Source organism: Thiobacillus sp., from assembly GCF_024708915.1.
In genome coordinates, this window is the sequence record NZ_JANJXQ010000235.1 from 1 (window position 1) to 56,668 (window position 56,668).

58 protein-coding genes and 2 pseudogenes (1 of these 60 cut by a window edge) are annotated in these 56,668 nt (G+C 61.2%); 45 read left to right on the top strand and 15 right to left on the bottom strand.

Translation table 11 applies throughout. The features are described from left to right. The 8 genes from Q0L94_RS15560 to Q0L94_RS15595 form a co-directional block, all read right to left on the bottom strand. The coding region (locus Q0L94_RS15560; RefSeq protein WP_296754986.1) for a recombinase family protein at nt 1-483 on the bottom strand (483 nt) is incomplete at its 3' end. Nucleotides 484-612: 129 nt separating this feature from the next. After that, nucleotides 613-825, bottom strand: coding sequence for a DUF3330 domain-containing protein (locus tag Q0L94_RS15565; protein WP_000993245.1), 213 nt, complete (start codon nt 823-825; stop codon nt 613-615). A 65-nt stretch (nt 826-890) separates the two neighbouring features. Further along, complete coding sequence (gene merE, locus Q0L94_RS15570) at nt 891-1,127, bottom strand: broad-spectrum mercury transporter MerE (RefSeq protein ID WP_001087807.1); 237 nt, start codon at nt 1,125-1,127, stop codon at nt 891-893. After that, on the bottom strand, nt 1,124-1,489 hold the full coding sequence (gene merD / locus Q0L94_RS15575; RefSeq protein ID WP_001277463.1) for a mercury resistance co-regulator MerD: 366 nt from the start codon (nt 1,487-1,489) through the stop codon (nt 1,124-1,126). The genes merE and merD overlap by 4 nt, the downstream gene beginning before the upstream one ends. A 17-nt stretch (nt 1,490-1,506) precedes the next feature. Next, entirely contained in the window at nt 1,507-3,189 is a 1,683-nt protein-coding gene (merA, locus tag Q0L94_RS15580) for a mercury(II) reductase (protein ID WP_003055149.1), read from the bottom strand. A 38-nt stretch (nt 3,190-3,227) separates the two neighbouring features. After that, nucleotides 3,228-3,635, bottom strand: a complete 408-nt coding sequence (gene merC, locus Q0L94_RS15585; protein ID WP_000522993.1) for an organomercurial transporter MerC — start codon at nt 3,633-3,635, stop codon at nt 3,228-3,230. A 27-nt stretch (nt 3,636-3,662) separates the two neighbouring features. Further along, nucleotides 3,663-3,938, bottom strand: a complete 276-nt coding sequence (gene merP / locus Q0L94_RS15590) for a mercury resistance system periplasmic binding protein MerP (RefSeq protein WP_000732276.1) — start codon at nt 3,936-3,938, stop codon at nt 3,663-3,665. A gap of 15 nt (nt 3,939-3,953) precedes the next feature. Further along, on the bottom strand, nt 3,954-4,304 hold the full coding sequence (locus Q0L94_RS15595) for a mercuric transport protein MerT (RefSeq protein WP_001294660.1): 351 nt from the start codon (nt 4,302-4,304) through the stop codon (nt 3,954-3,956). A gap of 71 nt (nt 4,305-4,375) precedes the next feature. On the opposite strand from Q0L94_RS15595, the gene merR reads away from it, so the two are divergent. From merR to Q0L94_RS15645, 10 genes are all read left to right on the top strand, one after another. Then, a complete protein-coding gene (gene merR / locus Q0L94_RS15600) occupies nt 4,376-4,831 on the top strand; it encodes an Hg(II)-responsive transcriptional regulator (protein ID WP_001166628.1) in 456 nt (151 codons plus the stop codon). 41 nt (nt 4,832-4,872) lie between these two features. Beyond that, nucleotides 4,873-5,163, top strand: a complete 291-nt coding sequence (locus Q0L94_RS15605; RefSeq protein ID WP_296755016.1) for a hypothetical protein — start codon at nt 4,873-4,875, stop codon at nt 5,161-5,163. 356 nt (nt 5,164-5,519) lie between these two features. Next, entirely contained in the window at nt 5,520-5,681 is a 162-nt protein-coding gene (locus Q0L94_RS15610; protein WP_296755017.1) for a hypothetical protein, read from the top strand. Between the two features lie 249 nt (nt 5,682-5,930). Then, nucleotides 5,931-6,419: a hypothetical protein gene (locus Q0L94_RS15615; protein ID WP_296755019.1), complete on the top strand. Its 489-nt coding sequence runs from the start codon at nt 5,931-5,933 to the stop codon at nt 6,417-6,419. A gap of 38 nt (nt 6,420-6,457) precedes the next feature. Continuing rightward, nucleotides 6,458-6,748: an SHOCT domain-containing protein gene (locus Q0L94_RS15620; RefSeq protein WP_296755021.1), complete on the top strand. Its 291-nt coding sequence runs from the start codon at nt 6,458-6,460 to the stop codon at nt 6,746-6,748. A 185-nt stretch (nt 6,749-6,933) separates the two neighbouring features. Beyond that, entirely contained in the window at nt 6,934-7,281 is a 348-nt protein-coding gene (locus Q0L94_RS15625) for a hypothetical protein (protein WP_296755022.1), read from the top strand. 83 nt (nt 7,282-7,364) lie between these two features. Then, complete coding sequence (locus Q0L94_RS15630; protein WP_296755025.1) at nt 7,365-8,672, top strand: TolC family protein; 1,308 nt, start codon at nt 7,365-7,367, stop codon at nt 8,670-8,672. Between the two features lie 32 nt (nt 8,673-8,704). After that, on the top strand, nt 8,705-9,934 hold the full coding sequence (locus tag Q0L94_RS15635) for an efflux RND transporter periplasmic adaptor subunit (protein ID WP_296755026.1): 1,230 nt from the start codon (nt 8,705-8,707) through the stop codon (nt 9,932-9,934). A gap of 10 nt (nt 9,935-9,944) precedes the next feature. Further along, nucleotides 9,945-13,031: a CusA/CzcA family heavy metal efflux RND transporter gene (locus Q0L94_RS15640; protein ID WP_296755028.1), complete on the top strand. Its 3,087-nt coding sequence runs from the start codon at nt 9,945-9,947 to the stop codon at nt 13,029-13,031. 56 nt (nt 13,032-13,087) lie between these two features. After that, nucleotides 13,088-13,435 carry a P-II family nitrogen regulator gene (locus Q0L94_RS15645; RefSeq protein ID WP_296755031.1) on the top strand — a complete coding sequence of 116 codons (348 nt, stop codon included), beginning with the start codon at nt 13,088-13,090 and terminating at the stop codon, nt 13,433-13,435. A 149-nt stretch (nt 13,436-13,584) separates the two neighbouring features. Here Q0L94_RS15645 and Q0L94_RS15650 read toward each other — a convergent pair whose 3' ends face one another. After that, a complete protein-coding gene (locus tag Q0L94_RS15650) occupies nt 13,585-13,752 on the bottom strand; it encodes a hypothetical protein (RefSeq protein WP_296755032.1) in 168 nt (55 codons plus the stop codon). Between the two features lie 244 nt (nt 13,753-13,996). Between Q0L94_RS15650 and Q0L94_RS15655 the strand changes: the two genes are divergently transcribed. The 4 genes from Q0L94_RS15655 to Q0L94_RS15670 all read left to right on the top strand — a co-directional run bounded on the left by Q0L94_RS15655 (nt 13,997) and on the right by Q0L94_RS15670 (nt 20,675). After that, nucleotides 13,997-15,301, top strand: coding sequence for a TolC family protein (locus Q0L94_RS15655; protein ID WP_296755035.1), 1,305 nt, complete (start codon nt 13,997-13,999; stop codon nt 15,299-15,301). Between the two features lie 21 nt (nt 15,302-15,322). Further along, on the top strand, nt 15,323-16,903 hold the full coding sequence (locus Q0L94_RS15660) for an efflux RND transporter periplasmic adaptor subunit (RefSeq protein WP_296755036.1): 1,581 nt from the start codon (nt 15,323-15,325) through the stop codon (nt 16,901-16,903). 18 nt (nt 16,904-16,921) lie between these two features. Further along, entirely contained in the window at nt 16,922-20,101 is a 3,180-nt protein-coding gene (locus Q0L94_RS15665) for a CusA/CzcA family heavy metal efflux RND transporter (RefSeq protein ID WP_296755038.1), read from the top strand. Nucleotides 20,102-20,234: 133 nt separating this feature from the next. Further along, nucleotides 20,235-20,675, top strand: coding sequence for an MgtC/SapB family protein (locus Q0L94_RS15670; RefSeq protein ID WP_296755039.1), 441 nt, complete (start codon nt 20,235-20,237; stop codon nt 20,673-20,675). Between the two features lie 10 nt (nt 20,676-20,685). Here Q0L94_RS15670 and Q0L94_RS15675 read toward each other — a convergent pair whose 3' ends face one another. Further along, nucleotides 20,686-20,946 carry a hypothetical protein gene (locus Q0L94_RS15675; RefSeq protein WP_296755042.1) on the bottom strand — a complete coding sequence of 87 codons (261 nt, stop codon included), beginning with the start codon at nt 20,944-20,946 and terminating at the stop codon, nt 20,686-20,688. A gap of 9 nt (nt 20,947-20,955) precedes the next feature. On the opposite strand from Q0L94_RS15675, the pseudogene Q0L94_RS17955 reads away from it, so the two are divergent. From Q0L94_RS17955 to Q0L94_RS15690, 4 genes and pseudogenes are all read left to right on the top strand, one after another. After that, nucleotides 20,956-21,048: pseudogene (locus Q0L94_RS17955) on the top strand (zinc-ribbon domain-containing protein); the annotation flags it as partial. Nucleotides 21,049-21,067: 19 nt separating this feature from the next. Next, nucleotides 21,068-22,051, top strand: a complete 984-nt coding sequence (locus Q0L94_RS15680; protein WP_296755044.1) for an arsenic resistance protein — start codon at nt 21,068-21,070, stop codon at nt 22,049-22,051. A gap of 87 nt (nt 22,052-22,138) precedes the next feature. Next, entirely contained in the window at nt 22,139-24,457 is a 2,319-nt protein-coding gene (locus tag Q0L94_RS15685) for a heavy metal translocating P-type ATPase (RefSeq protein WP_296755047.1), read from the top strand. 363 nt (nt 24,458-24,820) lie between these two features. Further along, complete coding sequence (locus tag Q0L94_RS15690) at nt 24,821-24,970, top strand: hypothetical protein (RefSeq protein WP_296755049.1); 150 nt, start codon at nt 24,821-24,823, stop codon at nt 24,968-24,970. 208 nt (nt 24,971-25,178) lie between these two features. Here Q0L94_RS15690 and Q0L94_RS15695 read toward each other — a convergent pair whose 3' ends face one another. Next, entirely contained in the window at nt 25,179-25,463 is a 285-nt protein-coding gene (locus tag Q0L94_RS15695) for a hypothetical protein (protein WP_296755052.1), read from the bottom strand. Between the two features lie 81 nt (nt 25,464-25,544). On the opposite strand from Q0L94_RS15695, the gene hemP reads away from it, so the two are divergent. The 24 genes and pseudogenes from hemP to Q0L94_RS15815 form a co-directional block, all read left to right on the top strand. After that, nucleotides 25,545-25,655, top strand: coding sequence for a hemin uptake protein HemP (gene hemP / locus Q0L94_RS15700; protein WP_296755054.1), 111 nt, complete (start codon nt 25,545-25,547; stop codon nt 25,653-25,655). A gap of 107 nt (nt 25,656-25,762) precedes the next feature. Then, entirely contained in the window at nt 25,763-26,005 is a 243-nt protein-coding gene (locus Q0L94_RS15705; protein ID WP_296755056.1) for a hypothetical protein, read from the top strand. Between the two features lie 11 nt (nt 26,006-26,016). Next, entirely contained in the window at nt 26,017-26,538 is a 522-nt protein-coding gene (locus Q0L94_RS15710; RefSeq protein ID WP_296755058.1) for a peroxiredoxin, read from the top strand. An 11-nt stretch (nt 26,539-26,549) separates the two neighbouring features. Then, a complete protein-coding gene (locus tag Q0L94_RS15715; RefSeq protein WP_296755061.1) occupies nt 26,550-26,915 on the top strand; it encodes a hypothetical protein in 366 nt (121 codons plus the stop codon). Next, nucleotides 26,912-27,976, top strand: a complete 1,065-nt coding sequence (locus Q0L94_RS15720; RefSeq protein WP_296755063.1) for a ChuX/HutX family heme-like substrate-binding protein — start codon at nt 26,912-26,914, stop codon at nt 27,974-27,976. The genes Q0L94_RS15715 and Q0L94_RS15720 overlap by 4 nt, the downstream gene beginning before the upstream one ends. Beyond that, complete coding sequence (locus tag Q0L94_RS15725; RefSeq protein ID WP_296755065.1) at nt 27,976-28,335, top strand: hypothetical protein; 360 nt, start codon at nt 27,976-27,978, stop codon at nt 28,333-28,335. The genes Q0L94_RS15720 and Q0L94_RS15725 overlap by 1 nt, the downstream gene beginning before the upstream one ends. Next, the gene (locus Q0L94_RS15730; RefSeq protein ID WP_296755068.1) at nt 28,328-29,683 is read left to right on the top strand and encodes a DUF2325 domain-containing protein; all 1,356 of its coding nucleotides are present in this window, start codon (nt 28,328-28,330) and stop codon (nt 29,681-29,683) included. The genes Q0L94_RS15725 and Q0L94_RS15730 overlap by 8 nt, the downstream gene beginning before the upstream one ends. Nucleotides 29,684-29,752: 69 nt before the next feature. Beyond that, nucleotides 29,753-31,726, top strand: a complete 1,974-nt coding sequence (locus Q0L94_RS15735; protein WP_296755070.1) for a cytochrome c/FTR1 family iron permease — start codon at nt 29,753-29,755, stop codon at nt 31,724-31,726. A gap of 23 nt (nt 31,727-31,749) precedes the next feature. After that, nucleotides 31,750-31,923 carry a hemin uptake protein HemP gene (locus Q0L94_RS15740; RefSeq protein WP_296755072.1) on the top strand — a complete coding sequence of 58 codons (174 nt, stop codon included), beginning with the start codon at nt 31,750-31,752 and terminating at the stop codon, nt 31,921-31,923. Between the two features lie 71 nt (nt 31,924-31,994). Continuing rightward, nucleotides 31,995-34,028: a TonB-dependent siderophore receptor gene (locus tag Q0L94_RS15745; protein WP_296755075.1), complete on the top strand. Its 2,034-nt coding sequence runs from the start codon at nt 31,995-31,997 to the stop codon at nt 34,026-34,028. 23 nt (nt 34,029-34,051) lie between these two features. After that, nucleotides 34,052-35,248 carry an ATP-grasp domain-containing protein gene (locus tag Q0L94_RS15750; protein ID WP_296755077.1) on the top strand — a complete coding sequence of 399 codons (1,197 nt, stop codon included), beginning with the start codon at nt 34,052-34,054 and terminating at the stop codon, nt 35,246-35,248. Beyond that, nucleotides 35,245-37,101, top strand: coding sequence for an IucA/IucC family protein (locus Q0L94_RS15755; protein ID WP_296755080.1), 1,857 nt, complete (start codon nt 35,245-35,247; stop codon nt 37,099-37,101). The genes Q0L94_RS15750 and Q0L94_RS15755 overlap by 4 nt, the downstream gene beginning before the upstream one ends. Continuing rightward, a complete protein-coding gene (locus Q0L94_RS15760) occupies nt 37,098-38,273 on the top strand; it encodes an MFS transporter (RefSeq protein WP_296755084.1) in 1,176 nt (391 codons plus the stop codon). The genes Q0L94_RS15755 and Q0L94_RS15760 overlap by 4 nt, the downstream gene beginning before the upstream one ends. Before the next feature lie 14 nt (nt 38,274-38,287). Continuing rightward, nucleotides 38,288-40,129 (top strand): IucA/IucC family protein, encoded by a 1,842-nt coding sequence (locus tag Q0L94_RS15765; protein WP_296755086.1) that lies wholly within the window; start codon nt 38,288-38,290, stop codon nt 40,127-40,129. Next, nucleotides 40,120-41,328 carry a type III PLP-dependent enzyme gene (locus Q0L94_RS15770; protein WP_296755088.1) on the top strand — a complete coding sequence of 403 codons (1,209 nt, stop codon included), beginning with the start codon at nt 40,120-40,122 and terminating at the stop codon, nt 41,326-41,328. Before Q0L94_RS15765 ends, Q0L94_RS15770 begins: the two co-directional genes overlap by 10 nt. A gap of 7 nt (nt 41,329-41,335) precedes the next feature. Further along, entirely contained in the window at nt 41,336-42,100 is a 765-nt protein-coding gene (locus Q0L94_RS15775; protein WP_296755089.1) for an aldolase/citrate lyase family protein, read from the top strand. Beyond that, the gene (locus Q0L94_RS15780; protein ID WP_296755092.1) at nt 42,097-43,218 is read left to right on the top strand and encodes a PepSY-associated TM helix domain-containing protein; all 1,122 of its coding nucleotides are present in this window, start codon (nt 42,097-42,099) and stop codon (nt 43,216-43,218) included. Before Q0L94_RS15775 ends, Q0L94_RS15780 begins: the two co-directional genes overlap by 4 nt. Before the next feature lie 259 nt (nt 43,219-43,477). Further along, nucleotides 43,478-44,146: an energy transducer TonB gene (locus Q0L94_RS15785; protein WP_296755094.1), complete on the top strand. Its 669-nt coding sequence runs from the start codon at nt 43,478-43,480 to the stop codon at nt 44,144-44,146. A 3-nt stretch (nt 44,147-44,149) separates the two neighbouring features. Beyond that, nucleotides 44,150-44,905 (top strand): MotA/TolQ/ExbB proton channel family protein, encoded by a 756-nt coding sequence (locus Q0L94_RS15790; protein ID WP_296755095.1) that lies wholly within the window; start codon nt 44,150-44,152, stop codon nt 44,903-44,905. After that, complete coding sequence (locus Q0L94_RS15795) at nt 44,905-45,327, top strand: biopolymer transporter ExbD (RefSeq protein ID WP_296755097.1); 423 nt, start codon at nt 44,905-44,907, stop codon at nt 45,325-45,327. The genes Q0L94_RS15790 and Q0L94_RS15795 overlap by 1 nt, the downstream gene beginning before the upstream one ends. A 90-nt stretch (nt 45,328-45,417) precedes the next feature. Next, nucleotides 45,418-47,499, top strand: coding sequence for a TonB-dependent siderophore receptor (locus Q0L94_RS15800; protein ID WP_296755099.1), 2,082 nt, complete (start codon nt 45,418-45,420; stop codon nt 47,497-47,499). Nucleotides 47,500-47,707: 208 nt separating this feature from the next. After that, nucleotides 47,708-47,920, top strand: coding sequence for a bacterioferritin-associated ferredoxin (locus tag Q0L94_RS15805; protein ID WP_296755102.1), 213 nt, complete (start codon nt 47,708-47,710; stop codon nt 47,918-47,920). 134 nt (nt 47,921-48,054) lie between these two features. Continuing rightward, nucleotides 48,055-48,534 (top strand): bacterioferritin, encoded by a 480-nt coding sequence (gene bfr / locus Q0L94_RS15810; protein WP_296755105.1) that lies wholly within the window; start codon nt 48,055-48,057, stop codon nt 48,532-48,534. Between the two features lie 56 nt (nt 48,535-48,590). Then, a pseudogene (locus Q0L94_RS15815) lies at nt 48,591-48,824 on the top strand (uracil-DNA glycosylase family protein); the annotation flags it as partial. 565 nt (nt 48,825-49,389) lie between these two features. Here Q0L94_RS15815 and Q0L94_RS15820 read toward each other — a convergent pair. Further along, the gene (locus tag Q0L94_RS15820; RefSeq protein WP_296755107.1) at nt 49,390-49,686 is read right to left on the bottom strand and encodes an HU family DNA-binding protein; all 297 of its coding nucleotides are present in this window, start codon (nt 49,684-49,686) and stop codon (nt 49,390-49,392) included. Nucleotides 49,687-49,943: 257 nt separating this feature from the next. On the opposite strand from Q0L94_RS15820, the gene Q0L94_RS15825 reads away from it, so the two are divergent. Further along, on the top strand, nt 49,944-51,869 hold the full coding sequence (locus Q0L94_RS15825; protein ID WP_296755110.1) for a phage integrase family protein: 1,926 nt from the start codon (nt 49,944-49,946) through the stop codon (nt 51,867-51,869). 65 nt (nt 51,870-51,934) lie between these two features. Here Q0L94_RS15825 and Q0L94_RS15830 read toward each other — a convergent pair whose 3' ends face one another. After that, nucleotides 51,935-52,996: a nucleotidyl transferase AbiEii/AbiGii toxin family protein gene (locus Q0L94_RS15830; protein ID WP_296755111.1), complete on the bottom strand. Its 1,062-nt coding sequence runs from the start codon at nt 52,994-52,996 to the stop codon at nt 51,935-51,937. Then, nucleotides 52,993-53,670 (bottom strand): DUF6088 family protein, encoded by a 678-nt coding sequence (locus Q0L94_RS15835; RefSeq protein WP_296755114.1) that lies wholly within the window; start codon nt 53,668-53,670, stop codon nt 52,993-52,995. Before Q0L94_RS15835 ends, Q0L94_RS15830 begins: the two co-directional genes overlap by 4 nt. A 374-nt stretch (nt 53,671-54,044) precedes the next feature. On the opposite strand from Q0L94_RS15835, the gene Q0L94_RS15840 reads away from it, so the two are divergent. After that, complete coding sequence (locus Q0L94_RS15840) at nt 54,045-55,022, top strand: tyrosine recombinase (protein WP_296755116.1); 978 nt, start codon at nt 54,045-54,047, stop codon at nt 55,020-55,022. A 180-nt stretch (nt 55,023-55,202) separates the two neighbouring features. Here the strand turns inward: Q0L94_RS15840 and Q0L94_RS15845 are convergent, their stop codons facing one another. Further along, a complete protein-coding gene (locus tag Q0L94_RS15845) occupies nt 55,203-56,141 on the bottom strand; it encodes a LysR family transcriptional regulator (RefSeq protein WP_296755119.1) in 939 nt (312 codons plus the stop codon). 80 nt (nt 56,142-56,221) lie between these two features. Between Q0L94_RS15845 and metE the strand changes: the two genes are divergently transcribed. After that, nucleotides 56,222-56,668, top strand: partial view of a 5-methyltetrahydropteroyltriglutamate--homocysteine S-methyltransferase gene (gene metE / locus Q0L94_RS15850; protein WP_296755121.1) — the 5' end (the start) only. The gene runs 1,830 nt beyond the window's last position; the window shows 447 of its 2,277 coding nt (coding positions 1-447); its start codon is at nt 56,222-56,224; its stop codon lies off the right edge, out of view.

Consider the following 56,668-nt stretch of genomic DNA (forward strand, 5'->3'; position numbering starts at 1 on the left):
GCCTGCCGCAACTCGCCGTTTCAACTCGGCAATTTGTTCGCTGTTCAGCGATTTCTTTCGTCCCCGGTAGGCACCGCGCTGCTTGGCCAGCACGATTCCCTCGCGCTGACGTTCGCGGATCAGGGCGCGCTCGAACTCAGCGAAGGCTCCCATGACCGACAGCATCAGATTGGCCATCGGTGAGTCCTCGCCGGTGAACTTCAGCCCTTCTTTGACGAACTCCATGCGCACGCCCCGTTGTGTCAGCCCTTGGACGATGCGGCGCAGGTCATCAAGGTTGCGTGCCAGCCTGTCCATGCTATGCACCACCACGGTGTCGCCCTCGCGGACGAAGGCCAGCAGCCTTTCCAGCTCGGGACGCTGGGTGTCCTTGCCAGAAGCCTTGTCGGTGAACACCCGCGCCACCTGAACACCCTCCAATTGCCGTTCCGGGTTCTGGTCGAAGCTGCTGACGCGGACATAGCCGATGCGTTGACCTTGCAAGATGCCTCCAAAGGCAAAAGTGTCAGGATGAAATCTATTACCTTTGACGGAATATGTCAATCAATAGGAAATTTAACTCTATTCTGACATCGTTTGCACATGGCATCTGACATCAAGTTAGGGTATGCCTCAATCTGACGGCTGCGAACCGCCAGGGACAGGCGCAATGTCAGATTCTGTCGCGGCCTTGGCGCGTGCCTGGAAGCGTTCATAGCAATCCAGCCCGCAGAAATGTTCGACGTATTCCGCGCCTTCCGGGGTGAAGGCGGCATCGAGCGGAATTTCTTTGCAGCATACGCAGCAGGTGGTGCAACTGGCAGTGTTCGGGGCGTTTGCGTTCATGGTGGTACTCCTCCAGATTGGTAGCGAAGCTCAAAGCTGCCCACTCTCGGCTGGCTGGGAAGCGGTCATGATCTTCCCTTGAAGGCCCGCAGCAGCCGCGTCACAGACAGGACAAACAAGCCGGTCAGCGTGAGGGCTGCAATACCCCAGTGCTCCCCGATGAACGCGCCGGCCGTCGTGCCGGCTAGCACAATGGCGAGAATCGGCAAATGGCAGGGACAGGTGAGCACGGCCAGCGCGCCCCACAAGTAGCCGGTGATCGGTTTGTGCGTCTCAGACGGCAAGTGCTCTGGGCTGTTCATGGCAGACTCTCCGCGTGCTGTGCCGGTTCGGTTGGCATGGCGGCCAGTTGCATTTCGAGGCTGGCCAGGGCCTCGCGCCGACGCTCGACGAGTTGCCGCAACACGGCAAGCTGCGCAGACGCACCGTCACCGTCCGCAGCATCCAGCGCCCGGCACAGCCGCGCCAGTGCGTCCAGGCCGATACCCGCTTCGAAGGCAGCCCGTACAAAGCGCAGCCGTTGCAACGCGGTGTCATCGAACAAGCCGTAGCCGCCCGTGGTGCACGCGACCGGCCGTAGCAATCCGCGCAGCAGGTAGTCGCGCACGATATGCACGCTCACCCCGGCATCAAGGGCCAGCCGGGACACTGTGTAGGCGCTCATTGAACACCTCCTTTTCCTCATCCGGCGCAGCACGAAAGCTGCTTCACGTCCTTGCTGAAGGTCTGCGCCGCGAGCTTCAGCCCTTCGACCATGGTCAGGTAGGGGAACAATTGGTCGGCCAGTTCCTGCACGGTCATACGGTTGCGAATGGCGAGCACCGCCGTCTGGATCAGTTCACCCGCTTCCGGGGCCACCGCTTGCACGCCGATGAGCCGTCCGCTACCTTCCTCGATGACCAGCTTGATGAAGCCGCGTGTGTCGAAGTTGGCAAGCGCACGCGGCACGTTGTCCAAGGTCAAGGTGCGACTGTCGGTCTCGATCCCGTCGTGATGTGCTTCCGCCTCGCTGTAGCCCACGGTGGCGACCTGCGGGTCGGTGAACACCACGGCCGGCATTGCGGTCAGGTCCAGGGCCGCATCGCCGCCAGTCATGTTGATCGCAGCACGGGTGCCGGCCGCTGCCGCCACATAGACGAACTGAGGCTGGTCGGTGCAGTCGCCAGCCGCATAAATGTGTGGCGTACTGGTGCGCATGCCCTTGTCGATGACGATGGCCCCCTGCGCATTGGCAGCGACTCCCGCCGCTTCCAATGCCAGGCTGCGCGTGTTCGGTGCCCTGCCAGTGGCGACCAGCAGCTGGTCGGCGCGTATTTCACCGTACCCGGTGGTCAGCACGAATTCGCCGTCCACATGCGCGACCTGGCTGGCTTGCGTGTGTTCCAATACCTTGATCCCTTCGGCACGGAACGCGGCTGTAACGGCCTCGCCGATGGCCGGGTCTTCGCGGAAGAACAGCGTGCTGCGTGCCAGGATCGTCACTTTGCTGCCCAGCCGGGCAAAGGCTTGCGCCAGTTCCAGCGCCACCACAGACGAGCCGATCACGGCCAGGCGCTCGGGAATGGTGTCGCTGACCAGGGCCTCGGTGGAAGTCCAGTAGGGTGACTCTTTCAGGCCCGGAATCGGCGGCACGGCCGGGCTGGCACCCGTGGCGACCAGGCAGCGGTCGAACGCCACCACACGCTCGCCGCCATCGTTTAAACGGACGGCAAGGCTCTGGTCGTCCTTGAAACGCGCTTCACCATGCAGCACGGTGATGGCCGGGTTGCTGTCCAGGATGCCTTCGTACTTGGCGTGGCGCAGCTCATCGACGCGCGCCTGCTGCTGGGCCAGTAGTTTGCTGCGATCAATCGCAGGCACAGTCGCCGCGATGCCACTGTCGAATGGGCTTTCACGGCGCAAATGGGCGATATGGGCAGCGCGGATCATGATCTTGGACGGCACGCAGCCGACATTGACGCAAGTACCGCCGATGGTGCCGCGCTCGATCAGCGTGACGTTCGCACCTTGCTCGACGGCCTTCAGCGCCGCCGCCATCGCGGCTCCGCCGCTGCCAATAACGGCGACGTGCAGTCCGTCCCCATCACCACCAGCCTTGTCGCCACCGCCCAGCCATCCCAGCGCCTTGCCAAGCAGTCTGCCCCGCGCTGAAGTGGATGGGGCATCGGCGGGTGTGGCCTTGTAGCCGAGGCCGGCCACAGCGGCGGTCAGCGCCTCTGGCGAGGTGCCGGGATCGGTGGCGAGTTGCGCGGAGCCTTTCGGGTAGGACACGAGCGCCGACAGCACGCCCGGCACTTTCTCCAGGGCGTCCTTGACATGTGTCGCGCACGAGTCGCAGGTCATTCCGGTGATATTCAAATACATTGCATCGTTCCTTTTCGTTTCGGCAACTGCCAATGCAGTTAGCCGTGTTTGGGTGGTAGTTCGCAGCGGCGGTTGGCCGGTGAGAGCAGATCCCAGATCGACACCCCGATCATCAAGGCCAGACCGACATAGAGGAGGTTCGCCGTCCACCAATTGCCAAAAAACAAGAGCATGGCCGCCAGCACGATGGCTGGGCCGACCATCCCGAGCAGGCTGCGGTACCATTGCCGATGACTCAGCCAGCCCAGTGCATTCGCCAGCAAAGCCACGACTGCGAACAGCGGCAGCAGCTTGGAGATAAACAACCCTTCGTATTCCTGTAGAAAGCCAAGGCCGATGGCCGCGCCCAGGCTGGCGATAGCCGGGAAACAGGCAGCGCATCCCATCGCGGAAACAACGCTGCCAAGCGCGCCAGCCTTGTCGGCAATGCGTGTAATCAGTCCCATGATCGCCCCAGGTTCGGGTTCAGTGGCTCACTGCTTGACGCTGGACGGATAGCCCGCGTCTCCGGTTGCCTTGGTCAGCTTCTGCACGCTGGTCTTGGCATCATCGAACGTGACAACCGCTTCGCGTGTCTCGAAGGTCACGTCAATTTTGCTGACGCCTTCGACCTTGGAAATCGCCTTCTTGACGGTGATCGGGCAGGTGGAGCAGGTCATGCCCGGTACGGACAGCGTGACGGTCTGGGTGGCGGCCCACACGGGGGCAACAACGGCAGCGAGGGCGAGGGCGGCAAACAGTTTTTTCATGATGAACTCCTGTGATTAATAGAAAAATGGCATGACGTAGGGAAATCCGAGCGCGACCAGGACCAGCGCGGCCACGATCCAGAAAATGAGCTTGTAAGTAGCTCGCACTTGGGGAATCGCGCAGACCTCACCCGGTTTGCAGGCTTGCGCCGGGCGGTAGATGCGCCGCCAGGCGAAAAACAGCGCGACCAGCGCTGCGCCGATGAAGATCGGGCGATAGGGTTCCAGCACCGTCAGGTTGCCGATCCATGCCCCGCTGAACCCCAAGGCGATCAAAACCAGCGGCCCCAGGCAGCAGGCCGACGCAAGAATGGCGGCCAGCCCACCGGCGAAGAGCGCGCCGCGCCCGTTTTGTGGTTCAGACATACGCTTGTCCTTTCAAATTTGGTTTGGATAGCTTAAGCTTACTTCCGTAGTTATGTACGGAGTCAAGCGATATGCAAATTAATTTTGAGAATCTGACCATTGGCGTTTTTGCCAAGGCGGCCGGGGTCAATGTGGAGACCATCCGGTTCTACCAGCGCAAGGGCCTGCTGCCGGAGCCAGACAAGCCCTATGGCAGCATTCGCCGCTATGGCGAGGCGGATGTAACACGAGTGCGGTTCGTGAAATCGGCCCAGCGGCTGGGCTTTAGCCTGGACGAAATCGCCGAGCTACTGCGGCTGGAGGATGGCACCCATTGCGAGGAAGCCAGCGGCCTGGCCGAGCACAAGCTCAAGGATGTGCGCGAGAAGATGGCCGACTTGGCACGCATGGAGGCCGTGCTGTCTGAACTGGTGTGCGCCTGCCATGCGCGGAAAGGGAACGTTTCCTGCCCGCTGATTGCGTCACTGCAAGACGGAACGAAGCTCGCTGCATCGGCGCGGGGGAGTCACGGGGTGACTACGCCTTAGCGTGCTTTATTTTCCGAATTCTGAGACGACCCCTGGAACTGGTGAATAAACCCGAGATTACTGCGTTGGCGAGCGAAGTCAGGCAGCGGCTGGAGCGGGTGTCCGTCGCGCTAGGGGGGTCCGAAGAAGCAACCATCGCGCAAACCGACGAGACTATGGCGAAGATGAAGGTGGATACGCAGCAAATGCAAGCGAGCATGGAAAAAATCCATCGGGCCCAGGATCCACAGGAACAGCAGCGGCTTATGCGGGAACACATGCAGCAAATGCGCGAGACCATGCGCTCGATGGGTGGCGAGATGCATGGCAAATGTATGTGCTGCGGCCATTAAAGGTGGATATCACCATGGACATCAAACTGCTTACCACCCGGACCTGACACTGCAGCAACATCGAGCAGGAGTTGCAGGATCTGGGGCTCACATATGAGTGTTGCTACGCCGAAGATCACCCGGAACTCGTGGAGCGATTCCAGATTCGTCATTGTCCCGTGCTGATTATTGATGAGGCGCGCGTCATCGCCGTGGATGGCCTGATGGAGGGACAGATCAGAGCCTTATTGGCATCAGGAGATTAATTATGAAATGCCCAATATGTAAAGAAGTGAATCTGGTGATGACTGAGCGTCAGGGAATCTGAGATCGACTACTGCCCAGAATGTCGCGGCGTGTGGCTGGACCGGGGCGAATTGGACAAGTTCATCGAACATGCGGAGCGTCAGGCCAGCGGCCGACCGCGCGGCGATTCCTCCGACAGAGCGCGCGAATCCGAGCGGCAAGAGCGCCACGATCGCGATGACGAGTACCGGGGCAAGCCGCGCAAGTCCTTCCTGCGCGATTTGTTTGACTGACGAGGCAAGCACGAACAGGCGGCCCTGATTTCTCCAGATGCCAAGTTCCCGAGTGGGACGGTAGGACAAGACTAGCAAAGCCCACTTGGAATTCATGGACCCCAATGGGGGATTGGAACCGGTGACAAGCCTGGAATCAGTCAGTTGGACAGTGAAGTTCGGCAAAAGCCGGTGAGCGTATTGCCGGCTCTGTAGATATTTCCGCGAGGCAAGCATTTCTTCTGAAACGTATGACAACGGAGGTGAATCATGGGAAAAAGCAAAACTATTTCGAACGTGGCTGCCGGTGCAGCGGTTGCAATCTGTCTGTCTACAGTTCATGTGGCCCGGGCTGACGGTAATACATTCGAGATGCAGACTTTTCAGAAGGGAGGCGCCGCTGGCCAGAAATTGGCGCAAGGCATGTGTGGTGGCCGATGGGGTGGCATGATGGAAGGGCGATGCGGTGGCATGACGGAAGGCATGATGATGGGAGGAGCGATGCCTCGCGGCGTGGATCCGGCGCAGTTACCGGAATCCAAATCGACGGGCGCGCGATTGGTCAATCAGTATTGTGCGCAGTGCCATGGCCTTCCCACTCCTGCCCTGCACAGTGCCCCCGGATGGGCGCCGGTGGTAGGTCGCATGAATGCGCGCATGCAATGGATGAGGCAAAACAGCAGCATGGCAATTGCCGCGCCGACTTCAGATGAGTTGAAAGCAATCCTCGCTTATATGCAGACGCATGCCACCAAATAGGAAAGGCGCCGCACGATGGCGGTTTCATCGAGGCAGGCATGAATTTTCTCAGTACCTATACCGAAGGGGCGCGCAGGATGTGGATGGATTATGAAGGCTACGGCATGGGTTGGCATTGGCTGGGGTGGCTAGGCATGGCATTTTTCTGGCTAGTTCTGGTACTGCTGGTGTTGGCGGCGGTGAAGTACCTGATGGGTAATCGCCGCTCGAACGCTCCGGATGGCGAAAGAAAGCCCGATGCACTGGCCATCCTGGAGGAAAGGTATGCTCGGGGAGAAATCGATCGCGAGGAGTTTCTCAAGAAACGTGACGACTTGAACCGTGGTTAGGCACTCATTCTGGCATGGACGTTACGCGCAATTTCGATTCATCAAAGGAGAAACATCATGAAAAAGACTATGTCGACAGGATTGATAGCTCTTTCGCTCTATGGCCTCCGCGGCTCATTGAGATAAATCAAATAACGGACACACGTAAATCGTAGAACAAGCAAGAAAACACTATGCATCCCTCAATGGTACGCCGTCTCATTTATTTTCTGCTGGTCACCATGCTGATCAATGCAGGTGGGTGGACGTTCAACCGTGAGGCGGTGGCAGATGTATTCTTCGCAGCAGAGGAAGCCATTTCGACGGAGGCGGTCCAGCCATCTCTGCAAGCGGCTCATCACCAAGGTGAGCCGCTCAAAGCCATGGTGCCATGCAACCATTGGTGTTATGCCGTGGGCCATTTTCTCGGTCTGTTCGGCGAGGTGCCAGCCTTGTCTACGGATCTCGTTACAGACTATTCCCTCCATGTCTCTCGGTTCCTCCCGGAACCTGCCCAAGAAGGCCGCTTCCGGCCGCCTCGACTCATCTCCTAGTTTCCAGTCGCATTGAATTTTTGTGTTGCGAGGACGCGCTACGCCTTCGGCTGGTGTCGTGTTCGCATGGGAAAGGAATGAGCATGAAGTCTGTATTTTTGCGCCGTAGCCCCCAGAGTGGGTTGCGGCCGGTGTGCTGCGCAGCAGTGACGTCATTGTTGTGGTTTCTGTTGTCTCCAGCGTTCGCTGGCTCATCAGCTTTGACCTTGGAAGATGCCTGGCGTCTGGCCGATGAGGCTAATCCGGCACTGCGCGCAGCCCAAGCCAACGTTCCCGCAGCCGAAGGCGAGCTTCGCGATGCACGTGCGCCGTTATGGAACAACCCGCAGGTTTCGATGGAACGACGCCGGAAGGAAGTCCCTCAGGTCTCGAGTCCCACCCAGGTGAACCGGGAATGGAGTTTGGGATTCGCGCAGACTTTCGAAATCGCGGGCCAGCAAGGTACCCGCCGGACCTCAGCCGAGCAATCGTTGGCCGCAACCCGGCAGGTGATCGCGGAAACCCGGCGGCAGGTGCGAGCCGAAGTGGAGAGCCGTTTCGCGCGGGTGCTTAGCCTGCAGTTGCGCATCCAGACTGAGGAGACGACGCTCAATCTCATCGAAGATGCCGCCAAAGCGGTCGGCAAGCGGGTCGCGGCGGGAGAGGACAGCCGGCTAGACGGCAACCTCGCCCGCGTGGAGGCGGAACGGGCGCGCAACCAGGTGGCGCTGCTCCGCGAGCAACTTATCCAGGCCCGCGCGGAGCTGGCCGCGTTGCTGCAACTGCCACCTAATGAACTCCCGCAAGCCCAGGGTGCCCTTGATCCCGTATCCATCCCCTACTCCCTGGATGACCTGCTGAATTCCGCAGCAGACCGCCCTGCCCTCCGAGCGCTGGATCATCGGGAACAAGCTGCGAAAAGCCGCCTTAATCTAGAGCGCGCGGCGCGCTACCCGGATGTCACGGTGGGGCTTAACACGGGGCGGGAGGGGCCGCTCGATGCCCGCGAAAAGATTGTCGGGTTGAGTGTCTCCCTGCCGCTCCCTGTGTTCCGCCAGAACGCGGGGAGCATCGGGCGGGCAACTACGGAATTCACCCAGATCCAAATCGAGCGCGAGGCCACAGGCCGCGACGTCCGCGCCCAGGTGGTAGCCCTATGGGAGCGATTCACCAACCTCAAGGCAAGGATGGATCGGCTCAAGGAATCGGTGCTGCCCAGCCTGCAGGATAACCAACGACTCTCCTCCATTTCCTTCCGGGCAGGCGAGATCGGTCTGCTGCAATTGTTGCTGGTCCACCGCCAGGCGCTGGATGGACAGCGGGATCTGCTCGACGCACGCACCGAATTGCGCCTAACCAAAGTGGCACTGGAAGCTGCGGCGGGCTGGCAGTCCACGCCAGACCTGCGCTGAACAATTCACCCAAGAATTTAGGAACTCATGACATGAAAAATTCACACAGCCAGCAAAAACATGGCCTGAAACGTCTGGCCTTGCTGCTCCTGATCGGCAGCTTGTCTGCAACCCTGCTTGCGGGGTGCGGCGACAAACCGGCACCGGAGCAAGGCGTCTCCCAAAAAACGGAACCCGCAAACCAGGGCACGCAAAAATCCCCGTCAGAAAAACCGGGAGAAAAAGCCGCCGAGAAACTGCTCGATCTGAGTGACGCGGAGATTCATCAAGCGGGCATCAAGATACAGAAACTGGACCTTCAGGAAAAATCCGACCAGATCGTGGTCACCGCCACCATTCAGGCTAATCAGGACAGGCTAGCCCATGTCGCACCCCGGGTACCGGGCCGCATCGTCAAGGTGAATGCCAGCCTGGGCGACCGAGTAAAGCCTGGCCAGGCACTGGCCACACTCGACAGCATCGAGCTGGGCGAAGCGCGTTCCAGCTATCTTCAGGCAGCGAGCGAGGCGGCGGTGGTGCAGGCAGGTTTCGATCGCGCCCAGCGGCTGCAAACGGAGAACATCATCCCCGAAAAGGATTATCTGCGCGCCCGTGCCGAGCACGAAAAGGCCCGGGCCGCCCTGCGCGCCGCCGGTGACAAGTTGCGCATGATGGGCGTCTCCCCGGAGAAACTGTCTGGCTCGGTGTTTCCGCTGACCGCACCCTTTTCTGGCACGGTCATCGAGAAAAAAGCGGTACTGGGCGAGCTTGCGCAACCAGACGCATCCCTGTTTACCGTGGCCGACCTGTCCACCCTGTGGATCGAAAGCGATCTGTTCGAGAAAGACCTTGGCAAGGTCAAGGTCGGCGCCCAGGCAGCCGTCACAGTGTCCGCCTATCCGGGCGAAGTGTTCAAGGGGCGGCTCACCTACATCAGCAGCACGATGGACAGGGAAACCCGTACGGTCAAGGCGCGGGTCGAAGTGCCGAACACCGACGGCAGGCTGAAACCGGAAATGTTCGCGACTGTAGCGATCGGTACCGGGGGGAGTGTCAAGGCGTTGCTCGTGCCGGAAGGGGCGGTGTTGCTCTTGCAAGGGCAACCGACGGTATTTGTCGCTGAGAGCGGTGGGTTTGAGCCGCGCGCCGTGGAAGTGGGTGAACGTACGCAAGGATACGCCGTACTCAAATCCGGCGTGGCAGCCGGCGAGAGCGTGGTAGTGAGCGGCGCCTACGCGCTAAAAGCCCGATTGCTCAAGTCGCAAATCGGCGACGCGGATTGAGGGGGCGGCCATGTTGAATAAAATTGTTGATCTTTCCCTGCGCTACAAGGTGCTGGTGCTGGTGGCGTTTGTGCTGGTGGTGATGTTGGGCGTGAAAGCCTGGCTTGAAGTGCCGGTGGATGCCTTCCCCGACGTGACGCCGGTGCAGGTGAATATTTATACGGAGGCACCGGGGCTTGCGGCCGAGGATGTTGAAAAGCTGCTGACCTTTCCGGTGGAGGGTGTCATGGCCGGCCTGCCGGGAGTGGAGGAGATACGCTCGGTGTCCCTGTTCGGGCTGTCCTATGTCAGTGTGTATTTCAAGGACGACGTGGACATCTATTTCGCCCGCCGCCTGGTGAGCGAAAAGCTGCAGGAGGCCAAGGGCCGCATTCCAGAAGGCTATGGCGAGCCGGTGCTCGGTGCCAACAGTTCAGGGTTGGGCCAGGTGTTCTGGTACACCATCGAATCCGCCGACAAGAAACTGTCCGGGATGGATCTGCGTACGCTTCAGGACTGGACGGTACGGCTCGTTCTGCGCACCGCACCCGGGGTGGACGACATCATGTCCTGGGGCGGCGACGAGAAACAATACCAAGTGCTGATCGACCCGCGGCGGCTTATCAAGTACGGGCTGACCTTCAAGGACGTGATGGAGGCGCTGACCGCCAACAACCGCCAGGTGGGCGGGCAATACGTTAACCTGGGCCAGGAACAGTACCTGGTGCGCGGCTTGGGCTTGGTTTCCAATACGCAGGACATCGGCGGCATTGTCGTTACCGAAAAGGAAGGCACACCGGTCTACGTGCGCGACGTGGCCGATGTCAAGGAAGCGCCCTCCCTGCGTAGCGGCGCGGTCACCAAGAATGGTGAGGAGGTGGTGCTTGGCATGGCGTTGCAGCGTATCGGCGAGAACGCCAAGAACGTGGTGGACGCCGTCAAGGAAAAGCTGAAGACGGTCCAACAAGCCTTACCCCCGGGCGTGACGATCAAGCCGGTGTACGACCGCACCGAGCTGGTCGAGAAGGCGGTCAAGACCGCCGAAAACGCCCTCGTTGAGGGTTCAATCCTGGTGGCCATCATCCTGTTCCTGTTTCTGGGTGAAATCCGTTCGGCGGTGGTGGTGATTCTTGCGCTTCCGCTCGCCATGCTGATCAGCTTCATCCTGATGCAGCAATGGGGCCTGTCCGCCAACCTGATGTCGCTGGCCGGGCTTGCCGTGGGCATCGGCATGATGGTGGACGGCGCCGTGGTAATGGTTGAGAACGGCTTCCGCCTGCTCAGCCACAAGGTCGGACAATCGGTCAACAAGAGCCATGTGATCCTGGAAGCAGCGCGGGAAGTGATCAATCCGACCGTGTTCGCGATCCTGATCATCATCGTGGTGTTTCTGCCGCTGTTTTCTCTGACCGGGCTAGAGGGCAAGCTTTTCAAGCCCATGGCGCTCACCATCACCTTCGCCATGATCGGTTCTCTGCTGCTGACCTTGACTTTGGTGCCGGTGCTCAGTTCGCTGATTCTCAAACCCAAGGAGGAGAAAGACACCTTCGTGGTGCGCTGGGCGAAAAGGCTTTACCTGCCGCTGCTGGACTGGGCCCTGGAGAACAAGCGCAAGATGGTCGGCGGGGCATTGATCCTGTTGATCGGAACCCTCGCCCTGTTTCCTTTCCTCGGCAAGGAGTTCATGCCGACCTTGCAGGAGGGCGGCATCATGTTCCGCGTCACCAGCATTCCCTCCACCTCGCTGGATGAATCGATCCGCATCTCCGAGGGCATCGAAACCGAACTCAAGCATTTCCCTCAGGTGAAATCCGCCATTGCCATGATCGGCCGCGCGGAGAAAGGCGAGACGGCGGACGTCAACTACATGGAAATCCTGGTGGACCTCAAGCCTCATGAGCAATGGCCGAAGCCGATTTCCTTTCCGGAACTGACGCGGGAAATGCAGGAGGCGCTGGAGAAACAGGTGCCAACCTCCGTCATCGCCGCCACGCAACCGATCCAGATGCGCGTTGAGGAATTGATTTCCGGCGTGCGAGCCACCCTGGCCTTGAAGCTCTACGGCGAGGATCTGGCCACGCTGGATCGCTTGTCCACCGAGATCAAGTCCGTACTGGATAAAGTGCCTGGCGTGGCCGACCTTTCCCTGGAAGCCAACAAGGGCAAGCCGCAAATGGTGGTGAAGGTAAACCGCGAAGCGGCGGCGCGCTTGGGACTCAACGCCGACGATATCCTGGAGATAGTGCAGGCCGGCATCGGCGGCAAGGCCGTTTCCACACTGATCGACGGCGTGAAGCGCTTCGACATCCAGGTGTGGCTCGCGCCTGAATTCCGCGACAGCGTTGAAGCCATCAACAACATTCCGATCCGTACCCGCAGTGGCGCGCTGGTGCCGTTGTCCAGTGTGGCCACGATAGAACTGGACGAAGGTTATTCCTTCGTGCGGCGCGAGCAACTGCAACGCTATGCGGTGATCCAGATGGACGTGAAAGGGCGTGACGTGGACAGCTTCGTGAAGGAGGCAGCGGCCAAAATCAAAAGCGAAGTGAAGATGCCGGCCGGCTACTGGGTTGAGTGGGGTGGCGCCTTCGAGAACCAGCAACGTGCCATGGCCAAGCTGGCGCTGATCGTGCCGCTTACCATCGGACTGATCTTCATTCTGCTGTATACGGCGTTCAACTCCCTCACCTACGCCACGCTGATCATCGCCAACGTGCCGTTCGCCATCATCGGTGGCGTGATCGGTTTGTTCATCACTGGGCAGTATCTGTCGGTGCCCTCGGCTATTGGTTTCATCGCCGTGTTTGGGGTAGCGATGCTGAACGGCATCGTACTGGTGTCCTTCTTGAACGACCAGCGGCGGCAGGGTCTCTCCGTCAGGGAAGCGGTCAGGCAAGGCGCGGCTTTGCGGCTTCGGCCGGTGTTGATGACGGCCTCCATCGCCATCTTCGGCCTGGTGCCGATGCTGCTTTCCAGCGGCGTCGGAGCGGAAACACAGCGTCCGCTGGCAACGGTGGTGGTGGGGGGACTGTTCACCTCGACGGCGCTGACCTTGCTGCTGTTGCCGTTGATGTACGAATGGGTGGAAAACCGCCGCGAACGCAAACAAGCTAAATAAACCAACAGCGTGCGGCCTGACCGGGCCGCACGCAATCACTAAACAGGAGAACCCGCATGAAAGAAATCAAGGCTTATATCCACAACCACCGCATCGCCGACGTGATTCACGCCCTGAAGGAGTCGGGGCAGTGCAATGCGAATGCAGACACTGGCTGCCGCAACCTCAGTATCATCCCGGTGCAAAGCCTGCTGAAGGCGGTAGACGCCAAGGAACAACACTATTCCATCGATTTAGCCGAGGCGGTCATCAACGAATCCAAGTTGGAGTTGATTTGCGAGGATGTCCAAGTAGACGAGCTGGTGGACATCATCGGGCGCGCCGCCCGCACCGGTCAAGCCGAGGCGGGGTGGATTTATGTGAGCGATATCATCCAGGCAATTCCGGTTGCAGGACGGCCATGACATCCATAGATATCGGCGGAGTCAAAAACGAACTGCAATACTGCACAAAGCAACCTGAAAGATACCAACTGCATCATTGACAGGATAAGTCCGCAGTAATTATAGTGTCGGCCATGCGACGGTTTCTCGTGACCCTTATGCTGTGCCTGCTACCGCTCCAGATATCCTGGGCCGCGGTGGCGGAGTATTGCGGGCACGAACAGGACAAAGCCGCACAGCACTTCGGCCATCACGATGATGAGCACAAAGCGTCTTCCGCAAAACCCGACCCAGACAAGCAGCCCGAGAAATTCAACCTCGGGCACGATCACTGCCATATGTCTGGCTACCTGGGCTTCTTGAACGAGGCCGCTTTCCACACCTCCGCTCTACCCACTCAGCCTTCGTTGCGATACAACGAAGCGGCTTCTCCTTCCCTCGCTCTGGACAGACCCGAACGTCCCAAGTGGCCCGCTCTCGCCTAATACGGCGGGACGGATGCCACACTTCAAGCTAGCACGCACTTTTTAGCCTGCGCGGTTCCGTTTCGCCGGATTCATCCTTGTTATTTTGGAGAATTCGATGCGAAGACGTCTATTGCCGCTTGGGTTGGCGGCGCTGTTTTTCAACCCATTTTTTGCACAAACTGTCGATGCCGGACGTAATGGCGCTTATGAAACGCGTGGTGTCCGCACTCCACGTGCCACCGAACCGGCTGCCACGCTTACCCTGAAGGCGGCGCTAGAACTAGCGCTTGGCGCCAACCCTGAGCTATCGGCCGCCGGGCACGAGCTAGAGGCGGTTGAAGCCACAATCATTCAGGCAGGTGTCCGGCCCAATCCGCAAATCTCGACCTTAATCGAGGACACGCAGCGGTCTACGCGTAGCACCACACTGCAACTGAACCAGCCTATCGAACTCGGCGGCAAACGCGCCGCTCGCATCGAAGCCGCCGAGCGTGGACGCGATGCCGCCTCGGCTGAACTCGACGCCAAACGGGCTGAAATTCGGGCCGCCGTGATAACGGCGTTTTTCAACGTGTTGGCAGCGCAAGAACGTATCCAGCTCGTCCAATCTTCTGTCCTGCTTGCCCAGCGCGCAACAACTGCTGCTTCACGTCGAGTGACTGCTGGAAAAGTTTCCCCAGTCGAAGAAACCAAAGCACGTGTGGCCGAGGCCGGGGTGCGGGTGGAGTCGTTCCAAGCTATTAGCGAGCTGAGCATTGCACGCAAGCGCCTGGCGGCCACCTGGGGCAGTCCGTCACCCCGATTCGAGCGTGTAGAGGGCGCGGTTGAAACCTTGCCAACGCTTCCATCGCTGGAGGAACTGAACACACGTCTCGCCAATGCGCCCAGTCTTTTGCGGGCGCAACTCGAAGTCAATCGTCGCAAGGCTCTGGCTCAGGTTGAACGCACGCGCCGCATCCCCGATGTGACTGTCAGCTTGGGCACGAAGCGAAACGAAGAGCTAGGGCGCAATCAGGCGATTTTCGGCATATCGATCCCGATACCGGTGTTCGACCGCAACCAGGGAAATTTGCTGGAAGCGCTGCGTCGCACTGATAAAGCGCGAGACGAATTAACTGCCACTGAAGTACGTCTGGGCAGCGAACTGGCGCAGGCCCATGAACGTCTGAATGCAGTACGACAGGAGGTCGATGCGCTACAAAATGACATCCTGCCGGGTGCGCAAAGCGCCTACGACGCCGCGACCAAAGGTTTCGAACTGGGGAAATTCAGCTTCCTTGAAGTATTGGATGCGCAGCGCACGTTGTTACAAGCAAAATCCCAATATTTGCGTACGTTAACCGAAGGGTATCGTGCCGCTGCCGAGATTGAACGCGTGCTCGGCGATACATCATCCGTGACGCTCGCCGTCACTCCGTAGGGGCCCAACATGAAAATTAGTATGAACAAGAAACAAACCATTGCTGTTGCTGCGATTATCGCTGTCAGCATCCTGCTGGGCGGTCTCATTCTCGGTACGGACAAATCCATGCCGGACAGTGAAGGACAGGATCCAGACAGCCACTCTGAAGCTAAAGGGCATGCCGATGCCGAGCATCATGGCAGCGAAGTTACTAACAAGCATGATGATTCCGAAAACCATGCGGACGCGGAACATCACGAATCCTCTTCGACCAAGGGTTCTCATGGCGGCAAGTTATTCGTCAAGGGTGACTTTGGGCTGGAAATCCTGCTTGCTGAAGAAGGGGGTGAGCCGCGCTTCCAAGTCTATCTGCTCAATAAGGGTAAGGCACTCCCGCCAAACGCCGCCAAGGTGTCGGTGATGCTGATTCGACCGAATGGCGAGAAGCAAAACATCGGCTTTGCGGCGGAAAAGGATTTTCTGAAGAGCACCCAGCCCATCGAAGAGCCACATGTATTTGAGGCAACCGTGATTGCTCAAAACGGCAATCAGTCGTTCACGTTTTCTTTTTCCAATGAGGAAGGAAAGATCGAGTTGACCGATGCGCAGATCAAGGGGGCGGGCGTGACGATTGAGACCGCGGGTGCCGCTCGCATCAAGAGTGCGATGACCCTGCCGGGTGAAATTCGCTTTAATGAAGACAGGACGGCACACGTCGTCCCCCGCCTTGCCGGCGTGGTCGAAGGTATCTCTGCCAACCTCGGCCAGTGGGTCAAGAAAGGCCAGGTGCTGGCGGTGATTGCGAGTACCGATTTATCGGAGCAACGCAGTGAGTTGCTCGCCGCACAGAAACGCCTGTCACTGGCCAGGACGACATTCGAGCGGGAGAAGAAACTCTGGGAAGAGAAGATTTCGGCGGAGCAGGACTATCTGCAGGCCAGACAGGCGAAGAGTGAAGCAGAAATCGCCGTACACAACGCACAACAGAAATTGAGTGCGATTGGTGCCAGTTCCAACGTATCAAGCAGGACTGGCGCGCTTAACCGCTTTGAGATTCGTGCGCCGTTCAACGGCATGGTGGTCGAAAAGCATATCGCCCTGGGCGAATCGGTCAAAGAAGATGCGAGCATTTTCACTATTTCTGATTTGTCGAGTGTATGGGCCGAGATCATTGTGCCGGCGAAGGATATCAATGTCATCCGGGTCGGCGAGAAGGTCACGATCAGGGCCACGGCGTTTGAGTCCACGGCGTCCGGAACCGTGTCTTATATCGGTGCATTGATCGGTGAGCAAACACGTACGGCTAAGGCGCGCGTGACGCTGTCGAACCCGCAGATGGCCTGGCGTCCTGGGTTGTTCATCAATGTCGAGATCGTCTCCAAGGAAACCCCTGTGCCGGTCGCGGTGTCGTTGGACGCTGTCCAGAATGTCGACGAAAAGCCCACGATCTTTGTCCGCGTGCCGGGAGGCTTTATCGCCCAACCCGTCACCACCGGCGTGTCCGATGGCAAGACTATTGAGGTCGTAAAAGGGCTTAAGTCGGGAACCCAATACGCCGCCGCCGGCAGCTTCACCATCAAGTCGGAGCTGGGTAAAAGCAGCGCTGAACACGCGCATTGATACAAAGGAACACACATCATGTTTGAACGTATCATTCGTTTAGCCATCGAGCATCGGTGGCTGGTACTCTTGGCCGTTCTCGGTATGGCCGCAGTCGGCGTCTTCAGTTACAAGGCGTTGCCCATCGATGCCGTCCCGGACATCACCAATGTCCAGGTACAGATCAATACGGCGGCGCCCGGCTACTCCCCGCTGGAGACCGAGCAGCGCATTACCTATCCGATCGAGACCGTCATGTCGGGTCTGCCCGATTTGCTGGAAACCCGATCCCTGTCGCGCTATGGCCTCTCACAGGTGACGGTGATCTTCAAAGACGGCACCGATATCTACTTTGCGCGCCAGCTGGTTAATCAACGCATCCAGGAAGCCAGGGATAAACTGCCCCCCGGCGTAACTCCGGCGATGGGACCTATCTCGACCGGCTTGGGGGAAATCTACCTCTGGACTGTCGAAGCTGAAGAAGGTGCGAAGAAGCCGGATGGATCGGCTTATACGCCGACTGACTTGCGTGAGATTCAGGACTGGATCATCAAGCCGCAGCTGCGCAACGTGCCGGGCGTGACCGAGATCAATTCCATCGGCGGTTTCGCCAAGCAGTATCAGGTCGCGCCCATTCCGGAGAAACTCGCGTCCTACGGCCTGACGTTGCAAGACATTGTGACAGCACTCGACCGCAACAATAATAACGTCGGTGCAGGCTACATCGAGAAGCGGGGTGAGCAGTATCTCGTCCGTGCGCCGGGGCAGGTCAATTCAATTGAGGATATCGAGAACATCATCCTCGACAATACCCAAGGTGTGCCTATCCGCATACGCGATGTCGGCGAGGTCGGCATTGGTCGAGAACTACGTTCCGGCGCTGCCACTGAAAACGGTCGAGAAGTTGTACTGGGCACGGTTTTCATGTTGATCGGCCAGAACAGTCGCACCGTTTCGCAGGCGGTTGCCATAAAAATGGAAGAGATCAACCGCACACTTCCTGAAGGCGTTCAGGCTGTCACCGTCTACGACCGGACGGTGCTGGTTGATAAAGCCATTAATACGGTCAAGAAAAACTTAACCGAGGGCGCGATCCTTGTGATCGTGATTCTGTTCCTGTTTCTCGGCAACATCCGCGCGGCCATCATCACGGCGATGGTGATACCGCTGGCCATGCTGTTCACCTTTACCGGGATGGTGACCTACAAGGTGAGTGCGAACCTGATGAGTTTGGGTGCGCTCGACTTCGGCATCATCATCGATGGCGCAGTGGTGATCGTGGAGAACTGCGTACGGCGGCTCGCCCATGCCCAAACTCACCACGGCCGTCCGCTTACCCGCACGGAGCGCTTTCATGAAGTGTTTGCCGCCTCGAAAGAGGCGCGGCGGCCGCTGCTGTATGGTCAGCTCATCATCATGGTTGTGTATTTGCCGATCTTCGCCCTGAGCGGTGTGGAAGGAAAAATGTTCCATCCGATGGCTTTGACTGTGGTGATGGCCCTGGTGGGTGCAATGATCCTCTCGATCACGTTTATACCAGCAGCCGTGGCACTCTTCATTGGCAATAAGGTTGCCGAGAAGGAAAACATTCTGATGCAGTGGGCCAAGCGCGTCTATGCGCCGATGCTGGACAAGGTCATGGTCAACAAGCCCGTGGTGTTGACGTTGGCAATTGTCATGGTGGTCCTGTCTGGACTCCTGGCTACGCGCATGGGCAGCGAGTTTGTACCGAGTCTGAATGAGGGTGACTTTGCGATTCAGGCGCTGCGTGTCCCGGGTACCAGTTTGACGCAGTCCGTCGCCATGCAGCAGCAGATCGAGCGTGCGCTCAAACAGCAGTTTCCGGAAATTGAACGGATATTTGCGCGCACAGGTACCGCTGAAATCGCCTCCGACGTGATGCCGCCCAGCATTTCGGACGGCTACATCATGCTCAAGCCAGAGGATCAGTGGCCAAAACCGAAAAAAACGCGTGACGAATTGTTGGCAGCCATCCAGGTAGCGGCGAACAAACTCCCTGGCAACAACTACGAATTCTCCCAACCGATCCAGCTGCGCTTCAATGAGCTGATCTCAGGCGTACGCAGCGACGTAGCGGTTAAGGTGTTCGGCGACGACATGGATGTACTAAACGACACCGCGATCAAAATAGCCTCGGTGATGGAGAAGATTCCGGGCGCATCAGAGGTCAAAGTAGAGCAGACCACCGGCCTACCCATGTTGACCATCAATATTGACCGCGACAAAACATCTCGTTACGGCTTGAATGTGGGCGATGTGCAGGATGCAGTGGCCACTGCGATCGGCGGTAAGGAGGCGGGCACCCTGTTTCAGGGCGACCGTCGCTTCGACATCATCGTTCGCCTGCCGGAGAACCTGCGTTCCGACCTGGAAGCAATCAAACGCTTACCGATTGCACTACCGCGGGCACAGGGCGGCGACAGTCAAAAAACCTATATTCCACTCGCAGAAGTCGCAAGCCTTGAGTTGGCTCCGGGGCCAAACCAGGTGAGCCGGGAAAACGGCAAACGCCGAATCGTCGTGAGCTCTAACGTGCGCGGCCGCGACATTGGCTCGTTTGTCGCAGAGGCTGAACAGCAGCTTCAGCAGCAAGTAAAGATACCTGCAGGCTATTGGACAAGTTGGGGCGGGCAATTCGAGCAGTTGCTGTCGGCTACTAAGCGTCTGCAAGTCGTAGTGCCGGTGGCGTTGCTGCTGGTGTTTGTGCTGCTCTTCATGATGTTTGGCAACGTTAAAGACGGATTACTGGTCTTTAGCGGCATTCCCTTCGCGCTGACGGGCGGTTTGGTCGCACTCTGGCTACGCGATATTCCGATGTCGATCTCGGCGGCAGTGGGCTTCATCGCGCTCTCTGGTGTGGCAGTGCTCAATGGCCTCGTGATGATTTCCTATATCCGCAGCCTGCGCGAAGGAGGCATGTCACTGGATAAGGCGATTCGCGAGGGCGCGCTGACGCGTCTGCGTCCGGTACTGATGACAGCACTAGTGGCATCGTTTGGTTTCGTGCCGATGGCGATTGCCATTGGGACGGGCGCTGAAGTCCAGCGCCCGCTGGCGACCGTGGTAATCGGCGGCATTCTGTCCTCGACTGCGCTGACGCTTCTGGTGCTGCCAATTCTGTATCGACTGGCACATCGACGAGACGAAGATGAGGAAGATTTCACTGCCGAGTTTGCGCCTTCGCCGGCAAAGACCTAACGGTTGCCGAGGCACTGTAACGGTATGTAGTTTCGACTCGTTTCTTGCCGATGTTGGCATAGGCAGCGTGCGTACCTTGGCTGTGCAACATTTGGGCAGGGTGCGGCGCAACGCTAGGAGATAAGTGAAAAAAATGGATATCGAAACTGAATTTCTTTATGCCTCGCGCATGATGCTCGCTGCTCTGATAGGCGGCTTGATCGGCTGGGAAAGAGAACGCCATGCCAGCGATGCGGGCATTCGAACTTACATGGCGATTTCTATAGGTGCCTGCGCTTTCAGCTTGATATCTTTTCATGCGGCCAATGATGCTGGCCGTATCGCAGCCCAAGTGGTCACCGGCATGGGTTTTATCGGAGCGGGAGTGATTTTTCAAGGCAAAGGCGGAATTGCGGGATTGACGACCGCCGCCACGCTCTGGGCGACAGCGGCGGTGGGCATGGCCAGCGCTTTCGGGATGTATGTGTTGGCGACCCTCACCGGGGGACTGATTTTTGCAACCCTCGCGCTTCACCACTTACCCGGCTGGAAGCGGCTTAGCAAAAATCATCACGACCAGGACCATTCCCAATAAGTGAGTGTCGTCAGTTTTTGTCATCGTTAAAACAATTGCAAAGGAGAATGACATGGGATTTCTCGAACGGATGTTGGGCAACTTGATGGGCGGCAGATTCGGCGGCCACCACGGCGGCTATCGAGGTGGTCATCACGGCGGTTCCAAACATGGTGGCTACGGTGGCTATCCAGGCTATCCGCAGGGCACAGGCCCGGACGGCGGCAATGCTGGCAATCCCTGCCCCAAATGCGGCGGCACCAATGCGGGCGAAGCACGCTTCTGCCAGCAATGCGGCACCTCGCTGTCGCCCGGCAAATGTTCCGGCTGCGGCGCGGAACTGCCGACAGGCGCCCGGTTTTGTGGCCAATGCGGCGGCAAACCCCGGCAGTAGCACAATGCATTTCCCAGGCATGATTCGCATCTCCAGGCCGACGCTGGAAAAGCATCAGGTCGCCATTTATTTCATGGCGGTGTTTGCCGGCCTGCTGGCGGCCGCCGTCGCGGGGCCATCCGCTGCCGCCCTGGAAGCCTGGATCAATCCGGCGCTGGCTGCGCTTTTGTATGTCACCTTCCTGCAAGTGCCGATGTCTGCCCTCGGACAGGCGCTGACGCACGGGCGCTTCCTCTCGGCGCTGCTGATCGTCAACTTCATTGCGGTTCCGCTGGTGGTACTCGGGCTGATCCAGTTCCTTCCTGCCCATCCGGCCCTTCACTTCGCCGTGCTGCTGGTATTGCTGGCGCCCTGTATCGATTACGTCGTCGTATTTACGCACCTGGGGCGGGGAGACGCGAAGCTCATCCTCGCGGCGACGCCGGTTTTGCTCATCGCGCAAATGCTGCTGCTGCCCGTTTATATCGGGCTGTTTCTCGGGCCCGACGCCGCGGGCCTGGTGCAGGCAAGCCCATTCCTGCATGCGTTTTTCTGGCTGATTGCGATCCCCCTTGTGCTCGCTGGAGCAACACAGTACTGGGCCGCCCGCCGCGCGTCGGGCAGGCGGGTCGAGGGGGTGATGGGATGGCTGCCGGTCCCGCTGATGGCGCTGGTGCTGTCACTGGTGTTCGCGGCCGTCGCACCGCGCATCGGCGCTGCGTCGGCCGATGTTGCCCGGACGGTGCCGATTTATGTGGCATTCGCGATCGTCATGCCGCTTGTCGCCTATGCAGTGGGAAAACTCATGGGACTCGATGTAGGCGCGGGCCGTGCCTTGGCCTTCAGCGCGGGCACCCGCAATTCCCTGGTGGTCTTGCCGCTGGCATTCGCCGTCCCCGATGGCGGCGCCCTCATCCCCGCGGTCGTGGTGACGCAAACACTGGTCGAACTCGTCAGCGAACTTGTCTATGTGCGCTGGATCCCGCGCTTGGTTAAGCCGGCAACAGAACGCGAGACCTTATGAGGGCACCTGCCAAGCGCAGGTCTTTGTCCGTTCCATGAGGCGCGCAACCCCGCGTCGAAATCGATGGTTTCTATAAGGAGTCGCAGCATGGCTGAAAAACTTGAACTGGACTTGTCCTTGGTCTTGCCGGAAATCCCCGACGAGCGCGACGCCTGCGTAGGGCGGCTGACGGAACTGCTGCAGGCCGAAGGCCTGGAAAAAGTGCATCTGGTGCGCGAGAACGGCAGCGCCCGCCTGTGCCTGCACTACGATCCCCAGCAATTCAGCGTGAGCCGGGTGCGCGAACTGGCGCAGGCGGCCGGCGCGAAGATCGGAGACCGGTTTCGTCACGAGAGCCTGCGCATCGACGGCATGGATTGCCCCACCTGCGCCACGGTGATCGAACATGCCCTGCAACGCACGGATGGCGTTTTGGAAGCCTCCGTGAGTTACGCCGCGGAACGCCTGCGCCTGGAGTATGACAGCGAGAAAATCGGGCGCCCGGCAATCATTAAGCGCATCCAGGCGCTCGGCTATACCGTGCTAGAGGAAGGCCATGTGGCTGGATGGTTCGCCGAGCATCGCGAGCTTATTTTCAGCGGCGTGTCGGGCCTGCTGTTGCTGGCCGGCTGGCTGACCGGCCTCGCCGACGCGCCGCGCGCCCTCTCGCTCGGCCTGCTGCTGGGCGCGTATGCGGCGGGCGGTTTCTATACCCTGCGCGACGCCTGGCAGAGTGTGAAGAGCCGCAGCTTCGACATCGATATCCTGATGATCGTCGCAGCGGCCGGGGCCGCGGCTTTGGGTGCCTGGGTAGAAGGCGCGCTGCTGCTGTTCCTGTTCAGCCTCGGTCATGCGCTGGAACACATGGCCATGGGCCGGGCGCGCAAGGCGATCGAGGCGCTGGCGGAACTGGCGCCCAGGACCGCCATCGTTCAGCGCGATGGTGCCGAGATCGAGGTGCGGGTCGAAGCATTGCAGCGCGGCGACCGGATGGTGGTCAAACCCGGCCAGCGCATCCCTGCCGACGGGCTGGTGGCATCAGGCAACTCGGCGGTGGACCAGGCGCCCATCACCGGCGAATCCATGCCGGTGGACAAGCAACCGGGCGATAAGGTGTTCGCCGGCACGGTCAACGGCGAGGGTGTGCTGACGATCGAGGTCACCAAGCTGGCGCAGGAGAGCACGCTGGCACGCATGGTTACGATGGTGGCTGAGGCGCAGACGCAGAAGTCTCCCACCCAGCGCTTCACCGACCGCTTCGAGCGCATCTTCGTACCCGTCGTGCTGGTGGGCGCCGCGCTGCTCATCGTGCTGCCGCCGCTGTTCGGCTTTCCTTTTGCGGAATCCTTTTACCGCGCGATGGCCGTGCTGGTGGCGGCCTCCCCCTGCGCGCTCGCCATCGCCACCCCATCGGCGGTGCTGTCCGGCATCGCGCGTGCCGCACGCGGCGGCGTACTGATCAAGGGCGGCGCGCATCTGGAAAATCTCGGCGTGCTCACCGCCATCGCCTTCGACAAGACCGGCACCCTGACCATCGGCAAGCCCAAGGTGACCGACGTCGTCGCCATCAGCGGCGACGAGGCACGTCTGCTGACTATTGCCGCCGCCGTGGAAAGCCGCAGTGCGCATCCCCTGGCGCAGGCGGTGGTGACGGAGGCGAAGGGACGCGGTTTAAGTTGGGATGAAGCCGGGGAAGTCGAAGCCGTGACAGGAAAAGGCGTGCGCGCTGAATTTGGCGGGCAAAAAATAGCCATTGGTAACGCCAGGCTGTTTGAAGGTGAAGCCATCCCCGAAGTGGTTCAGCAGCACGCAGAGCGCCTGCAGACGGAAGGCAAAACCATCATGCTGATCCGGATGGACGAACAGTTTCTGGGCCTGGTGGCCCTAGCCGACACGCCGCGCGAGGGAGTGAAGCAGGTGCTGGAACGTCTGCACCAGACTGGCATCCGCAAGACCATCATGCTTACTGGCGACAACGAGCGCGTGGGCCGCGCCATCGCCGACGCGGTGGGTCTAGACGAAGTGAAAGCCGGCCTGTTGCCGGAAGACAAGGTCAAGGCCATGGAGGAACTCGCGCAGCGCTACGGCCAGGTGGCGATGGTCGGCGACGGCGTCAACGATGCGCCGGCGATGGCGCGCGCCACCGTCGGCATCGCCATGGGCGGCGCCGGCACCGACGTGGCCTTGGAAGCCGCCGATGTCGCGCTGATGGGAGACGACCTTTCCAGACTGCCGTTCGCCGTGGCCTTGAGCCGCGCATCGAAGCGCATTATTCGCCAGAACCTGTGGGTGTCCTTGGGCGTGGTGGCCCTGCTGGTTCCCGCCACCCTGTTCGGCTGGGCGGGGATCGGGGTGGCAGTGCTGATCCACGAAGGATCGACTCTGGTCGTAGTGCTCAACGCGCTGAGGTTGCTGGCCTACCGTTGATGAAATACGAAATCCGGATACCCGATTTTTAAACTACAGGGATCAATCATGAAGCCCCCCACTCACCTCCTTGCCACGTCTTTCGCCATCCCCTGCCTCACGCTCTCAGGCAATCCCCCCGACAACCAAAGCATCGATACCATTTGAATTTTCCAACCTGAAAAGGAGTCCACCATGAAGTCATTCATCCAGTCTCTTGCCGCCGCCAGCAGCCTTGCCGCAACACTCGCCGTTTCCCCTGCTTTCGCTCGGTGTATCGGTCTGGTTGATGCGATTCGAGGCGGCGATCCTCGGCGGCGCGTTGGAGTGTAGTCGACGGCTTGATCTCGGTTACGAAGTGGTCGACCTCACCGCCAGTCTGGCATGGGCTTGCGCCAGAATTTGACGCTCGATTCAAACCTGATCGTGACGCTGAATTTCAGCGATGAGGTACTCATCAACGGCGTGCCCACCCTGGTGTTCACCGGCATCCTTGACACCAACCCGAGATTGTTCTGTTTACCGACAGCGTAACCGTCACGCCGGAATTCCTGGTGCTGGCGAACCTGTTCAACGATACCGATCTCACCTTCACGGCGGGCTCGCACTTACCCTGCTGGAGGCGCACGCTCTGGCAACCTACGATTTCTCCTACGTCGGCAGTCTCAGGGAGCTGTGATCAATCAGAGCTTCGGCCCGTTCTACACGTGAAACGACAGCATTCTGCTGTTCGATATCGGCGTTACAACCAGCAGTTCGCGCTCGGCGGCTTCCAGACCCGTCCAAGGGTGAAACATTCACCCTGACCGCCGTACACAAGTCGCAAGCCTACGTCATGTTCAACGCGTGGATTGGCCTCATCCGGATGGCGCGCCAACGCCCGACGCGCTGAGCCATCACGCACCTTCACGTCCATCCGTTCCGGCGGGTTTTTTTTATCTCTCCCCATTTCACAAATATTTGCCGCCACCGCTTGACTCAATAAATGAGAATCGTTATTATTCGCAAAACAAATATATAAAAACATGAATGAAACCCGATCAACCCGAACCAGACGTAGATGCCATGCAAACGCAGATGGCCTCCGATCGAGCCCGGGCAACGGACTATGCCGCCGGTCATCATTCCGACGGACTTTTTATTCCGGGGCAATCAGGAAATCCTGATCAGCCATAACGGCGAGCACTATCGCCTGCGCATCACCAAGAACGGCAAATGATTCTGACCAAGTAGTAGTAACCATTCCATTTTCAGGATTTGAAAATGGAGTTCCCAATCGCCCGCCAGCGCGCAAGCGTCAGCCAGCCCTAACTCAAGGAGACTGGCATGTCCGCACCCCCGCCTCACAGCACGCACGAAATCGTTATCGCCGCGACCTTATGGCTGATGCACCGCTATCAGCAGACCGGCTGCAAAAAACTCGCCCGCATGGTCGAGCAGCATTTGCGCTGGATGCAGGTGGGCGCAAGCAGTCCGGTACTCTCCAATGCCTGCCAGCGGCTGTCGTTTGAATGGCGCGCAGTGTCGTGTGCAGCACAACCCGTTCTCCCGCAACCCACCCTGCATTGAAGGAGACTTACATGATCTCGATTGGACACCCTATCCCTGATGTCGTCAGCGAAGCCTATCTGCCCGATGGCCGCATCGAGCCCATTTCGCTCGCGCAATACCGCGGCAAGTGGCTGGTGCTGTTTTACTGGCCGCTCGATTTCACCTTCGTCTGCCCAACTGAAATCCGCGCCTATTCCGACCTGAGTCACGATTTCGATGTCTCCGGCGCGGTGCTGCTCGGCGCCAGCGTCGATTCGGCGCATGCCCACCGCGCCTGGGTCAGGCACGGTCTCGGCACAGTCAAATTTCCGATGCTGGGCGACGTGTCGCGCGCGCTGTCGCAAGGCTTCGGCGTGCTCGCTGAATCCGGCGTGGCGGTGCGCGCCACCTTCATCATCAACCCCGAGGGCCGGGTGATGAGCGTGGCGGCAAACGACCTCAACGTGGGCCGCTCGGCGCGTGAAACGCTGCGCCTGCTGCACGCACTGCAAAGCGGCGAGCTCACCGCCTGCGAATGGCAGCCCGGCCAGGCTTTTGTCGCGGCCGCTTAAGGAGAAGCCCCATGCATACCGCCCATCCCGCATCGCTTCTGGTTGCCGCGCTGGTGATGCTGCGCCATCCCTGTTCACGCAACCAGGCGACCGCCCGGCTGCTTCTCGAACGCGCGGCCGAACACGCCGAACTCACCCCGGTCGAGCGCGAAGCCTGCCGCAGCCTCGCCGACGACATGCACGTCGAACGCCCCGAACCCGACGCATTACGCGCGCACTGGCTCACCCCGCGCCCTGTCCACCCGCAAGGGGCAGGCCGTGGTTGTACAGACGCTAAAGCGTCAACAACCACGCTCATCGACCAAGGCACCGAGCACCGCCGCCTGAACTTGGTTGAAGGTTTGCCATCACCCAACCTGAAAGGCGTTTCCGCATGAGCGCCGCTATCCCTGCCGTTTCCGCCAACACGCCCAAAGCCCTGCGCGACGCCTGGCATGCGCTCACCGCCGAAAAGCGCCTGCGCATCCGTGACGCCGCGCACACGCTGGGCGTATTCGAAGCCGAATTGCTCGCCACCGGCGTCGGCGAGCACGTCACGCGCCTTGCCGGCGACCTGCGCGATCTGATGATGCGCATGGGCGAACTCGGCCCGGTGATGGCGGTGACGCGCAACGAGGCAGCCGTGCACGAAAAGGAAGGCGTGTACCAGAACATCACCCACGGCGATCAGATCGGCCTGGTGCTGGGCGAGGCGATCGACCTGCGCCTGCTCTACGACAAGTGGGCGTTCGGTTATGCCGTCGAGGAGCGGATCGGCAGCGACACCCGCCACTCGTTCCAGTTCTTCGACGCCTGCGGCGACGCCATCCACAAAATCTACCTGCGCGAGGGCGCCGACACGCTCGCCTTCGAGGCGCTGTGCGACGCCTGGGCGGCACCTATCCAGATCCCCGGCGAAACCGTGCTGCCGCACCCGGCAGGAAGCGCGCCGGAACGCCCCGACGAAGCCGTCGATGTGGAAGCACTGCGCGCCGGCTGGCGATCCATGACCGACACCCACCAGTTTTTCGGTCTCTTGAAAAAGCACAAGCTCAGCCGCACCCAGGCATTCCGGCTGATCGGCAACGAATTCGCCGTCCCGCTCCTGACCAACACGCCGGCACGGCTGCTGCAGGCCGTCGCCGCGACCGGGCAGGAGATCATGGTGTACGTCGGCAACTCCGGCTGCATCCAGATCCACACCGGGCGCGTGAGGGACATCCAGCGCATGGGCGACTGGATCAACGTGCTCGACCCCGGTTTCAACCTGCATCTGCGCGAAGACCTGGTGGCACAGGCCTGGCTGGTGAAAAAACCCAGCGCCGACGGCATCGTCACCTCGATCGAACTGTTCGACGCCGCAGGCGAATTCATCGCCTACTTCTTCGGCAAGCGCTTGCCTGGCCTGCCCGAAACCACCGGCTGGCGCATGCTGGCCGAAACCCTGGAGCCGCGCTGATGTTTGCAATCGCCTATCACTTCCATATGCTGCCGCGCCACCACGACCACTTCCGCCACGCTTATCACGCAGCGCGCGACTCCCTGCAACATGCCTTGGGGCTGGTGTCGCACCAGTTCAACGAGCCGCACGGCCGCCACGACGCCTTCACGCTGCTGCTGGCGTGGGACAGCCAGACGAGCTTCGAACGCTTCGCCCGCACCTGGGTCGGCGTCTGGATGCTAAACGGCATGGGTCTGGATCGCGACGCCTTCGCCGCGCCGATCCAGACCGATATCGGCGAAGAGACAATTACTCCGCGCGTGGAAGGCGCGCGGCATATTCATCCGGCCAGACTGAGGCACGACTGCCATGTGTGATCGTTGCGAACCGAAAGGCTTGCTGGCGGACTTGTTCGTCAAGGCGGGCGTCGCGCCCGCATCTTCAGCCCTTGTCACGTCGATGGTGGAAAGCGAACCTGAATCGCGCAAGCAACCGTCGCCCCGCCGCCCAAAGCTCTGGGAACTCGAAGAAAAGCACCACTGCCCGGTGATTGGCTCCTGCCTCACGCTGGATGAACTCAAGAAGATCGCCCGCAAGTGCGGTTTTAATGGTGACTTCGGCGGCACTCGCTTCGATCCCTACCGCCTGCATGTCGAAGCCGTCTCGCTGTCCTGCTCGCGCAACGACGCCGCCGAAGCGATGCACAAGCTTCTGGAGCGCAAGTACGCGATCGTCATCGCCCGCTTCGAGCGCGTCAAATCCGACGCCGACGTGCTGGCCTTGTGGAAGCAGCACCTGGAGCGCGGCGAAGTCGCCGATGCCATGTGGGCTGCGCTCACCCACAAGGCCGCCAGCCGGGATACCCGCAACCAGGTCTATGGCGATGTCCACATGCACAGCCACCAGATCGGCGCCGGCCAAGCCGCCGATCTGCGGCGGCTGGAATGGCTGCAGCGCGAGCAAACCGACCTGGGCGCGGATAATGCTCGCCTCGCGGAAGAACTGCGCCAGCAAAGCCGGCAAACCGATTCGGCCAAACGCGACCTGGCACGTTCCAACGAACAGGTCGCCCACCTGGAACCCCTACTGAACCAGGTGCGTGAGCTGGAATCCGGCCAGGCCATGACCGCCATCGGTCGCCGCCTGTTGTTGGCGGAAGCTCAGGCCAGCCACGCGCGGGAAGCCGAGGCGCGAATCGAAACGCTGGAAGAAAAGGTCGCCGTCCTGCGCGGCGACAAGGCGCGCCTTGGCCGCGAGATAAAAGAAACCGCCGCCGAACGCGACGCGCTGGAACGACTCTGGCTGGAGGAGGCGTCGAGCAGCGCGCCAAGTGCGACGACCTGCAGTGGAGAATGCGACACCTGCAGCACCCGCCTGCAAGGCCGCTGCGTGCTCTGCGTCGGCGGCCACACCCCGCTGCTGCCGCACTACCGGCAACTGGCCAAACGCCTCGGCGTGCGCCTGATCCACCACGACGGCGGCAAGGAAGAAGCCCTCTCCAGGCTGCCCGACCTGCTCAACGCCTCCGATGCGGTGATCTGTCCCACCGACTGCGTCAGCCACCCGGCCTATTGGCAGCTCAAGAAACACTGCAAACAGACCGGCAAGCCCTGCGTGCTGTTCAAAGGGGCAAGCATCTCCGGTTTCACCGTGGCACTGGCGCAGCTGGCTTCCGGCCGCGTAAGCCTGTCTGGTGAAACCATCGAAGCACCCGGGCATGGGTAAGAAAATGACATGCAATTTAATTTCCCCATCGGATTCCGTTCCCGAACCGATAACCGTGAGTTCGCCATCATGAATACGAAACGCTTGTTCCAACCGGCCTTCCGAATGGGGGCTTGGGTACTCGTCGCCCTGCTCGTGGCCTTTGCCGTCCCCGTCCAGGCCGCCTCCGTCGATGCAACCCGAACGGCCCAGACCATCGCCCACATGCTCGACTACGTGGGCGTGGATTACCCGGAATTCGTGCGCGATGGCAAGGTGCTCGACGAGGCGGAATACCAGGAGCAGCTGGAATTTTCCGTCCAGGTGAGCGAACAGTTGCGCAAGCTGCCGGACCATCCGGCCAAGGCCGGATTGTTGCGCCAAGCCGAAACGCTCCGCGCATCCATCGCTGCCCGGGCACCCGGTGCGGAGGTCTCCGGCTTGGCGGGCGAACTGCGGCAGGGCGTCATCGGTGCCTACCAAATCGCCATCGCGCCCAAGCGCGCACCGAACCTGAGCGGCGCCGCCAGGCTGTACGCCAGCGAGTGCGCCGCCTGCCACGGAGTGGCAGGCAAAGGCGACGGCATCCTGGCCAAGGGCATGGAGCCGGCCCCATCCGATTTCCACGACCTGGCGCGCATGGGGCAGCGCAGCGTGCATGGCCTTTACAGCACCATCAGCCTGGGTGTGACCGGCACGCCCATGACCGGTTTTACCCAGCTTTCCGAAGAAGACCGCTGGGCGCTGGCGTTTTATGTGGCCTCGCTGGCCACCCCCACCGACGTGACGCAACAAGGCGCAGCGATTTTTGCTGCCGGCGGCAAGACCCTTCCCTTCGTAAACTTGCGCGACCTTGCCTCCCTCACCGAGAACGAAGTCAGATCCAGTCATGGTGAAGACGCGTCCATGGTTTTCGCCTGGCTCAGGCAAAATCCCGGCAAGGCCCAATTGGCAGCAGAATCGCCTCTCGCCTTCACGGGCCGGCACCTGGACGAAAGCCTCGCCGCCTACCGGGCGGGCGACATCTCCCTGGCTCAGCGACTCGCCGTCACCGGCTACCTGGAAGGCTTCGAGCTGGTGGAGGCCAGTCTCGACGCCTCCGACCGCGCACTGCGGCAGGACATCGAAACGCAGATGACCGCCTACCGCAACCTGCTGCGCGCCGGCGCACCGATCACCGAGGCGGAAAGACAGGCCGCCTTGGTGCACACGCTTCTCGCCAGCGCCGCCGACAAGCTGGACGGCAGCCGGCTATCCCCCACCGCCGCACTGGTCAGCGCGTTTTTCATCATCGTGCGCGAAGGCCTGGAAGCACTGCTGGTGGTGGCGGCCATCGTCGCTTTCCTGGTCAAGGCCGAGCGCCGCGAGGCGCTACCCTACATCCATATCGGCTGGATGAGTGCCTTGGGGTTGGGCGCGCTCACCTGGTTCGTGGCCAGCTATGTCATCGCCGTCAGCGGCGCCGGGCGCGAGGTCACGGAAGGGATTACGGCACTCGCCGCCAGCGCCATCCTGCTCTATGTCGGCTTCTGGCTGCACGACAAGTCCCACGCCGAGCGCTGGAAAGCCTTCGTCGGTCGGCACCTCACCCATGCCCTGACGCGCGGCACCCTGTGGGCGCTGACCGGCGTGTCTTTCCTGGCCGTGTACCGCGAAGCCTTCGAGACCGTGCTGTTCTACCAGGCCCTGTGGCAACAGGCGGAAGGTGCGCGCGCTTCCGTGCTCATGGGCTTTGCCTTGGGCGGCGGCACGCTGGCCATCCTCGCCTGGCTGATTTTCCGCTTCGGCCTGCGCCTGCCCATCGGCCCCTTCTTCGCTGCGAGCTCGGTGTTGCTCGCCCTGCTGGGCGTCATGTTCGCCGGCCACGGCGTCGCCGCGCTCCAGGAAGCGGGCTGGTTGCCGCTGGATCCGGTGAATTTCTTCCAGGTGCCCGCCTTGGGCATGTATGCCAACCAGCAAGCCTTGTGGCTGCAAGGCATCCTGCTCGCCGCCGTGACCGCCGGCTTTGCCTGGGGTTACGCGCGCCGCCGGCCCGAAACCATCCCACGGAATGAAACCCGATGATGTATTCCGGCAGGAAGAATGACATGAACGCCGCTCTCAAGCCCGACCGGGTGGTGGCTGCCGCCGCACCGCCGTCGCCCGTGCGCCTGGACAGCCGCGAACTATTCCGTAACGGCAACGAGGTGGTCATTGTGCACAAGGGCGAGGAATACCGCCTGCGCATTACCCGTAACGAGAAACTCATCCTCACCAAATAAACAACCCGACCCGCCAGCCAGCCTTTCAAGCTAGCCAGCCAGAAACCCCTGCAACTGTATCCGGAGGCTGTATGAACAAGAAACTGCTGGCTGTGCTGATGATTCCCCTGGCGTGTTCCGCCCAGGCGCAAGAGACGAACCAACTCGAAGAAGTAACAGTGAGTGCCGACTGGCTTGGCGCGCCCACGCCGCAAGCGGCGAAGAAACACCCTGGAGCACGGACGGTCATCACCTCTCAAGAGCTGACCGAATCCGGTGCACGCACCGTGGAGGACGCGCTGCGTACCGTGCCCGGCGTGCGGGTGCTGGATGAAAGCGGCACCGGCATCCTGCCGAACATCGGCGTCCGCGGCCTCAATCCCTTGCGCAGCGAACAGGTGCTGGTGCTGGTGGACGGTATGCCGATTTCGTTGGCGCCTTACGGCCAGACCGGCCTGTCGCTGTTTCCATTGACCATCAATTCGGTCGAAACGATCGATGTGGCGCGCGGCGGGGTCGCCGTTCACTATGGACCCAACAATGTCGGTGGCGTGATCAATTTCGTGACCAAGCGTATCCCGCGCAAGCCGTCCTTTACTGCCAAGGAAACATTGTCGGTTGCGGGCAACGGCCGCGTGCTGAGCGACACTTACGTGCGTGCCGGCGGTTTCGTGAATGACCGGCTTGGCCTGCAGGCGCAGGCCAATGTCATCGAAGGCAATGCAGAACGCGACCACTCGGCGACCACCGTCAACAATCTGATGCTCGATGCGGACTGGTTCGTCACCGACAACGCCGATATCAAGGCCGGCCTGCAGTATTACAAAACCGAAAACGAAATGCCCGGCGCCCTGACGCCGCAGTCCTATGAACAGGACCGCGACCAGTCCACCCGGCCACTCGACCGTTTTGACGGCGACACCCTGCGGGGGCACCTCGTCTACAACCAGGTTTTCGATAACGGCGCTGAACTGAGCTGGAGCAATTTTGCCCACCGCAGCAATCGCCAGTTTTTCTTCGGCAACTCGAGCAACGCCGACACCCCGTCGACGCTCGAAATGTCGTCGCCGCGGGCATTCTGGGTCTACGGCAGCGAGCCCCGCTTCACGTTCAACCTCGACAGCGGCATCAAGCAGAAGATTGCGGTCGGCGCGCGCTACATGCGCGAAGAGGTCGACTATCTGGTCAACTCGCGCAACGTCGCGACAAACGCCTTTGCTGTCGCGCGCGACTGGCGCTTCGAGAACGATGCGGTCGCCGCCTACGTAAGCGATACCTTTTCCCTGCTCGACGACAAGCTGAAGGTCACGCCCGGCGTCCGTTACGAGCAGATCGACTCCTACCGCCGGGACAACAAGAACGGGCTGGAAGGGACCAACACCACCCGTGACTGGCTGCCCGGCGTGGACGTCGGCTATCAGGCAAGCGATGCAGTATTCCTGTTCGCCAATTTCCACAAGTCCCTTCGACCCGTGCAGTTCACGCAAGTCACCTACGGCGGCGAGAATCTCGCTGCCGAGCGCGCGAAGAACTATGAAGCAGGCGTGCGCCTGAGCCCGACGCGGAATGTCGATGCCGGGCTCACCGCCTTCCGCTTCGACTTCGACAACAAGCTCGAATATGTCGCCGCCGTCGGCGCTTTCCGCAACCTCGGCGAAGCACGCCACCAGGGCATCGAAGCGGAACTCGCGTGGCGCCCGGCGCGCGTCCGGGGGCTGGAATTCAAGACCGCCTACACCTATGTCGGCACCGAGCAGCTTTCCGGCCAGTTCAAGGGCAACGAACTGCCCCTGGCGCCCCAGCATCAGATCAACCTGCAGACCAATTACCGTACCGGGTCCTGGAACTGGAACGTCACTGGCCTGTACCAGAGTTCGGCATTCTCTGACGGCGCCAACACCGTCAACGAAAACGCAACCGGCTCGGTCGGAAAAATCCCGTCCTATTCGGTCTGGAACGCCCAGGTCACGCGCGATTTCAGCTGGAGTGGTACCAAGATGAAAGCAGGTCTGGCGCTCAACAACCTGCTCGATCGCGACTACTACTTCCGCGGCATCGACTTCAGCCAGGGCCGCATGCCCGCCCCCGGCCGCGCTGCCCTGCTGACCCTGCAAATGGACATGTAAACGAGGCCATCATGCGAGAGATTATGATCCTGGCCCACGTCCCGACCGACTCGGTCAACGTCGGTTTTGTCCCGGCGGCGCGGCGTTTTGGTTTATCGGTCGTGCTCCTGACCGACGACGCCGAAGCGCATCGACAATATTTCAGTCAGCCAGGGCTCACTGCTTATCCGCGGGAAATTGTTGCCTGCGACGTATTCAATCCGCTCGCGGTAATCGATGCGATCACCTGCCGCGCGCAGAAGCCGGCGGCGATTTTTTCCAACAGCGACCACCTGCAGACCAGTACGGCGATCGCCGCCGAATATTTCAACCTGCCGCGCAAGGACTGGCACGTCGCCTACCGCGCGAAAAACAAGGCGGAAATGCGCGCCAAGCTCAAGGCCCGCGGACTCGACACGCTCTGGCATGCCATGGTCTGCGACCAGGCTGCGCTCGCGCGCGTCCTGGACAGCGTGCCGTTTCCGTGCATCGTCAAACCGCGCGAAGGCGTTGCCAGCCAGCAGGTCAGCCTGAGCCACGACCGCGCCGCACTCACGGCGCAGTGCGCCGCGGCGTGGAGCAAACAGCCCGGCCAACCCTTGCTCCTCGAAGAATACATCGCAGGCCCGCTCTACACACTGGAAACCATCGGCGACGATAAGAAGCTCTGCGTGCTCGGGGGCTTTCAGGTGAAATTGTCACCGCCGCCGTATTTCGTGGAGCTGGAGGCAAGCTGGGGGACAGGTTTGACGGCCAACCAGGAAACCGAGGTGATCGACATTATTCGCCGCTTTGGCGTCGGCTTCGGCGCGTGCCACACAGAGTTCGTCATGACCGACTCCGGTCCCCGTCTGATCGAAATCAACTATCGCAGCATCGGCGACTACCGCGAATTCCTGCTGCAAGACACCCTCGGCCTGCCTTTATTCGAGATCATCCTGGGTCTTTATGCGGGCGAGCCGCTGCCACAGCTCGACATCGCACCAGGCGCGGCGCTGATCCGTTACTTTACGGCGCAGTCTGCAGGCCGCGTGATCGGCGCACCCAATGCTTTCGATCGTCACTCGGACGACATCCGGATCACGTTCAAACCGTTGCGAGCGATCGGCGAGACGGTCAGCCTGACCCACTCCAACAAGGATTACCTTGGTGTACTGCGCGGCACGGGGGCCGATGTGCAGCGTCTGGGCCTGGAAATGGACCGGATCAGCAGCGAGCTGGCCTGGACGATCGGCGTATGAGCGCGGCAGCCCCCAAAACGACCGTCGCCGCCGTCGACCCGATGCAGGCGGACGACACCGCGCACGACATCTATATTTGCCGGCGTGTGGTGGATACCCTGCTGCGGGAAAACGTGCGCGAGTGCGTGAGCCGCGCGACCGCGCGCGCCGGCGACAGCTTGCCGTCGGCACTCGCACACCATCGCGGCGCGGGCTGCGCCTGGCTCGAAGTGAGCCATTTCGGTGCCGGCCGCCTGTGGATTCCCGTCGCCGAATCCGCCTTCATGCAGGCGTGGCGCAGCGCCGGGTTGCCGCTCCTGTGGGATGACGGAAGATGCCTCAAGCAACTGTATGCGGTCGAGGACATCCTGGCCTGCTTTGCGCAGGGCCTCGCCGCTGCCGCGATGGATCGGTTCGCGGCGTTCGCCGAGGAGTGCCGCGTAGCGGCTGGACATCGGCATATCAGCGAAGCCGAGCGCGAACGCTGGTTCGCCGAGTTCCGCGCCGCGCACGGCATGACGGCAGGCACCCGACTGCCGAACTGGCACTCGCGCCTGCTGCACTATGATCGGCTTGGCGCGTTCCTTGATCACCCGTTTTATCCCACCGCACGCGCCAAGCTCGGTTTCGATGCCGATGCGCTCGCCGCTTACGGCCCCGAATTTCAGCGCCCCTTCATGTTGCGCTGGCTGGCGGTGCCACGCGGCCTTTATCATCCGAGTGCCGACGCCGAGTCGACCCTGCCAGCGCTGTGGCCGAGCGTCGAAGCCGTCGGCCTGCCGGCGGCGATGGCCCCTACGCATGCCCTGATTCCCGTGCATCCGTTCGTCTGGGACCATCAGCTCGACGCATTCCTGGTTGACGCCGAATTGCGTCAAAGCGTGGTGCGCGCTCCGCACCCCTATCTCGCGGTGGCGCCGACGCTGTCGGTGCGCACCGTCGTGCTGCTCGACGCACCGGAGTGGCACCTGAAGCTGCCGCTGACGATCCGTACCCTCGGCGCGAAGAACATTCGCACCATCAAGCCGAGCACGATCCACGACGGCCATCGCTTCCAGATGCTGCTGGCCGATATCGCCTCGCGCGAGCCGGCGATTGCCGACCGCTTGCTGCTGACCTTCGAAGCGTGCGGCGGACATGTCGACAACCGGATGTTCCTCGGCCACATCCTGCGCCGCTATCCGGTCGAAGCGCTGGGCGAGAGCACGCTGATTCCGGTGGCGGCGCTACTGGCCCAGACGCCCCCCGGAAACACCGTAGCCGAAGAAGCTGCGGCGGAATTCTACGCGGGCGACCTTGATGCATTCTTCGAGGACTACCTTGAACTGACGCTTCGTCTGCACCTGCTGCTGTGGCTGCGCTACGGCGTCGCCCTCGAGTCGAACCAGCAGAACTCGGTCCTCGTCTTGAGCCGGCAGGCGCCGCGCCTGCGCCTGCTGCTGAAAGACAACGATGCGGGGCGCATCCATTTCGACGAGCTGGCGCGGCGCTGGCCGGATCTCGCACGCCGCGTGGCCGATCTGCAGGATCGCCGCATTTTCGTCACGGACGCCCTGCCGCTGGCACAGATGTTCACCACGATCACCCTGCAACTCAATATCGCGGTATTGGTCGAAGGCTACGCGGGCCTGCTCGGCGTGCCCCCCGCCGCGCTGTATGCCCGCGTCCGGCGGCGGGTCGAGGCGGTGCTAGACGAGCTGGCGGCCGAGGGCGAGGACGTGGCACCGGCGCGCCGCCTGCTGCTCGAGGACGACCGGCTCTATATCAAATATCTGCTGATCGCCGCCACCCTAGCTGAGAAGACCGAAACCGGCGCGCCCGACGTCAACAAGTTCTACGGCCGCAGCACACCCAACTTCCTGAGGGCGCCATGATCGCCGACCGGCGGCGCGTTGTCGCCACGATCATGGTTTGCCATTTCATCGCTGCGTTCGCGGCGCTCGGAATGCCGCCGTTTTTTGCGCTGATACTCGACAAATCGCTGCACAGCGATACCGCCTATCTGGCCGGCTGGCTGTACATCGTGCCGATATTTTTCACGGCCGTGAGCAGTCCATGGTGGGGGCGGCTCGCCGACAAATACGGCAAGAAGCCGCTGCTGCTGCGCGCTCAGCTGGGCCTCGCGGGCAGTTTCCTGCTGGCAGGCTTCGCCCCCAATGCCGGGGTATTTTCCCTTGCCCTCGCTTTGCAAGGCCTGCTCGGCGGCACCTTCGCCGCGTCCAACGCCTATCTGTCCACGATGGTCAGCGGCGCCGCGCTCACCCGCAGCCTGAACCTGATGCAATGGTCGGCGCGGGCGGCGCTGGTTGCCGCACCGGCTGGCCTGGGCCTGCTGATGACGATCGAATCGCCGCTCGAGCTCTACCGTTACCTGGCGGGTTTGCCGCTCGTCGCCGCGCTGTTGATCGCGCGACTGCCGCCGGCGCACCCGCACGAAGCAAACGCCAAACCGGCGACCCGAGCCAAGGGCGTTGCGCTGGAAGCGAGCGCGAGCCAGGTCTACGCGGCGCAGTTCGCGTTCGTATTCGCCACCGTGCTGACGTTTCCGTATTTCGTGCCCTTCACCCAGGCCGGTTCCGAGCCGGCGTCTCTGGCCGTGGCCGGGCTGTTGTTCGGCATCCCGCACCTGGTCTACCTGCTGTGCGCGGTGCCCTTGAGTCGCTATCTCGGACAGGGCCGCCTGCTCGCCACGTTGTCGTCTTCATTCCTGTTGCTTGCGGGCGCGCTGGCCGCCCAGGCGCTGTTTCCGACGCTGCCGGGATTGACGGCCGGGCGCATCGCGATGGGCCTGGGAATGACACTCGGCTTCATCAGCCTGCACGCGCTGATCGCGGCGGTCGTGACGCACGAAAACGCCGGCCGCACCTTCGGCTGGTTCGAGAGCAACGCCAAGTGGGGCGCCGTCGGCGCCGGCCTGATCGCCGGCACGGCCGTCCAGGCGCTCGATCTGCGGGCACCATTTTTTATCGGCGCATTCACCATGCTCGCCGCCGGCACTTACCTCGCCGGCGTGGCATTTTATCGTTTACAGCTGCGAAATTCTTGACCTCAGGAGAAATCATGCATTCACACAATCTGGCAGGCGCAATCGATCCCGCGTCCCTGGCGCTACAGGAAGCCGGCCGGCGTTCCATGGAAACGCTGCTCAACTGTTATTGCCGCGAGGTCGCAGGGCTGGAGGGGCAGTTAAGCGTAGGCCCCTTGTTCGGGCAGAGCGACAGTCCGGCATCGGTGCACCTGGCCCTGCGCCGCACCGGCGGCCGTGCCATGCACATCCGCCTGCCGCTTACCGGCGAACGCGTGCTGACTGTGGTCGACAACGCGTGCTCCACCGGGAATTACCGCTACCTGTCGCCTATGTATTGCAAGGCCCCGGGCAAACCTTGGGCCCTGCTCGACTGGCAGACGTTGGCGGGGCTGTTGCTGCGTGAACTGTCGGTCAAATACGGCCAGCCTGCGAACGACGAACTGATGCAACAGATACAGGACAGCGTGGCGGTCACCTCCGCCGTGCTGAGCGCGGCGTGCCCCGGGCCGTTTTCGCCGACGCCCTTGCAGGCCTTCGTCGAGTCCGAACAGTCGCTGGTGTTCGGCCACCCGTTCCACCCCTCCCCGAAAAGCCGCCAGGGCATTTCCCATGAGGACATGCGGCGCTATTCGCCGGAAATGGAAACGCGCTTTGCGCTGCATTATTTCGCCGTACGCCGCGAATGCCTATTGCAGCAATCAGTGCTCGCCCAGCCCTGCGACCGGCTGGTCGCCGAACAGGCGCCGGCGGAGATTGCCGCGGACGAGGACTTTTTCCTTATTCCCGCCCATCCCTGGCAAGCGCGCCATCTGCTCGGCCATCCAGGCGTCGCGGCGGCAATTCGCAGCGGCCGCATCCGCGATCTCGGACAGCAGGGCGCGCCCTTTTACCCGACCGCATCGATCCGCACGCTGTTCCATCCCGACAATCCCTATTTTTACAAGTGTTCACTCAACGTCCGCATCACCAACTGCGTGCGCAAAAACGCGATCTACGAGCTCGAGGGCGCGCTGCAGGTCACCCGCATCATGCGCACCCTTGCGCCGCAGTTGCAGCAGCATTTCCCCGGCGTCGCGGTCATGGAGGAGCCCGCATTCATCTCGGCGGATCTGAAAACGGGCGACGCCCAATCCGACAAGGCGATCACCGAAGGCTTCGGCCTGATCCTGCGGCGTGGCTTCGACGACGTGCTGCATCCGGGCGTGACGCCGTTGCTCGCCGGGGCGCTGTTCGGCAACCACATCTACGGCGAAGCGCGGATGGGCGAGTTGCTGGACGCGATGCCGCGGCGTGGCGGATCGCCGCGCGAAGAGACCGCCGAGGCGTGGTTTTCGCGCTACGTCGGCGAGCTCATGTACCCGGTGCTCTACTGCTATTTCGCGCACGGCGTCATTTTCGAGCCGCATTTACAGAACGTGGTGATCGGCGTCGCCGAGGGCCAGGTGCGACAGGTCTTTCTGCGCGACTTCGAAGGCGTGAAGCTGGTGCAGGAGCGGTTCGGCGCCAAGCAACTGGACGGTATCAGCCCGCGCGCCCGCGAAGCGCTCTGGTACAGCGCCGAGCAGGGCTGGAAACGGATCGCCTACTGCCTGTTCGTCAACAATTTCTGCGAGGCGATCAACCAGATCGGTGCCGGCAGGCCGGCATTGCAAAACCGCCTGTGGGCGGTGGTGCGCTACCATCTGCATGCCTACCAGAGCCAATACGGCGACGACGTTTCGGCACGCTGCATCAACGCCCTGCTTAACGGCGAGGCGTTTCCCGGAAAAGCCAATCTGATCAACCGTTTCTTCAAGCGGCCGGATCGCGCGTCCGGCTATCTTCCGGTCAACAACCCGCTGGGCACGCTGGGGGAGAACCGGGCGTGGAGCTGAGGCTGGCCAAAGTGTTCGAAAGCCTGCGCTCGGCCCATGCGCAAGCCAACGCGCCGCTGTGCGCGTATGTCTACGACCTGGCCGCGCTGCGCCGACATGCCGCGAACCTGGCCGGCAGCCTGCCGGACGGCTGCGAATTGTTTTACGCGATCAAAGCCAATTCCGATCTGCCGATCCTGCAGACACTGGCGCCGGTCGTCGCCGGATTCGAGGTCTCGTCGGGCGGCGAGTTGGCCTGGGTGCGCGAGCACTTCGCCGAGGTTCCGGTGATTTTCAGCGGCCCGGGCAAGCTGGACCATGAACTCCGGGACGCGATCGAACAGAACGTCGATTGTCTGCATGCGGAAAGCCTGCACGAGCTGCAGCGCCTGGCGAACATCGCCGGCCGGGCGGGGCGAACGGCGCCGGTGTCGTTGCGCATCAACCTGACGCTCGACAAGCTTGCCGAGACAAGCCTGATGATGGGCGGTAAACCCACGCCGTTCGGAATCCCGGCGCAGCAATTGCCCGAATGCCTGGAATGGCTGCGCGCCCGCCCCGAAATCCGGCTGCGCGGTTTTCATTTCCATCTGCTGTCGCACCAGCTCGACGCGGCCGCCCATCTGCAACTCGTCGCGGCCTATCTCGAGCAGGCGCGCCGCTGGCGCGACGACCATGACCTGGACATCGATCACATCAATGTTGGCGGCGGCATCGGCATCAACTACCGTCAGCCTCACCGGCAATTCGACTGGCCGGCCTTCAGCGCAGGGCTGGCCGCGTTGCTGAGCGAGCGCGGCATGCCGGGCGTCGCGGTGCGCTTCGAATTCGGCCGCTACATGACCGCGGCCTGCGGTTACTACGCGATGCAGGTCATCGACATCAAGCGCAGCCACGGCAAGACCTTCGTGGTCGGCCGCGGCGGCTCGCATCACTTTCGCACCCCCTATGCGCAAGGCCACAGCCACCCGTTTCACGTGCTGCCGGTCGACGAATGGCCGTATTCGTTTGCGCGCCCGTACGCGGCGAACGAGACCGTCAGCGTCGTCGGCCAGCTCTGTACGCCGAAAGACGTGTTGGCGTTCGACGCCCAGGTCGAATCGGTGCGCTGCAACGACGTACTGGTGTTTCCCTACGCCGGCGCCTATGCCTGGCACATTTCGCATCATGATTTTTTGCGCCACCCGCATCCCGCGCAGTGGTATTTGCCCGTCGAGTGAGGCCGTTATGTTGCAGACCAACCCACTGAAACGCGCGCTGGCCGCCGGCAAGACCGTATTCGGCTTGCTCAATTCGATCCCGTCGCCGCTGCTGGTCGAGATGATCGGCTACGCCGGATTCGATTTCGTCATCCTCGATATGGAACATGTTTGTCTCAACCCTGAGACGCTCGAAAACATGGTGCGGGCAGCCGAATGCGCCGGGGTCACGTCGCTGGTGCGGGTGCCGAGCGCGGCGCCCGACGTCATTTTGCGGGCGCTCGATTGCGGCGCGCAGGGCATTGTCGTGCCGTACGTGCGCACCGCCGCGGAGGCAGCGCAGGCCGTCGCGGCAAGCCGCTACGCTCCGCTCGGGACGCGCGGCATCAGCGGCGGCCGCACCACGGGCTTCGGCACCCTCGACCTGCCGACCTATTTCGCCCGCGCCAATTCGGAAATCATGGTGGTGGCCATGATCGAAGACCGGGAAGGCGTCGACAATCTGGAGGCCATCCTGTCTGTCGCTGGCCTCGACATGGTGCTCGAAGGCGCAATCGATCTGTCGCAATCCTACGGTGTGCCGGGGCAGGCGCAGCACCCGATCGTGCAGGACGCCATCGAAAAGATTGCGGCGAGCTGCCGCCGCCACGGCATTCCGTTTTGTGCCATTCCGCGAGTCCCCGAGCAGGCGGGCGCGTGGAAAGCGCGCGATGTGCAGGCATATGTGCTGGGGGACGACCGCGGCGTCAGCTTTCGGGCGATCAAGGCCCATCTGGCGACATTCAGGCAATGACAGCCCACGGAACAATCCTCTCGCCGCGGATCATGCCGGGGACGGCACGCCGATTCGTATTCAAGCTCCACCTCTATACCGGGCTGCTGATCGGACTGCTGCTGGTGCTGAGCGGCCTGAGCGGCAGCGTGCTGGTGTTTCGGGACGAGATCGAGACAGTTGCCTATCCGGAACTGCTCGTCACCGCAGCACGAGGCGAGCGCATCGCGGTCGACGATATGTTGCAGCGGGTGCGGCGCGCCTATCCCGACGACCTGCCCTTTGCCATCCGCATGCCGCGCACGCCGCAGCAGACCTATATGGTCAAGCTCAATGGCGCGCACGATCTCTTCGTCTACGTCGACCCCTACAGCGGCAGGATCCTCGGCGCACAGCGGCAAACGGATTTCCCGACCGGGTGGATATCGCTGCTGCATACCCAGCTCCTGAGCGGAGAGGCCGGCGAAACGGCACTGGGTATCGGCGCTTTACTGCTTGTCGGCCTGTGCGTGACGGGGCTCGTTCTTTGGTGGCCGCGAAACGGAAAAATTTCGCAGGGTTTCAAGGTTCAGTGGTCCGCGCGCTGGAAAAGGCTGAATTTCGATCTGCATCGCGCATCGGGCGTCTATGCGGCGCTGCTTCTTTTGCTCGCGGCGTCGACCGGCGCCGCGTTCGTATTCAACAAGACCGCGACCGGCTTGGTCGATACCGTGACAGCGAGCGCGCCACGGGCAGCCCCGCCGCGTACCCTTCCATCCCCCGAAGGGATGCCCGCGCGTGCGCTCGACAGCCTGCTGCATCAGGCCGACCGCGTGCTGCCGGCCCCGACTACATGGATCAGCCTTCCCCAGACGCCGCAGGCGCCGCTCGTCGTACGCAAGAAGCTTCCGCAGGAACTTCATCCGAACGGCAGAAATTTCGTTTTCCTCAATCAATACTCAGGCAACGTAATCCAGGTTGAACACGCCTTGGCCGCGCCGCTCGGTACAAGGGTTTTCAACACGTTTTATCCACTGCACACCGGCGCCATGGGAGGAACGCCTACGCGAATCCTGCAGGTCGTCGCTGGCCTCGCACCGACCCTGCTGCTGGTCACCGGCTTTGTCATGTGGAAAAGCCGCAAGAAAGGGAAATATTAGCTTTCTCCCCATCCTCCATCCCCCATTGACCTAGCTAATAAGAACCATTATTATTCGCATTGTTGTTAGTTCGCTCAACCCTTGCTGCCGGGATGGTCTGAGACACCTTGCCGGCACAGGCTTCGTACCCCTTCGATGCGTCCCCAGCATGCACTGTTTGATATTTGAAAGGGACACGTCTGGGATGACAGCTTCACTTTCCGCCCCATTTACCTTGAAACCCGATTCTGGGGTTGAGCCGTCGCGCCCGGCATCGTCGATGTTCGCGCGCTCGCGCATTTCGCCCGCCTCGCTCATTGGGGTGACGCTCGCGCATGCCGGGCTGCTGGGCCTTTTGTTGCTCGCGCCTACGACGTCCGAACCCATAACGCCGCCGCGCCCGCTGATGATGAGCCTGATCGAGCTCCGGCTCGAAGCACCCCAGCCGCAACCCAAACCGGAAACCAAGCCGCTGCCGCCCAAACCGGTGGCCAAGCCGCTGCCGACACCTGTATTGGCCGCCAAACCGACGCCGGCCCCCATGCCGCAGCCCGTGGCCGAAACCCCCGAGCCGGCGCCAGTGCCCGAACCCATGCCCGACGTGTTGCCGCCGCCTGCGCCGGTGGCGGAAGCGCCCAAACCAGCACCGCCGCTTCCCCCGGCACCCACGCCGCCGCGTCCGGCGGATTACCTGGCAAATCCCAAGCCGTCGTACCCCTCACTTTCCAGGCGCCTGGGCGAGGAAGGAACGGTACGCCTCAACATTCTGGTCAATCCGGACGGCAGCGTCGCGCGGCTCGAGCTTTTGAAAAGCAGCGGCCACCCGCGCCTCGACCGGTCTGCCATGGAAACCGTGCGGTCCAGCTGGAAATTCGAGCCCGCCCGCCAGGGCGGCAGGCCGGTGACCGCATGGGTCATCGTGCCGATTCAGTTCACCCTCAGGAGTTAAGTCATGGAAACCACCGCAATCCCAACCCAACTAGGCTTTGCCCACTTTATCGCGCAGGCCGACGGCCTCGCGCATTTCCTGCTCGTCGTGCTGCTGGCGATGTCGGTCATCACCTGGTATCTGATCGTGTCCAAGAGCCTCGCCAACCGGCGCATGAAAAAGCATGCCGAGGCGTTCCTCGCGCGCTTCTGGGATGCGCCCGATCTGGCGGCGGTCGCCGACTACCTGCAGAACCACGGGGTCAGCGATCCGTTCTCGCACCTGACCCACCACGGGCTCAAGGCCGCCGAGCAATACCGCAACAAGACCGGATCACGCTTGGTCGAATCGGGTTCGGAAGACGAATTCATGACGAGAGCCTTGCGGCGGGCGATCAACCAGGACACCGCGCGGCTCGAATACGGCCACACCATGCTGGCGTCGATCGCCTCATCCGCGCCATTCGTCGGTCTGTTCGGCACGGTGTGGGGCATCTATCACGCGCTGGTGAACATCGGCATGAGCGGCTCGGGCAGCCTCGACCAGGTCGCCGGACCCGTGGGCGAGGCGCTGATCATGACCGCGCTCGGTCTGGCGGTCGCGATCCCCGCGGTGCTCGCGTACAACTTCTTTAACCGTTCCAAGCGCACCATGCTGTCTGAAGTCGACGGCTTTGCGCATGATCTGTTCGCCTTCATGTCGACCGGGGTGCGCAACAACACCCGTGTCCACAAGGACGAGGCGCGCATCTACGCCGCGCCCGTCGCCAGGAGCGCGTAATGGCTTTCGGCGGACTCACGAACGATGCCGGCGACGGCGACAATGCGGAAATCAACATGATTCCGCTGATCGACGTGATGCTGGTCCTGCTGGTGATTTTCATCATCACCGCGCCCATGATGACGCACGCGGTCAAGGTCGACCTGCCGCAGGCGTCGAGCCAGCCGAACGAGGTCAAGCCCGAGACGATCCAGCTGTCGATCCAGGCCGACGGCGCGGTGTTCTGGAATGCCGAGGCGGTCGACGCTGCGGCGTGGAAAACCCGCATGGCCACCGCCGCGCAGCAGATCCCGCAGCCGGAAATCCACCTCCGCGCCGACGGCAACCTCGCCTACAGGCACGTCGCGCAGATCATGGCCGACGCCGCGCGCGCCGGGCTGAGCAAACTTGGATTCGTCACCGATCCGCGCGCCGCGCGATAAAAAGTCCCACCCGCACAATTTACCCACCAGCCAGCCACTCGCATGCCTTGCGCCAGCCAGCCAAATTTTTCTGACGCAAGGAGCCTTTACATGACCCGCAACACCCCCAGGATCAAACCACTCTGCCTCGCTTTGGCCGTCGCGGCAGCCATCAGTTTTCCAGCCCATGCGCTTGCAGCTGACATTGAGCTGCCGCGTATCGACGTGGTCGGCGAAGACGGCGAGGCCATCGCCAGGCAGCCCGGTTCGGTGGCCATCGTCACCCGGGAAGAACTGGAGCTGACACAGCCGTTGTCGGTCCAGGATGCGCTCAAGTCCGTCCCGGGCATTGTGGTGCGCGAGGAGGAAGGCTACGGCTTCATCCCTAACATCGGCATGCGCGGCCTCAACCCCAACCGCAGCCAGAAACTGCTGGTGCTGGAAGACGGCGTGCCCGTCGCGCCCGGCCTGTTCCTCGCCAACGAATCCTACTACAGCCCGCGCATCGAGCGCATGCAAAGCATCGAGGTGCTGAAGGGCGCAGCCGGCCTGCGCTACGGCCCCACCACCATCGGCGGCGTCGTCAACTACAAGACCAAGGATCCCGAACAGGGCGCGAAGGTGACCGCCAAGGTCGGCACGCACGGCTATCGCTCGATCGGCCTCGACGCCGGCGGCACGGCGCCGTCGGGCGAAGCCATCGGCGGCATCAGCCTGGTCAAGGCCGAAGGCGACGGCTTCCGCAACAACGGTTTCGACATGACCGACCTTATGGTCAAGGGCGGCATGGCTCTCGGCGAAAACCAGTGGGTCGGCGTCAAGTTCACCCGCTACGACAACGAGATCAACACCTCGTACGTCGGCTTGCGGCCAAATGAATACAAGAACGACCCGACCAAGAACCCGGCGCCGAATGATTATTTCCTGACCGACCGCAATTCGTTCGACATCAACCATGAGTGGCAGATCAACGACGCCGTGAAGTTCAAGACCCTGCTGTACTGGAGCCAGTTGACGCGCGATTATTGGCGCAGGGAGGTGCAAGCCCGCAGCGCCGATGGCACCACCTTCGTCCCCTGCGACGGCAGCGCCTACTGCATGAACGGCAACAATCGCGCCTTCGAAATGATGGGCCTGGACAGCCGTCTGCACGTCAACTACGACGGCTTCGGCGTCAAGAACGAAGCCGAAATCGGCGTCCGCCTGCACAGCGACAAGGTGAACAACCAGAAGGTCCGCTCAAAGACCGACCCCAACGCTCGTTCCGGCGACCTGACCACCGACGACACCCAGGAAGCGCAAGGGATCGCCTTCTACGGCCAGAACCGTTTCATCCTCAGCGAGCGCGTCGCGATCACGCCCGGCCTGCGCATCGAAACCTACGACCAAAGCCGCAAGAATGAATTGACCGGTCTTTCCGGCGAATCGAGCACCACCGAAGTGATGCCCGGCATCGGCGCGACCTGGCAGCTTGCACCGCAGGCGCAGCTGTTTGCGGGTGCGTTCAAGGGCTTCTCGCCGGCGATGGTCGCCACCGCGATCAGCGGCGCCGGCGTCGACCAGCAACTGGACGCCGAGCGCTCGACCAACTTCGAAATTGGCGTGCGCGGCGCATCGGGACGGTTAACCTACGAGGCGACCGCCTTCCGCATGGACTTCGCCAACCAGATCATTCCGCAGTCCGAATCGGGCGGCGTCGGCGCAACGGCGACCAACGCCGGCGAGACCCTGAATCAGGGTCTCGAAGGCGCACTCGGCTATAAAATCGGCGGGGGCTGGAGCGTGGACGGCAACGCCACCTGGGTGCCGACTGCGAAATTCAACAGCACGAAAATCGTCGGCGGCATCGACCGCAACGGCAACCGCCTGCCTTATGCGCCGGAGCTGACGGCCAATCTCGCCGTGAGCTACGCGACCGGTGGCCTGCGCACCAGCCTGGGCGCGTACCACGTATCGAGCCAGTTCGTCGATCCGGAAAACACCATGGCACAGAGCGCAGACGGCCGCCGGGGCGAGATTCCCGCCTACACCACGCTCGACTTCAACGTACGCTACGCCATCGACAAGCAGCTCAGCGTGTTCGGCACGGTGCGCAACCTGACCGACAAGAAATACATCGCCAGCCGCAACCCGGACGGCATTTTCCCCGGCGTCGAGCGTAATGTCGAAGTCGGCGCCAGCTATAAGTTCTAAGCCGCAAACCGGTGGGCCACCCGGCCCGCCCATTCACAATCAGCGGTCCATTTCACCGATGTCTACGGTTTATGGCTGCTCAGGGTCGATCCGCGCAGGTCCGCCAATAGCCCGTCATTCGGATCGGGGGACCCACTCCAAATGTTATTGACAATCATTATCATTTGAATAAACTGGAGCGTAATTGATCCATTGCAGGAGGATTCACATGTACGTCTGTCTTTGCCACAGTGTCACCGATACCGATATTCGTCGGCTGGTGCGCACCGAAGGTGTGTGCACCATGCGCGAATTGAGCCGGGAACTGGGGGTCGCCACCCAGTGCGGCAAATGCGGCCGCTGCGCCAAGGAAGTGCTGCGCGAAGCCGTGAACGAGGTGCGCAGCGAAGAAGCCCTCTGCCCAGGACTGGCAGCGGCCTGACCCCCTGTTTTGTCCTTCGCCCGGGCTTGCCTTGTCGGCCGCCATTCCTACAATGCCAAGTAATACCTGCACCGTCCTTTATCCCCGTCTTCAAGTCGCCGCTCGCGGGTGACTTCACACAACAGGAGAGCCCCATGAAAGGCGACAAAAAAGTCATCCAGTATCTGAACAAGGCCCTGACGGTGGAACTCACCGCCATCAACCAGTATTTCCTGCATGCCCGCATGTACAAGAACTGGGGGCTGAATGCGCTGGGCAAGCACGAATATGAGGAATCCATCGAGGAGATGAAACACGCCGACAAGCTGATCGAGCGCATTCTCTTCCTGGAAGGCCTGCCCAACCTGCAGGACCTGAACAAGCTGATGATCGGCGAGAACGTGGTCGAGTGCCTGGGCTGCGATCTCAAGCTCGAACTCACCGGCCGCGCGCTGTATGTCGAAGCCATCGCGCACTGCGAGGCGGTCAAGGATTATGCCTCGCGCGAAATTCTCACCGGCATCCAGTCCGACACCGAAGAACACATCGACTACCTCGAAACCCAGCTCGATCTGGTCAAGCGCATGGGCGAGCAGAACTACATGCAGACCGCAGCGGGCCCGATCGAAAGCTGATTCGCGTCACGCGTACAATGAACGCCCCCGCTGTGGGGCGTTTTTCATTTCTTCCGATGCCCTTCGACCTCGACTGCCGCGCCTGTCCACGCCTTGCCGCTTTTCTGGAAGCGGTGCGCGTCCGCCACCCCGATTACCATGCCCGTCCGGTGCCCGCCTTCGGCGACCCCGCACCCGATCTGCTGATCGTCGGCCTCGCGCCCGGCATGCACGGCGCCAACCGCAGCGGCCGACCCTTCACTGGCGACTACGCCGGCGTGCTGCTGTACCAGAGCCTGCACCGATTCGGTTAAGCAAGCGCACTTCTGGAAATGCAGGCCGATGTGGACAGCCGGCAGCTCGTCCAAGCGGAATGCTGGGAATCGGGCAGCGTCAGCCGCATCTACCAGCCGCCACCGTCGCCCGATCGAGCGCTTCCGCTTTGCCCAGCGAAAGTGAAGCGGTCCAGGTCGTGGATGAGAATCAGGCCGTCGTCGAGCTTGACCACGCTGTCGACATACTACAGGCCGGGAAGAATAGTCCCCGCATCGGCGCGATCCGGTTGGTCAATGCCATTCCCATGCTCCGGAAAACGAAAGCGCCTGCGCATGTTGACGCCGGAATAACTCGCCCCTCGACGTTCACCACGCCACACACGATGGCCTCGCACCCAGTAGTGGGGTTACGTAAATAGCACCAAATGACGCGTTCGACGACAAACAGAGGCAATGTACTGCGCAAGGCTTCGAAGCAAAGGACAACCTATTGCAGCTCAACATCCAGTGCACAACATATGTGATACATCACATGACACCAGCTTACTGTTTGAATGCGGACGCGGCCTACAAGGACAGCGCCACGCCCGCACATGTCACATCACTTCTTTTTTGCAACTTTCTTACCCGCAACGGCAGCCTTGAAACCAGCGCCAGCCGTAAAACGCGGCACAGTCGTGGCAGCGATCTTCAGTTCCTTGCCTGTTTGCGGATTGCGTCCGGTACGGGCAGCACGCTTGGAAGACTTGAACGCGCCAAACCCAATGAGGGTTACAGAATTACCATTAGCTACCGCTTTGACGACGGCGCCGAGAATGGCATCCAGCGCTCTTCCGGCAGCAGCCTTGCTGATGTCTGCTTCGGCTGCCGTGGCTTCGATCAATTCAGTCTTATTCATGAAAGTCCCTTGGGTTGGTTGAGAAGATTTGATGCTACCAGCGTTCAGGTATTCGTGGCCTGGTAGGCAAACAGTCAAAAGCCAGCAATAGCAATCAATATGGGGGCGCGTTTCGATCAGAACACGCAAGAGCCAAATAGCGTCAAAGCATATGCAGTTCATGATAAGGTTAATTATCAAGAATACTGATTTTGTGATTCAACTCAGGGATCTATGACCTATATTACTTGTTTCCCCTTGATTTCAGCCCGTTAGCCATGGAATCCACTCGCAAAATCGGGCGTCACCACCTCGCCTTCTACCGCGGCTGGCTGCAGGGACTCGACCTCAAGGTCGCAGCGGATCGGTATCTCGAATCCGGCCTCGATCAGCGCGTGGCCCGTTCCACGCTGGCCTGGATCCAGCAAACTCTGACGATGGCCGCCCGCCGGAATGGCCGCCATGCGCTGGCCAGGCTGCTGCGCCTACCGCTCGGCACCCTGCCCGAGGCAGTACGGTCGACGACCGCCCTCCCCTCGCTCGAAACCTTCCGCGAAGCACACGACCCCGATCACTTCTATTCAGAGAAGGAACTGGCCGCGATGTATGTCGAGGCCTATCCGCAGAGCATCGACCGCCGCGCGAGACGCTACGCCCGTCTGGTCGAGCGCCAACTGGCCGCGCTGGTGTGGGTGGAGGAGCTCCTTGCCACCGACCCGCAGCCGCAGGACCCGGTTGCCGCCTGGTTCGAGGATCGTCTTGCCGCCAGACTCATCCTCGCTGACATTCACACCATCGAGGCGCTCCATCGGCGCGTCCGCACCCAGGGCTACCGCTGGTGGGTGTCCGTGCCCCGCCTCGGCGAAAAAGGTGCGCGCCGACTGGTGACCTGGCTTGCCACCCACGAAGGCAGTCTGGGTGTGATGGCGCCGCAGGGGCTCGCCCCACTGCGGTCGCTGTCGCCGATCGCACTGACCCGGCCCTCGGCCACCGCCATCATGCCGCTGGAGTCGTTCTCGACGCCGGCGGAGCTGGATGGCTCACTTGGCGAGAACCGAAGCCTCGGCCGCAGCCGCATCGCCGCTGAAAATGACTATCAGGCGATCCAGGCCTGGCTGAAAGCGCGCGCGTCGAACCCGCATACCGAGCGCGCCTATCGCCGCGAGGCAGAGCGCCTCCTGATCTGGTCAGTGATGGAGCGCGGATGCGCCCTGTCGTCGCTGTCGATCGAGGATGCCATTGCTTACCGGGATTGGCTGGGCGGGCTCGGCCGGACATTGCCCGCGGCATGGCCATGGCGCCTTCCCCAGGCTGAATGGTTGGGAAAGCGCAGCACACCGCGCTGGTCGGCCAACTGGCGGCCATTCGAAGGAGCCGCCTCGCTGCGCAGCCAAATCCAGGCCCACACCATCCTCAAATCCCTGTTCGAGTGGCTTGCCAAAGTGCGTTACCTCGACAGCAATCCATGGGACGGCGTGCCGCCGCCACAGCGGGTGATGGGCGTGTCCACCGCGCCTGATTTGGAACTGACGCACGCCTTCACACGCACCCAGTGGGCATTTCTCATGGAATATCTGCACAGGCAGCCTATGGACGAATCCGTCCGGCGCTTGCACTTCGTACTCCCCTTCGCCTATGCCACGGGGCTACGGCTCACCGAACTGGTGGATGCCCGTTTGGGGAGACTCTATTCGGTCCCGCTCAAGCGTGGCCTGGGTGTCCGCTGGATGCTGAAAGTGCTCGGTAAGGGTGGCAAATGGCGTGCAGTTCCGATGCCCGGCATGGTGATGGATGCATTACGCGATTACCTGGCCTGGCGGGGCATGAATGCCGACCCACTGGATAATCCTGGAGACGTTCCCATGATCACCCGGCTGCGGCGTGGGCAGGATACGGGCACCCTGGATCACACGACGCTGTACAAGGCCTTGAAGGTGTTCTTCAGGGAAGCGGCTGCGGAGCTTGCCACGCAGGGGCATCATGACGATGCTAAAAAGATGGCGAAAGCTTCGACGCACTGGCTGAGACACACGCGCGGCGCACATTCCGCAGAGACGATGCCGGTCAACATGATCCAGCGCCTGCTTGGACACGCCAGCGTGGCAACCACCAGCATATACACGTCGACGGACGACGAGATGCTGTTTCTGTTACTGGATGACAGCCTGAAAATAGAAACACAACCGGGCAACAGGGTCAGCTGAATGGCCATGCCAATTCTGTTGGACTCTGGCAGATGATCGAACGCTGAACATCGTGCACGCGCAGATCATGGGATCCCTTGGTTGATCACCTGCTCAAGTTGCCGAGTGGCATCAAGCACCTCGGCAAAATCGGGCACCTCACCAAAAATCATCCCGGTCATCGCCTGGTAGTCACGCCTGAGCGCATCCACCATCCCGGGTGTCGGTGTGATCGCAAATGAACCGGGCCGGGCATGCAGCAGGTCCAGGTCCGCGCTGTTGAAAAACATCAGGGCGTGACGCGCACAGTCGAGAGCCAGTGCATGATCCGTGGCTGCCAGTTGCCCTACCGGAGAACGAGTCAGTTTGTAGATGTCGTAGTAATGCCTTGATACGCGATGGCCATGCTGGCGTAACACACCCCGGTTGTCATGCCAACGGCGCAAGCCATGCAGGATCACGACCTTGTCCCAGAAAGTGCGCTCGGCATCGATGGTGACCACGTCCGGCACGACGAGATTGGCCGCCGGCACGTCGTCGGCAACATAGGGTTGAATGGTGGCGAAACGGTGCGGGTCCAGAGCCGACTTGGCTCCGGCTTCGATCTTGACCGTTGGCTTCACATATTCGTCGACACCCGTGCTGACTGAGGGGTAACGTACCAGCAGTGTCTGTTGATCCGGGTCGTCAGGGTCGTGAACGACAGGGACTTCTGCAAGCGATACTCCCGCTTCGCGAAATGCTGCCTCGATCTGCCGGTTCAAACGCGCTTTGAGCGTGCCCTGGATGTAAGCCTGGCAGGCTTGTTTGATGGCTTCCAGCAGGAGGCGTTGCTGCTTGCCCGAGAGACCTTCCAGGTCGCCAACCTGGATGTCCTGGCCAATGTCTTCCCGGAACACCGTGATATCGATGTCTTCAGAAAACCGGGAGATCAGCCCGTAGGCCTTGGACAGCGATGTCCCGCCCTTGAAGAGCAGGCGCGGCTCGCCGGTGTCGCTGCCGTTGAACAGCAGGTCCAGCACCCAGGACACCCAGAAATCCTTCTCCACATTCTGGATCGGCGTGCCGAGCCTGGTGGCGGTTGCCAGGAACAGGCCGCGACGATCCTCGGGAGAGGCGGCGATGATACGAAGAAAGCCGGCGTTCACGGCGAGGCCTTGGTACTTGCCTGTTCGGACCGGGCAAGCAGATCGCGGATCCACTGTTGCATCCACGACGGCACCGTGTGTAAACCGGATCGCAGGTCATCACGAATCGCGCGTCCCTGGTTGGAGTCCTGCAGTAGCCGAATGAGCTTGGCTTGAATTGCATCCTGATCGATCTGGGCACCATCCTTCAGGCCATCGCGCAGCCAGTACAGGGCTTGCACCACTCGCATGGCTGGGCGGTCCGCCCAGTAGAGCTTGCTTGGCGCCGTCAGCTTGAACTGAAGGGTTAATTTGCCCAACTGGATCGGTCGCAGCCGACCATCCGTATGTACGATGACCTGCCCCGGCACCGCATTGGTCAGGCCCAGATCGTTGGCGGCGGTCATCCCGTCAATCAATACGCGCACCTGGTCGCGGCGACCGACGGCATCGATCACGCTGCGATAATCGGGGACGGTTTGCTGCCCGGTGAGGGCGTTCATCCGGGCCTGGTCATACAATCCTCGATCGATTCGACGCAGATCATTGCTGGCGACCATGCGCTGGAGCGTTTTATCCACCGCGTCGCGATTACCCAGGTCGAGAAAATCCACCGGCGTCCACACTTTGGCTGCCGGGGCCTGGTTGATACGTTGCATCACCTGCGATTTGATGACTGGCGTCGGATTGAGCATGACTGGCTCCTTGTCCGATAATTATATACATATTTCGGACATTCACAAGACCAGGAATGACCGAACAAGCAGGAAGGCAAGTCGGCAAAAGAGCCCACCCTATTGACTAAGCGACAACGGCCCTTGAAGGTGAACGTCATAAGGCACGAAGTCTCATACCGACCAGCTCATCAAGCTGGGACTGGCGTGCCATTATAAAAAGAACGAAAATAATAAAGGTCGCGAGATTGATGCGCGATCAGAACTCGATTCAAGAATGAACTGTGGTCTGACTTGAATCCCGCCATGGGAGTGGCGGAAAAATAACAAGCTGAATAATTACCCCCTTGCAGTTGCGGAGCCGAAGGGATTAAAACAAGAAAGGCGAAAAACACATGGGTTCCGCACCCTCTAAATGCCTGCCCGCCACGGTGGAGCAGTTCTGCAACGAGCTATGGCTTGTTCATGGCTTGGCTGACGCGACTATCGCGGCCTATCGGGCCGATCTTCTAAGCTTTTCTTCATGGCTGTCGAGTCAAAACGGAAAGACCCTTCTACAGGCGTTGATCCAGGATATTGACCAATGGCTGGCAAGCCTGCTGGACAGAAAAATAAGCGCACGAAGTGTGGCTCGTTATACCGCATCGCTACGGCGCTTTTATCAATATCTAGTTTCCAATGATTTGGTATCGCAGGATCCAACCGCGTCGATTCGCAAGATCAAAATCCCGCAAAAGCTACCGAATCCACCGACTCAGGATGAGGTTGCATCGCTGCTCGATATTACCGACCTCAATTCTCACCAGGGCCTGCGCGACAAAGCCTTGCTCGAATTGCTCTATGCGACCGGCTTACGTGCTGCGGAGCTGTCAGGGCTCAAGGTCGGTGATATCGATTTCAGAAACCGGGTAATTCGCGTTTGTGGGAAAGGGAACAAGGAGCGCCTTGTTGTATACGGCGAAGAAGCCGCGTTCTGGCTGGATCTGTATCTCAGCAGATCGAGACCCGCATTCAGGCGAGATTATCGCTGCAATTATGTTTTCCTCTCGGTGCGAGGCAAGAAACTAAACACCGGCACCCTTCGACTGGTCGTGAAAAAGCATGCCGAGAACAACAGCATCGTCAGGCCTCTCAGTACTCACAGCATTCGGCACGCATTTGCCACCCACCTGCTGGACGCAGGCGCTGACTTGCGGGTTATCCAGAAGCTGCTGGGACATGCCTGTATCAGCACGACTCAGATCTATACATTTGTAGCTACCAAGCGAATGGTCACGCTACACGCAAAGTCCCACCCCAGGAACAAGGTCACGGCATCGTCAAACGATCCTGGCGGAAGTCGAACCTTGCTTCGGTCAACGAGATCGAGCTGAGCTGCTCATGGCGGGCTTCTGGGGTATTTACCGGGCTTGCTCTTGGGCGCAACGGGCAGGCCTGACTGCCACTTCAAGTACCTTGCGCGGATTTCTTGCACTGTTTCGGGTTATCTAATGATGTGATGGACAGTCGACAGATTGCCGCCGGCAGCGATCACTGATACGAGCCGTGCCAAATCAATTTTGGGCAGCGAGGTCAGCGCGTATTCCGGGCAGGCGTGCAAAGCTGTCGCGTTTTACGGTGTCAATGAAGTCGGCGACAAACGCACGCGCCGCATCGGTCTCGCGCACAGCAGCATAGAGTTCCGCCCACAGACCGTGTTTGCCAATGGGGCGGGCAACGATGTAACCACGTTCCAGATACTGCGCGACCGCCCACGCGGGCAATGCGGCCAGCCCACGGCGGCTGGCAACGAGTTGCAGGATGGCGACCGTCAGTTGCACCTCGCGGCGCGGAGGTTTCACCCCAGCTGGAGCCAATACGCGGCGGATCAAATCAAGACGGTCTTCCGGTACCGGATAGGTAATGAGCGTGTGTTGGGCGAAATCGGCGGGCGCGAGCCATTTTTTCGAGGCGAGCGGATGGCCGGGCGGCAGCAGCGCCAGCATCTCGAATCCGAATAGCGGCACATAGACCACCCCAGCGCGCGGCGCGCTTTCCGAGGTGATGACCAGATCGGCCTGCTGGTCCAGGAGCAAACCGACCGGGTCGGCCTGAAAGCCGCCCAGCAGATCGAGTTCCACCCCTGGCCACACGTCGCGGTAGCTGTCCATCGCCGGCATCAGCCAGTCATAACAGGTGTGGCACTCCACCGCGATGCGCAACTCACCCGCGTCGCCGTCCTTCAGCTTGGCCAGATCGCGCAGCGCCGCGTTGACCTGCGGCAGGGCCGTGCGTGCCAGCGTCAGCAGCCGGCGTCCGGCGGCTGTAAGACCAAGAGGTCGTGCGGCGCGCTCGACCAGCGGCAATCCCAGCGAGTCTTCCAGCGCCTTCAGTTGATGCGACACCGCCGACTGCGTGAGATGCAGGCGCTCAGCGGCGGCAGTCAGTCCGCCCGATTCAGCGACGGCCTGCAGCAGCCGCAGATGGCGTAGTTCGATATGAGATTGGCTCATGTATTGGATGAGAAATATTCGTTTGTTTCATGTTACCGGCATCGGCATCATGGCGTCCATCATTCATTGGGAGCACACGCATGGCACTGGCACACGTATTGGGCGTTCCGCGCATCGGACCGAACCGGGAACTGAAATTTGCACAGGAGTCGTTCTGGCGCGGCGAAATCGATGAGGCCTCGCTGAAAGCGGTGGCGAGCGGTATCCGCCAGGCCAACTGGCAACGGCAACATGCGGCCGGGCTGGATTTCGTCACCGTGGGGGACTTCGCGTTTTACGACCAGATGCTGAACCACATCGCGCTCCTGGGCTGCGCACCGGCGCGCTTCGGCTTCGGAGGCAAACTCAGCCTGTCCGAATATTTCCAGCTGGCGCGCGGCAATGCCGCATGCCATGCGATGGAAATGACTAAATGGTTCGACACCAACTATCACTATCTCGTCCCCGAGCTGAAGCCCGATACGCAGTTTTCGCTGGGCGCGGAATGGCTGTTCGACGAAGTGGCCGAAGCGCAGACAGCGGGCTTC

Coding starts and splice junctions, on each gene's coding strand:
- Q0L94_RS15565 (WP_000993245.1), bottom strand. CDS start 825: ATGAACGCAAACGCCCCGAACACTGCCAGTTGCACCACCTGCTGCGTA.
- merE (WP_001087807.1), bottom strand. CDS start 1,127: ATGAACAGCCCAGAGCACTTGCCGTCTGAGACGCACAAACCGATCACC.
- merD (WP_001277463.1), bottom strand. CDS start 1,489: ATGAGCGCCTACACAGTGTCCCGGCTGGCCCTTGATGCCGGGGTGAGC.
- merA (WP_003055149.1), bottom strand. CDS start 3,189: ATGTATTTGAATATCACCGGAATGACCTGCGACTCGTGCGCGACACAT.
- merC (WP_000522993.1), bottom strand. CDS start 3,635: ATGGGACTGATTACACGCATTGCCGACAAGGCTGGCGCGCTTGGCAGC.
- merP (WP_000732276.1), bottom strand. CDS start 3,938: ATGAAAAAACTGTTTGCCGCCCTCGCCCTCGCTGCCGTTGTTGCCCCC.
- Q0L94_RS15595 (WP_001294660.1), bottom strand. CDS start 4,304: ATGTCTGAACCACAAAACGGGCGCGGCGCGCTCTTCGCCGGTGGGCTG.
- merR (WP_001166628.1), top strand. CDS start 4,376: ATGCAAATTAATTTTGAGAATCTGACCATTGGCGTTTTTGCCAAGGCG.
- Q0L94_RS15615 (WP_296755019.1), top strand. CDS start 5,931: ATGGGAAAAAGCAAAACTATTTCGAACGTGGCTGCCGGTGCAGCGGTT.
- Q0L94_RS15620 (WP_296755021.1), top strand. CDS start 6,458: ATGAATTTTCTCAGTACCTATACCGAAGGGGCGCGCAGGATGTGGATG.
- Q0L94_RS15625 (WP_296755022.1), top strand. CDS start 6,934: ATGGTACGCCGTCTCATTTATTTTCTGCTGGTCACCATGCTGATCAAT.
- Q0L94_RS15630 (WP_296755025.1), top strand. CDS start 7,365: ATGAAGTCTGTATTTTTGCGCCGTAGCCCCCAGAGTGGGTTGCGGCCG.
- Q0L94_RS15635 (WP_296755026.1), top strand. CDS start 8,705: ATGAAAAATTCACACAGCCAGCAAAAACATGGCCTGAAACGTCTGGCC.
- Q0L94_RS15640 (WP_296755028.1), top strand. CDS start 9,945: ATGTTGAATAAAATTGTTGATCTTTCCCTGCGCTACAAGGTGCTGGTG.
- Q0L94_RS15645 (WP_296755031.1), top strand. CDS start 13,088: ATGAAAGAAATCAAGGCTTATATCCACAACCACCGCATCGCCGACGTG.
- Q0L94_RS15650 (WP_296755032.1), bottom strand. CDS start 13,752: ATGGCAGTGATCGTGCCCGAGGTTGAATTTCTCGGGCTGCTTGTCTGG.
- Q0L94_RS15655 (WP_296755035.1), top strand. CDS start 13,997: ATGCGAAGACGTCTATTGCCGCTTGGGTTGGCGGCGCTGTTTTTCAAC.
- Q0L94_RS15660 (WP_296755036.1), top strand. CDS start 15,323: ATGAACAAGAAACAAACCATTGCTGTTGCTGCGATTATCGCTGTCAGC.
- Q0L94_RS15665 (WP_296755038.1), top strand. CDS start 16,922: ATGTTTGAACGTATCATTCGTTTAGCCATCGAGCATCGGTGGCTGGTA.
- Q0L94_RS15670 (WP_296755039.1), top strand. CDS start 20,235: ATGGATATCGAAACTGAATTTCTTTATGCCTCGCGCATGATGCTCGCT.
- Q0L94_RS15680 (WP_296755044.1), top strand. CDS start 21,068: ATGATTCGCATCTCCAGGCCGACGCTGGAAAAGCATCAGGTCGCCATT.
- Q0L94_RS15685 (WP_296755047.1), top strand. CDS start 22,139: ATGGCTGAAAAACTTGAACTGGACTTGTCCTTGGTCTTGCCGGAAATC.
- Q0L94_RS15690 (WP_296755049.1), top strand. CDS start 24,821: ATGGGCTTGCGCCAGAATTTGACGCTCGATTCAAACCTGATCGTGACG.
- Q0L94_RS15695 (WP_296755052.1), bottom strand. CDS start 25,463: ATGTTTTTATATATTTGTTTTGCGAATAATAACGATTCTCATTTATTG.
- hemP (WP_296755054.1), top strand. CDS start 25,545: ATGCCGCCGGTCATCATTCCGACGGACTTTTTATTCCGGGGCAATCAG.
- Q0L94_RS15705 (WP_296755056.1), top strand. CDS start 25,763: ATGTCCGCACCCCCGCCTCACAGCACGCACGAAATCGTTATCGCCGCG.
- Q0L94_RS15710 (WP_296755058.1), top strand. CDS start 26,017: ATGATCTCGATTGGACACCCTATCCCTGATGTCGTCAGCGAAGCCTAT.
- Q0L94_RS15715 (WP_296755061.1), top strand. CDS start 26,550: ATGCATACCGCCCATCCCGCATCGCTTCTGGTTGCCGCGCTGGTGATG.
- Q0L94_RS15720 (WP_296755063.1), top strand. CDS start 26,912: ATGAGCGCCGCTATCCCTGCCGTTTCCGCCAACACGCCCAAAGCCCTG.
- Q0L94_RS15725 (WP_296755065.1), top strand. CDS start 27,976: ATGTTTGCAATCGCCTATCACTTCCATATGCTGCCGCGCCACCACGAC.
- Q0L94_RS15730 (WP_296755068.1), top strand. CDS start 28,328: ATGTGTGATCGTTGCGAACCGAAAGGCTTGCTGGCGGACTTGTTCGTC.
- Q0L94_RS15735 (WP_296755070.1), top strand. CDS start 29,753: ATGAATACGAAACGCTTGTTCCAACCGGCCTTCCGAATGGGGGCTTGG.
- Q0L94_RS15740 (WP_296755072.1), top strand. CDS start 31,750: ATGAACGCCGCTCTCAAGCCCGACCGGGTGGTGGCTGCCGCCGCACCG.
- Q0L94_RS15745 (WP_296755075.1), top strand. CDS start 31,995: ATGAACAAGAAACTGCTGGCTGTGCTGATGATTCCCCTGGCGTGTTCC.
- Q0L94_RS15750 (WP_296755077.1), top strand. CDS start 34,052: ATGATCCTGGCCCACGTCCCGACCGACTCGGTCAACGTCGGTTTTGTC.
- Q0L94_RS15755 (WP_296755080.1), top strand. CDS start 35,245: ATGAGCGCGGCAGCCCCCAAAACGACCGTCGCCGCCGTCGACCCGATG.
- Q0L94_RS15760 (WP_296755084.1), top strand. CDS start 37,098: ATGATCGCCGACCGGCGGCGCGTTGTCGCCACGATCATGGTTTGCCAT.
- Q0L94_RS15765 (WP_296755086.1), top strand. CDS start 38,288: ATGCATTCACACAATCTGGCAGGCGCAATCGATCCCGCGTCCCTGGCG.
- Q0L94_RS15775 (WP_296755089.1), top strand. CDS start 41,336: ATGTTGCAGACCAACCCACTGAAACGCGCGCTGGCCGCCGGCAAGACC.
- Q0L94_RS15780 (WP_296755092.1), top strand. CDS start 42,097: ATGACAGCCCACGGAACAATCCTCTCGCCGCGGATCATGCCGGGGACG.
- Q0L94_RS15785 (WP_296755094.1), top strand. CDS start 43,478: ATGTTCGCGCGCTCGCGCATTTCGCCCGCCTCGCTCATTGGGGTGACG.
- Q0L94_RS15790 (WP_296755095.1), top strand. CDS start 44,150: ATGGAAACCACCGCAATCCCAACCCAACTAGGCTTTGCCCACTTTATC.
- Q0L94_RS15795 (WP_296755097.1), top strand. CDS start 44,905: ATGGCTTTCGGCGGACTCACGAACGATGCCGGCGACGGCGACAATGCG.
- Q0L94_RS15800 (WP_296755099.1), top strand. CDS start 45,418: ATGACCCGCAACACCCCCAGGATCAAACCACTCTGCCTCGCTTTGGCC.
- Q0L94_RS15805 (WP_296755102.1), top strand. CDS start 47,708: ATGTACGTCTGTCTTTGCCACAGTGTCACCGATACCGATATTCGTCGG.
- bfr (WP_296755105.1), top strand. CDS start 48,055: ATGAAAGGCGACAAAAAAGTCATCCAGTATCTGAACAAGGCCCTGACG.
- Q0L94_RS15820 (WP_296755107.1), bottom strand. CDS start 49,686: ATGAATAAGACTGAATTGATCGAAGCCACGGCAGCCGAAGCAGACATC.
- Q0L94_RS15825 (WP_296755110.1), top strand. CDS start 49,944: ATGGAATCCACTCGCAAAATCGGGCGTCACCACCTCGCCTTCTACCGC.
- Q0L94_RS15835 (WP_296755114.1), bottom strand. CDS start 53,670: ATGCTCAATCCGACGCCAGTCATCAAATCGCAGGTGATGCAACGTATC.
- Q0L94_RS15840 (WP_296755116.1), top strand. CDS start 54,045: ATGGGTTCCGCACCCTCTAAATGCCTGCCCGCCACGGTGGAGCAGTTC.
- Q0L94_RS15845 (WP_296755119.1), bottom strand. CDS start 56,141: ATGAGCCAATCTCATATCGAACTACGCCATCTGCGGCTGCTGCAGGCC.